Genomic DNA, 57,671 nt, shown 5'->3' on the forward strand with positions numbered 1-57,671 from the left:
CTGGAGTTTCGCAAGACTTTTGAGGTATTGAACCAGGCGGCGTATTCGCTCCAACTGGAGCGTGAACGCGCCACAGTGACACTCGCGGCGATCGGCGACGGCATCGCTACCACCGATGCGGCCGGCCAGATCATGTTGGCCAATCCGGTCTTGGCCGATATGCTGAACTGCGCGCAGGCGGGCCTGCTGGGCCAGCGAATTCAGACTCTATTGCCCGAGCTGCCGGCCAGCCTGCCGCTTGATTTAAGCGGAGCAAAGAGCTGGTCGATGCGCTTGCGTCCAAACCACGCGCAAGCCGGCAGCCGGTCCAAGGTCTTGGACCTGAGCGCCTCTTTGATCGCCGGCCCCGACGGCGTGGTGGCGGGCTATGTGTTGGCGTTCCGTGATATCACGGAGCAGCAGGCGCTTGAGGATAAATTGCAAAGCGAATTGAGCGAACGCGCAACCGCCTTGCAGACGCTGCGCGGCATGTTGCAGGCGCCCGCCAACTCAACGACCACCGGCGCCGCCGATGGCAGGGCCAACGATGACATCACCGCAGTCTTGCAACTGGTGCAAAACCTGCTGGCCAGTTTGCGCGAACGGGGCGAACAGCTGGCGACGATTTTTGCACTCAGCCCGGACGGCTTTGTATCATTTGATGCCGCACGGGTAACGCGTTATATCAGCCCGGCGTTCGCGCGCTTGGCTGGCTTGGAGGCCGGTGCCGGGCTCGGCCTTCACGAGGCCGAATTGATGCAGCAATTGACCGCGAACTGTCAGCCAAGCGCTTTGCGGCCCGATTTTTCGGTCCTGCGCCAGGGCAAGCTGCGCATCGAGCTTGAGCGGCCGACCCGCCGTGTGTTGGAGCTGACCTTGCATGAAGGTGGGCGTGGCCAGGGCCAGAGCGTCTCGCAACTGCTGCACCTCAGCGATGTCACGCATCAGGTCGAGGTCGAGCAGATGAAGAGCGAGTTCCTGTCCACTGCGGCGCATGAATTGCGCACGCCTATGGCCAGTATTTACGGGTTCACCGAGTTGCTGATGACTCGAGAAGTGGCGCCCGAAAAGCAAAAGCTGATGTTGACGCGAATCTATCGGCAATGCGAAGCGATGATCGCCATCCTCAACGAACTGCTGGACCTGGCCCGCATCGAAGCGCGGCGCGGCAAAGACTTCGAGCTTGAGCGCTGCGAACTGAACAATCTGGTGGATGAGGTGGTGCAGGACTACCCACCACCAACCGATCGCAGCGCACCTGTGGTGAACTTTGGGCTGCCGCAGGTGCAGGTCCACGTGGACCGCAAGAAGCTGCAACAGGTGCTGCGCAACCTGCTGTCAAACGCCTACAAATACTCGCCCAGCGGCGGAGATGTCGCAATCCGTGTTTTTGCCGAGGCTGCGTCGGACCGCAAAGAGGTCTGCATCGAGGTGCAGGACCATGGCATTGGCATGACGGCCGAGGAGCTGTCTCATGTCAGTGAACGCTTCTACCGCGCCGACAAATCCGGCACCGTGCTGGGCACGGGCTTGGGCATGAGCATCGTCAAGGAAATCGTCGAGTTGTTGGGCGGTCAGATGCGTTTGAGCAGCGAGCCCGGCCTGGGCACCACCGTACGGCTGAGCCTGCCCCGACTGGAAGACTTTCCGGCAAGGATCGCATGACGTGGCGGCCTAACACCAAGGCCTTCGCAACTAGGGTTTTGCTGGAGGTTCTTGGGCTGCTGCTGCTCGCCTATCTGCTGCACCGATTCTGGCTGCAGCAGCTCTTGGCCGAGCAGCCGTGGGAATTCGAGGTTTGGACCGAGCTATTGATCTACACCTTGCCGGTCAGCGCGCTGATGGTGTGGCGCGGCATCCGCTTGGCGAGACAGACCATGACACAGAAAGTAGGTCGCCCGCTGCAGTCTCTGATCCTGAATTGCTCGGCGGTGTTCGCGCTCGGCCTGGCCCTCAGTGCCGGACTGGTGCTTTACCAGATTGAAAGCGTCAAGGCCACCGCCCAAGCGCGCTTCGACCATCTGGTTGAGTTGCTGGCCAGCGATGTCAAGTCCCAATTCGAATTGCCGGCCAAGGGCTTGCGTGGACTGGCGGCCTTATACGAAGCACGACTGCAGTTTCATGGCGATGAATTTCGTCGTTATGTCGTGGCTCGCAATATGTTGCAGGACTTCCCCGGCATTCGCGGCTTTGGTTTCATCGAGCGGGTCGAGCGGGTAGAACTTGAGAATTTCATGCAACGCGAAATTTCCAGGGAGCATGACTTCAGGGTCAAGACCACAGGCGACGCCGCCGATCTCTACATCATCAAATACATCGAGCCCTTGGCAAATAATCTGCCGGCACTGGGCTTCGATATTGGCTCCGAGCCGGTGCGGCGCGCTGCCGCCGAGCGAGCAATACGCAGCGGGCAGCCGACGTTGACCCCGTTTCTCAAGCCCATGGGCGATCCGCAGAGCAAGATCGGTTCCTCTGACTTCCTCTTCATGCTGCCCGTGCACCACATCGGCGCGAGTCTGAATCAGGAAGAACAGCGCCTGTCGGCCACCGCGGGCCTGCTCTATGCGCCCATCGTGTTGACCGAGTTGCTCGCCGACATTGGTCACACGACCCAGGGACTGCTCGACTTTGAACTGTTTGAGGGCAACGACAAGGCAAAGGCAGCAGCACTGCTGTTTGATCTGGACGGCGACCACAAGCCAAGGACCGGCAAGCCTCTGGCCGAGGTCAGGCGGGGACGGATGTTCCAGGTTTCACAAACCATCTTCGTCGGCGCGCAGCCCCTCACGCTGCTATTCAGCAGCACCAAACAATTTGACAACTTGGTGATAGAAGGCAAGCCTTTTTGGGTCGGCGTGGGCGGTGTCGCCTTGAGCATGATGAGTGTGTTTGTGCTGTGGTTGTTTGGCATCGGCCGCGCCCGCGCCCTCTTCATCGCCGACGAGATGACGGCCGGATTTCGCCAGGCAAGCATCGAGGCGCAGGCTGCCCTGCGCGAGCATCAGTTCTTGCTAGACACCCTCAAGCATCACTCGCTGGTTTCCAGCGCCGATGCAAAAGGCCTGTTCACCTATGCCAACGACGAGTTTTGCCTGGTCAGCGGCTATCGGCGCGATGAACTGCTGGGCGAACGCTTTGACATGGTGCGCATCTTGCCGGAGTCGGAAGCGAGCTTGAAGGATGCCCGCACACAGATCTTCAAGGGCCGACTCTGGTCGGGAGAGTTGGCTCATCTGAGCAAGCAAGGGCAAGCCTATTGGGTCAAAACGACCATCGCACCCTTTCTGGACGCCAGCGGGCAGATTGAACGCTTTGTTGCCATCCACACCGACATCAGCCTGCAGAAGCGGGCGCAGGCCGAGATGCGCGTGCGCAGCGAGCAACTGGCCGCCATCTTTGCGCTCAGCCCGGACGGCTTTGTCTCCTTCGACGCCCAGCATTTGGTGCGCTATATCAGCCCGGCGTTCTGCACGCTGAGTGGCATCGCGAACGAGACCGCGCTCGGCTTGGACGAAGACGCATTGCTGGCTCTGCTGAGGGAGCAAGGGCATCAGCAGGCGGCCAAAGTGAGCATGGCGCAACTGCGTGAAGCCAGCCGCTTGATCGAACTCGAACGGCCGACCCACAAGGTGCTGGAGCTGACCTTGCGCCAGAGCAGCAGCACCGAAATCGCGCAGGTCCTGCAACTGCGAGACGTCAGCCACCAGGCCGAGGTTGATCGCATGAAGAGCGAGTTTTTGCATACCGCAGCGCATGAGTTGCGCACGCCGATGGCGAGCATTTACGGCTTCAGCGAGCTGCTGATTTCACGCGAAATGGCGCCCGAGCGGCAAAAGCAATTCCTGCAGAAAATCTATCGCCAGAGCCAGGTGATGGTGTCCATCATCAACGATCTGCTGGACCTGGCGCGGATGGAAGCCAGGCGAGACAAAGACCTCGACCTGCAAGCGGTCGATCTGGGCAGCTTGCTGACCCAGGCCGTCGAGCAGTTTGAAGTACCGACGGACCGCACTCCGGTCGAACTCGACTTGGGCAACACCCCCTGCCTCGTCAAGGTTGACCCCAAGAGCATGCTGCATGTGCTGCGCAACCTGCTCTCCAATGCCTACAAGTACTCGCCGCAAGGAGGCGCTGTAAGTTTGCGCATGCGGCTACCGCAAGCCGCCGAGCCAGGCCAGGTTTGCATCGAAATACAAGACCAAGGCATAGGCATGACGGCCGAGCAACTGGCCCAGGTGACCGAGCGCTTCTATCGCGCCGACAAGTCGGGCAATGTGCTCGGCGCCGGTCTGGGCATGAGCATCGTCAAAGATATTCTCGACCTGCTGGGCGGCGAGTTGCAACTGTCCAGCGTGCCGGGGCAAGGAACTCTGGTACGGGTGCTGCTGCCCTTGGTCCCAGAGCAAGGCGCAAATATTCAATCGCAAGCCAAGGCGGGGTAAACCATTGTTGTTTGAGCGTCTGCGAGGGCTTTTGTGCTGGCCTAATCGTGAGCTAAGACACAACTGCCATGCTGCGCGCTCCTGGCAGGCGGTTTACAGTGTGAATTGATAACAATTTCTGACCCAACCCCACAGCTTCCATGGATGCCACCTTGGCCGAACCACCCCTGTCCGCCCTATCGGGTGTGGCGCGCATGCTGGTGCACGCCGGCAAGCTGAGCCCAAAGGTGGCCGAGGACCTTGTGCGTCAGGCCCGTGAAAAGAAACTCAGTTTCGTCAACTCGGTGATCGCTGCCGGCGTGGTTTCCTCGGTCGACCTGGCGCACACGCTGTCGACGGCGCTGGCCTTGCCGCTGCTGGATCTGAATGCGATGGATCCCCAGCGCATGCCGCAAAACATCATCGACGGCAAGCTGGCCTTGCAGTATCAGGTGGTGGTGCTGGGACGGCGCGGCAGCCGACTCTTCATTGGCGGGGCGGACCCGACCGACCAGGAAGTGGTGGAGCGGATCAAGTTCGCCACCCAATTGGCACCCGAATGGATCATTGTCGAACACGACAAGTTGGCCAAACTCTTGACCGGTGCGGGCAGCAGCGCCAGCGAAACACTGGAGTCGATGGCCGGCGAGGACTTCGACTTCGACATCGACGAGGGCGAGGCCGCGCCTGCGCCGGAAGCCGCCGAGCTGGGTGATGTGGAGGATGCACCGGTGGTGCGTTTTCTGCAGAAAATGTTGGTCGACGCGATCAATATGCGAGCCTCGGACCTGCACTTCGAGCCCTACGAATATCACTACCGAGTGCGCTTCCGGGTTGACGGCGAACTGCGCGAAATTACCCAGCCGCCGATCGCCATCAAGGACAAACTGGCCTCGCGTATCAAGGTACTCTCAAGGCTGGACATCGCCGAACGCCGGGTGCCGCAAGACGGCCGCATGAAGCTGAAGTTCGGCGCCAAGTCGATCGACTTCCGCATCAGCACCTTGCCGACGCTGTTCGGCGAGAAGATCGTGATCCGGATTCTTGACCCCTCATCGGCCAAGTTAGGCATTGAGGCACTGGGCTACGAGAAGATCGAGAAGGAACGCCTGCTCGCCTGCATCTCGCGCCCTTACGGCATGGTGTTGGTGACGGGCCCTACCGGCTCGGGTAAAACGGTGTCGCTCTACACCTGTCTGAATATCCTCAACCAGCCGGGCGTCAACATATCGACGGTCGAAGACCCGGCCGAAATCAACTTGCCCGGCATCAACCAGGTGAATGTGAACGACAAGGCGGGCTTGAGCTTTTCGGCCGCGCTGAAGTCATTTCTGCGCCAGGACCCGGACATCATCATGGTCGGCGAGATTCGTGATCTGGAGACTGCCGACATCGCCATCAAGGCCGCTCAGACCGGCCATATGGTGATGTCCACGCTACACACCAACGACGCGCCAAAGACGCTGACTCGGCTGTTGAACATGGGCGTGGCACCGTTCAATATTGCCTCCAGCGTTTTGCTGATTACCGCCCAACGCCTGGTGCGCCGCCTGTGCGAAAACTGCAAGGCGAGCGCCGAATACCCTCACGATGCGCTGCTGCGGGCAGGCTTTCTGGAAGAAGAGTTGGACGGCAGTTGGAAGCAATATCGGGCGGTCGGCTGCTCAAGTTGTAACAACGGTTACCGTGGACGGGTCGGGCTTTACCAAGTGATGCCAATTTCCGAGTCGATTCAGCGCATCATCCTGGCCGAGGGCTCGGCGATGGACATCGCGGTGCAGGCCAAGCTCGAGGGCGTGCGGGACCTCCGCCAGTTTGGTTTGGTCAAGGTCAAACTTGGCGTCACAACGCTGGAAGAAGTGCTGGCCGCCACCAATGAATAATTTGAGCCCGGGAGTGGATGAATATGGCAACAAAACCCAAGCCGGTTAACGAGACCACTTTCGAGTGGGAAGGCAAGGACCGCAACGGAAAACTTGTACGGGGCGAAATTCGCGCGGGCGGCGAGGCCATGGTCAGCGCCACGCTGCGGCGCCAGGGCATTCTCGTCAGCAAGGTCAAAAAACGCCGCGTCAGCGGCGGCAAACCGATCAAGCAAAAAGACATCGCGGTCTTCACCCGCCAACTCGCGACGATGATGCGGGCCGGCGTGCCGCTGCTGCAGTCCTTCGAAATCGTTGGGCGCGGCAGCGTCAACCCGCAGATGACACGCTTGCTCAACGACATTCGCCAAGACGTGGAGACAGGCACCAGTTTGTCGACCGCGCTGCGCAAGCATCCGCTCTATTTTGATGCGCTGTACTGCAATCTGGTCGAGGCCGGCGAAGCGGCCGGTATCTTGGAATCGCTGCTGGACCGCCTGGCCATTTATCAAGAAAAAACCATGGCGCTGAGGAACAAGATCAAGTCGGCGCTGACCTACCCAATCGCCGTCTTGTCGGTGGCTTTTGTGGTGGTGGCGGTGATCATGATTTTCGTGGTGCCGGCCTTCAAGGACGTCTTCAAATCCTTCGGCGCCACCTTGCCGACACCGACCTTGATCGTGATCGCGATGTCGGAGTTTTTCGTCTCCTACTGGTGGGCGATCTTTGGCGGCATCGGCGGCGGCCTCTATTTCTTCTTCCAGTCATGGAAGCGCTCGGTCAAGATGCAGGCCACGATGGACAGGCTCTTGTTGAAAATCCCGGTGTTTGGCGATCTGCTCTACAAATCGGCGGTGGCACGCTGGACCCGCACCCTGTCCACTATGTTCGCCGCCGGCGTGCCGCTGGTGGAAGCACTGGACTCGGTCGGCGGCGCTTCGGGTAATGCGGTCTTTTCCGAGGCCACCGAAAAGATTCAGCGCGACGTCTCGACCGGCACCGCCCTGACCACTTCGATGCAGGCCACCGGCATCTTCCCGAGCATGGTTTTGCAGATGGCGGCCATCGGCGAAGAATCCGGCTCGCTCGACCATATGCTGTCAAAGTCGGCCGAGTTCTATGAGGACGAGGTCGATGAGGCGGTGAACGCGCTGGCCAGTCTGATGGAGCCCTTCATCATCGTCGTGCTGGGCACCATCATCGGCGGCATCGTGGTGGCCATGTATCTACCAATTTTCAAACTCGGACAAGTGGTCTGATCAGCACAAATGATGACTGACTTCGAATTCCTTCTTTCGCCCTGGGTATTGGGCCTGTTCGGTCTGTGCATCGGCAGTTTTCTCAATGTGGTGATCCACCGCACACCGCTGATGCTTGAGCGGCAATGGCTCGGAGATGCGGCCGCCCAGCTTGGCGATGCGGCCGAGCTGGGCCGCGCCAGCGCGATCTCCAAAGGTGAAGCCGACAAACTGGCCGCCGCCGCCAACGCCTTGAGCGTGCATATATCCAAGCTGCCCCAGCTTGGCATCGCCCTGCCCCGTTCGCGCTGCCCCAAGTGCGGCCACCAACTGGCCTGGCATGAGAATTTGCCGCTACTTGGCTATTTGCTGCTGCGGGGCAAATGCTCGGCCTGCAAGACCCCGATCTCGATGCGTTACCCCTTGATCGAACTGACCTGCGGCCTGCTGTTCGCTGCATTGTCCTGGCGCTTCGGCGCACAGCCGAGCACGCTGCTGTGGTGCGGTTTTGGTGCCGCGCTATTGGCCCTGGCCGCGATCGACTGGGACACCACCCTCTTGCCCGACTCGCTCAACCAACCCTTGCTATGGGCCGGATTGGCCGCATCGCTGTTCGGCCTCACCGTACCTTTGGCCGACGCGCTAACGGGCGCCCTGGTCGGCTACCTGTCGCTGTGGTCGGTCTATTGGCTGTTCAAGCTTGCCACCGGCAAAGAGGGCATGGGCTACGGCGACTTCAAGTTGCTGGCTGCGCTGGGCGCTTGGTTGGGCTGGCAGATGGTGCTACCGATTGTGCTGGGAGCCTCGGTGATAGGCGCTATCGTCGGCATTGGCATGAAGATGATGGCGAATCTTCGCGAGGGCCGCTATGTGCCCTTTGGCCCCTTTCTGGCCGGCGGCGGGTTTGTCGTCTTGTTCGCAGGCGCGCCGCGCGTGCTGGGCTGGCTCGGTTGGGCGTGAAAATTGGCCTGACCGGCGGCATCGGCAGCGGCAAAAGCACCGTCGCCGGTTTTTGGCAGGAAGCCGGTGCAGCCTTGATCGACACCGATGCGATAGCCCGTCAGCTCAGCGGGCCTGACGGTGCGGCGATGGCGGCCATCGCGGCCGAATTTGGCTCAACCATGCTGACGCCGGACGGCGCCTTGAATCGATCGGCCATGCGTGAACTGGCTTTTTCTGACGCGACAGCCAAACAGCGGCTGGAGGCGATCCTGCATCCGATGATTGGCGCTCGGGCGCGCTGCCAAGCCGAGGCAGCGCAGGCGGCCGGCATGCAGTGGATCGTGTTCGACGTCCCCTTGCTGGTGGAATCGGGTCATTGGCGCGAGCGGGTCGACCGCGTGCTGGTGCTCGACTGCAGCGAGCAAACACAGATGGCCCGGGTCAGCGCAAGGCCGGGCTGGACAAGCAGTTCCGCCGCATCGGTATTGGCGGCGCAGGCCAGCCGCGCTCAGCGCCGCGCCTGCGCTGACGCGGTCATTTACAACGATGGCCTTGATCTGGCGGCGCTCAGGGAGCATGTCCTGACCCTCTGTGCGCAGTGGCGCCGGTGCAAATAAGGCTCAGGCCTTTCGACATTGTTGACGAAGGCCGCTCTGGCTGTGGAACAATTGGCGAGTTTGCTGCACGGCACTGTGCGGCACTGTGACCTTCAAGCTGATTGATAGGGATGACCGCCTTGGTCCTATACGAGTACCCATTCAACGAGAGCATCCGCACGATGCTGCGTCTGGAGCATCTGTTTGACCGCCTCGGTCAACTGATGGAGCGCGAGACTCCGCTCGATCACCATTTCGCCTTGGTCACGATGTTCGAGATCATCGATGTGGCGTCGCGGGCCGATCTGAAGTCGGATCTGCTGAAGGAGCTGGAGCGGCACAAGGCCCAACTCAACGCCTATCGCGGCAACCCTGGCGTCGCCGAAGGGCTGTTGGACGAGGTGATTGCTCGCATCGACAAGGCCTATGCGGGGCTCAATCAACTGGTCGGCAAGGCCGGCGCATGCCTGGGCTCGAATGAATGGCTGATGAGTATTCGCAGCCGCATCAGCATCCCCGGCGGCACCTGCGAATTCGATCTGCCGGCCTATTACACCTGGCAGCAGTTCTTGCCGGCCCGCCGACGTAACGACCTGATGCAGTGGACGCAAAGTCTGATGCCTCTGGCCGAAGCCTTGCAAGTGCTCTTGGGCCTGCTGCGCGACTCCGGCTCCGCCCACAAGGTGGCGGCGGTGGGCGGGCAGTTCCAGCAAAGCCTGGGGGCCGGCCGCGTGTTCCAGTTGCTGCGCATGCGCATTGACCCGAGCCTGGGGCTGGTGCCCGAGATCAGTGGCCATCGCCTGATGATCTCGATCCGCATGATGCGCCAGGACGAAGACGGTCGGCTCAAGTCGACGCAACAGGACGCCAGCTTTGAGCTGACGCTGTGCGCATGATGTGGCCCACCCCCGTAGGCGCTTCGCGCCAGCCCTTCAAGGGGGCGCGCCCGATGGCCCGGCAGAACCGGGTCCATGGGCGCTGCTCGGCAAGACAGACAGTACCGCAATGACTCCTTCCTCCTCACCCAAAATCGTTCGCTGCCCGACCTGCGGCGGTGACTCTATCTTTGCGCCCAGCAATCTATGGCGGCCTTTTTGCAGCGAGCGCTGCCGCCAGATCGACCTCGGCGCCTGGGCCAGCGAGAGTTTCGCCGTGCCGGCCAGCCCGCCGGTCGAAGACGATTCCTTACCGCATTAATTGGACCAAATCGAGCCGAGCCTGGCCGGCCGTTGTGAACAACAAGGCCTGCCAACCCAAGGTCTTGGCCGCCTCGATATTGGCCGGGTGATCATCCAGAAACACGCAGGTTTCGGGCGCGAGGCCGAATCGTTCGCTGGCGATCTGGAAGATCTCCGCGCGCGGCTTTGAATGCTTGACCCGCCCCGAGAACACCCCGGACTCAAACCATTGCTGCAGCGGGTGAGCCCGCTCCAGATGATCGGCATAAGGCTCGGGCATATTTGACAGATAGAAGAGCCGGTGCCCGGCCTGCTTCAACTCGGCAATCAGAGCGGCCGTATCGACCTGCAATTGCAACTCGTCCGGCACCGCAGCCACCACCTGCGCGACCTCGGCCGCCGGCCAACCGGTGCGCAGGGCAATTCGCTGGATGACGGTGTCGGCGTCGATCAAACCCTGATCAAACGCGCCCCAATCGCCACCATAGTTCTCGAAGAACTGCGCGGCCACCAAAGCGCCCTGCGCCGCGTCGGCCACCCGATGCGGCCACAGTCGCGCCAAGAAGCTCGGCGGGTGCCAGCGGAACACCACGCCGCCGAAATCAAAGACGATATTCATGCGAGCAGGTGCTTCAAGAGTCCGGCGGTGGAGCCGTCAAGCCCGGTCGTGTCGCCACTGCTCAAACGCGGCAGCAATTGCCCGCACAAGGCCTTGCCCAACTCCACGCCCCATTGGTCAAAACTGTTGATGCCCCATAGCGCGCCGCTGACGAACACGCGTTGCTCGTACAAAGCGATCAAGGCGCCCAGCGAGCTTGGAGTGAGCCGGTCAAGCACCAACGTGGTACTCGGCCGATTGCCAGGGAAGCTACGGTGGCGCGCCACGGTCGCGGCATCGAGTTCTTTGGAGGCCGTGGGCGCCGACTCTTGCAAGGCTTCTTCGAACGATTTGCCCTGCATCAACGCCTGCGACTGGGCCAGGCAATTGGCCAGCAACTTGCGATGCTGATCCAGCAACAAGGCCTTCATCTCGCCCTGCACATGCTCACCATGATTGGGCGTCTTGACGGCGATGAACTCGACCGGAATCACATCCGTCCCCTGATGCAACATCTGGAAATAGGCATGTTGGCCATTGGTGCCGGCCTCGCCCCAGACCACCGGGCTGGTCGCATAAGGCAAGGTCTGACCCTCCAGGTCGACGCCCTTGCCATTGCTCTCCATCTCCAACTGCTGCAGATAGGCCGGCAAGCGGCCCAAGCCCTGGTGGTAAGGCGCCACGCTGCGGCTGCTGAAACCATGGAAATTGCGGTACCAGATGTCCAGCAGGCCGAGCTGAACCGGCAGGTTCCGCTCCAGCGGCGTGCGGGCGAAATGCTGATCCATCGCATGGGCGCCGGCCAGCAAGGCGCGGAAGTTCTCGGCGCCGATGGCGATGGCGATCGGCAGGCCTATCACCGACCAGAGCGAATAGCGCCCGCCGACCCAGTCCCAAAAACCAAAGGTCGTGGTGATGCCGAAGGCGCCGGCCGCCGCCGTGTTGCTGCTGGTGGCGACGAAGTGACGCGCTATGTCGCTGCCACCCGCGGCCACAAACCAGGCTTTGGCAGCCAAGGCATTGGCCAGCGTTTCTTGCGTGGTGAAGGTCTTGGAGGCGATCACGAACAGCGTCGTGGCAGGCTTCAAGTCGCGCAGCACCGGTGCCAGATCATGGCCATCGACATTGGAGACAAAGTGCAGCTTCAGCCCATGCTGGGTGTAGGCCTGCAAGGCGCGCACCACCATCGCCGGGCCCAGATCGGAGCCGCCGATGCCGATGTGCACGACGTCGGTGATGCCGCTCTTGCTTGTGTCACGCACGCTTTCGGCAAAGGCCAGCATGCTGCTCAGCGAGGCCTGCACCTCATCGCTGAACAAAAAACCCTTGCCGGCGGGGGCCCGCAGCGCGCTGTGCAACACCGCCCGACCCTCGGTCAGATTGATCGGCTCGCCCGCCAACATCGCATCACGCTTGCCCTCCAGCCCGCAGTCCCTGGCCAATTGCAGCAACAAGGCCATGGTGTCGGCGTCGATGCGGTTCTTGGACAAGTCAGCGAATACCTCGGGCGCCGTCAGCGTCCAGGCGGCATAACGCCCGGCGTCGGCGGCAAAGGCCTGGCGCAGATCAAAACGCCGGCCGGCGCTTTGGAAATGCGCTTGCAGCAAGCCCCAGGCGGGGCTTTGGTCACAACGCGATGCGACGGGTGAAGAAGACATATCAGCTCACAATCATCTGATCCAGTTTGGCCGAGTCGACAGCAAACAGGCGGATACCTTCGGCCAGCTTTTCAGTCGCCATGGCATCCTGGTTGAGGGCGAAGCGGAACGCCGCTTCATCGAAAGAAACTTCTGCCAAGTCCAGCCGCTTGGCGGCGTCGGCGTCCAGCGCCAGCGGCAAGGCGGCGTCGAGCTGTTGCAGCTGCGCCAGCAGATCCGGGCTGATGGTCAGCAAGTCGCAACCGGCCAAGGCCTGGATCTGGCCGACATTGCGGAAGCTCGCGCCCATCACCTCGGTGCGGATGTCATGCTTTTTGTAATAACTGAAGATCTGCGCGACCGACTTGACGCCCGGGTCATTGGCGCCCGCCATCGCGGCCTCGTCCCAAGCCGGGCCGGCGCTCTTCTTGTACCAGTCGTAGATGCGGCCGACAAAGGGCGAAATCAGCTGAATACCGGCCTCGCCGCAGGCGACGGCCTGGCAGAAGGAGAACAGCAGGGTCAGATTGCAATGGATGCCTTCGAGCTCCAACTCACGGGCGGCCTGAATGCCCTCCCAAGTCGAGGCGATCTTGATCAGCACGCGCTCGCGCGCAATGCCGGCGGCCTCATACAGGCCGATGATGCGGCGCGCACGCGCCAGCGTGGCCGCCTTGTCGAAGCTCAGGCGTGCATCCACCTCGGTCGAGACCCGGCCAGGTACCACCTTCAAAATTTCCAGACCGAAGCGCACCAAGACCCGATCAACGATCTCGTCCAGCGCCAGGCCCTGGTGGGCGGCGACGGTGTCGGTCAACAGCGGCGCGTAGTCGGGCGACTGCACCGCCTTCAGGATCAAGGACGGGTTGGTGGTGGCGTCGCGCGGCGCGAACTGCGCCAGTTGCAAGAAGTTGCCGGTGTCGGCCACCACGGTGGTCAGGGATTTGAGTTGGTCCAGTTGATTCATGATTGTTTGTCTTTCTGCAAAAAGCTAGCCAGGCCGTATTAGAACCGCTGCCACAAGCTCCCAGCCGACCGTCTTCACAGCAGAACCAAGAACTCAGTTACAACGCCAAGCCAAGAAAAACTCCCATGAACGCCTGCCCTAGGGACTTCGGTATTGACCTTTGCAAGAAACTCCGGCATCATAAAACTAGAAACTTAGTTACATCAAGTGCCGCCTGAAAATTCTTGGCGCGCTGCATCAGATAAGGCCTGCCTCATGTCATTCGATCTCGTTTTCTTCGGCGGTACCGGCGATCTCACTTGGAGAAAGCTGATGCCGGCGCTGTTCCAGGCCTTCCGCCATGGCAAGCTGCCGGCTGGCGGGCGGATTTTGGCGGTCGCCCGTGACGAGATGAGCGATGAGCGTTACCGCGAATGGCTGAAAGAGCGCTTCCGGGAGGTTGATGGCTCCAAGCGCCCCAACGACGAAGAGTTCGAGAAGTTCGCCGCGCTGCTGCATTACCGCCGCATGGATTTGTCGCAGCCCGAGCATTACCAGCGCCTGAAGGAATGGCTGGGCGAGCGCGCCGCCGACACAGTGGTGCTCTACCTGGCCACCAGCCCGCATCTGTTCACGCAAATCTGCGAGCAACTCGGCGCCGCCGGCCTGAACGAAAAGCGCGTGCGTGTGGTGCTCGAAAAGCCGCTCGGCCATGACCTCGCCAGCGCACAGGAAATCAACCGCGTGGTGCGCTCGGTGTTCGCCGAGGAGCAGGCCTTCCGCATCGACCATTACCTCGGCAAGCCCTCGGTGCAGAACCTGATGGCGCTGCGTTTCGGTAACGCATTATTCGAGCCGCTGTGGCGGCGCGAAAGCATCGCCAATATCCAGATCACGCTGGCCGAAGGTTTGGGTGTCGGCACACGCGGCGCCTTCTATGACGGCACCGGCGCCTTGCGCGACATGATTCAAAACCATGCGCTGCAACTGCTGACTATGATCGCGATGGAGCCGCCGTCAACCCATGACGCCGACGCGATCCGCGACGAAAAGCTCAAGGTGCTGCGCTCGCTGAAGCCCTTCACGCCCGAGAGCGTGGCCCGCGATGTGATCCGGGGCCAGTACCGCGCCGGCAGCAACGACGGGCAGGCGGTGCCGGGCTATCTGGACGAGGGCAAGGTGCCGGCCGACAGCCATTGCGAAACCTTTGTCGCATTGCGCACCGAGGTGCAAAACTGGCGCTGGGCCGGCGTGCCCTTCTACCTGCGCACCGGCAAGCGCCTGGCCGCGCGTGACGCGCAGATCGTCATCAATTTCCGTCAGGTGCCGCATCCGATTTTCCCGGGGGCCAATCAGGCCAACCGCCTGGTGATCAAGTTGCAGCCTGAAGATGGGCTGGAGCTGCAATTGCTGGCTCACAAGGGCGGCGCCGACAACGAGGCGCTGACGCCGGTGTCCCTGGACCTGGACTTCGACAAGGCCTTTGCGGCCAACCGTGTAGGCGCCTACGAGCGTTTGCTGCTGGACGCGATCGCCGGCCGCCTGAACCTATTCGTGCGCAGCGATGAGCAAGAACAGGCTTGGCGCTGGGTCGAGCCGATCTTGGACGCCTGGAAGCAGGACAGCACCGGCCCACGCCCCTACTCGGCAGGCTCCTGGGGCCCGGCGGCGGCCAGCGCCTTGGTGGCGCGTGACGGCTTCGCCTGGGCGGAAGAGCAGTGAGCATCCTAGAGCGGGTCAAGGCGGCCCTGCCGGCCTTGCCGCCCGCAGAGCAACGAGTTGCCAAACTGCTGCTGAGTGACGCGCGCTCCTTCGCCAATCTGCCGGTCAGCGAGTTGGCCGACCGTGCTCATGTTTCCAAACCGACGGTGGTGCGTTTTTGCCGCAGCGTCGGCTATGACGGGCTGACCGATTTCAAACGTAAGCTGGCCGGCAGCGTCAACGAGGGCGTGCCCTTTGTGCACCGGGCGGTGGACGAGGATGAAAAACCGGCCGACCTGATCGTCAAGGTGGTCGACAACGCGGTCGCGGCCCTGCTGCATTACCGCAATGATGCCGCCAGCCATGCGTTCGAAATCGCCATCAACGCCTTGGCCGAGGCCGGGCGAAACGGGCGGCGGATCGAGTTTTACGGCGTCGGCAACTCCGGCATCGTGGCACAGGACGCACAGCACAAGTTCTTCCGCCTGGGCGTCAATACCGCCGCCTGCAGCGACGGCCATGTGCAGCTGATGAGCGCCACGATGCTGCAGCCTGGCGACTGCGCCGTCATCATCAGCAACTCGGGCCGCAGCCGCGACCTGCTGGACGCCGCCGAGATCGCGCGCAAAAAGGGCGCGACCATCATCATCATCACCGCCAGCGGCTCGCCCCTGGCGGCGCTCGGCCTCGGCCAGGGTCAAGTCTTGCTGGCGGTGGATCACCCCGAGGACTTTGACCGTTACAGTCCGATGGTTTCAAGACTCTTGCATCTGATCGCCATCGACATCTTGACCACCGGTGTGGCCCTGCGCCTAGGCTCGACCTTGCGGCCCATACTGCAAGAGATCAAGAAAAATCTGCGTAGCAAACGCTACGTTTGAGCAGTTAAGCGGATTGGCCGGAATCCAACAATTCCGGCCAAAGCAGTTCCGCCACGCCGTACACCCGCGCTAGTTCCTGTAACTTGGCCGGCACGTTCAGCACCCGCAAACGCAGCCCCAGGTCTGCGCAAAGACGGGCAGCGCTGAGCATCAGCGTCAGCACTACCGAGTCGAATTGCTGCAACTCGGCCGCATTGATGCTCAGCTCTGCACCGGCGCCGTTGCTGACCTGAGCGGCCTCGGCTCGCAAACTGGACTGCAGACTCAGCCACAAGGCCGGTGCCGCATCCACCCGCACCGAAGCCGGCAGCTTAAGCATATGGCTCGGCATTCAGGCCTTGACCGCCGCACCGGCGGCCTTCTGATTCTTGTCGGCCAGGGTCTTGATCAGGCCCTCGATGCCGTTGGCACCAATCTCCTGCGCAAAACTGTTGCGGTACTGGTCTGCCAACCAGATGCCCAGCACATTGACGTCAAAAATCGTCCACGCGCCGGAGACTTTCTCCAAACGGTAATCCAGTTGGATAGGGTCACCCTTGCCACGAATCTCAGTGCGCACCACCACCTCGGTGTCATCGGCGCTTGCACGCAGAGGCTTCAAGGCAATGGTCTGATCCTTCACCTGAGTCAAGGCACCGGCATAGGTTCGCACCAAAAGGGTCTTGAACTCGTCCTGCAAACGCCGTTGTTGCTCGGGCGTGGCCTGCCGCCAAAACCGCCCGACGGCCGACGCCGTCATGCGTTGGAAGTTCACATGGGGCATCACCTTGGTGTCAACCAGCAGAATGATTTTCTGCAGGTCACCGCCTTGAATCGCCTTGTCGGCCTTGACCGCCTCAATAGTCTCCAAGGACAACTGGCGAATCAACAAATCCGGCGCACTGGCATCTGCGGCCATGGCCGGCTTGCCCAAACCGACCGCAAAGGTCAGCGCCACAGACAGCAGACCCAAAGTCAAACCACGTTTGGAAAATTCACGTTTCGTCGCACTCATCAGTTCTTTTCTTTCTAGTTTCAGCGGGCCAAGCCAAGCAACGCGCGGCCCCATGATTCGGTTCACCGAAATAATTCAGGGCCCTGCCTGCGGGTTACTTTCTTCCTTCACGGTCGGGACCAGCACTTCGAACTCGTCATCGTCCCCGAGATTGCCGCGCCTTTGCAAAAAGGCGTCCCGGTAGAAGGTGTATTTGTCGAGCGCGATGCCTTCGAGCATCTCACTCGCACGCAAGAAATTGGAACGAGCGTTGATGGTCTGCAGGCTGTAAATCCCCACCTTGCTGGCGCCATCACGGAAAATAAACGACGGCGACGCTTGCCAATCAAACGGCATCGCCAGGGTATCGCGTACCGACGAAGGGCCGAACAGCGGCCAAACAATATAGGCGCCGGTGCCGGTACCCCAGCGGCCGAAGGTCTTGCCCATGTCTTCATTCTTGCGCTCCAAGCCGACCTCGGTGCCGATATCGATCAAGCCACCAAAACCCAGCGTCGAGTTGACGGCAAAGCGCATACCTTGCTCCACACTCGCCTTAAAGCGCCCTTGCAGAACCAAATTGACCGCCGTCCAAGCATCTCCCACATTGTTGAAAAAGTTATCAACCGATTGCCGAATGGGGCCGGGCACGATATTGCTATAGACCGTCGCGACAGGTTTCAGGATATTCGCGTCCAAGGATTCATTGAAGGCAAAAACCTTGCGATTCCAGGGCTCCCAAGGGTCGAGCTTCTGACCGGGGCTGCCCGGCGCGCTGCGCATGCTGGCGCAGGCGCCCAAGGTCAGGGCGAGGCACAGCAGCAGCAATGCTCGGAAGAACAAGGACATGGGTGCGCGAGGGGGTAAATGGGTGCCCCTGGAGTCGCCAGCATTCATGGTTTTGACTCTCCCGAGGCAGTGCCGGACTCCGCTGCCTTGTTGTACAAGAATTGACCAATCAGATTTTCCAATACGATCGCCGACTGGGTCTGTTTGATTGCGTCACCGGCAGCCAGATTCTTCTCGTCCGCTCCGGCCTCCAAGCCAATGTACTGCTCGCCGAGCAAGCCAGCGGTCAAAATTTTCGCCGAACTGTCCTTCGGAAATACGACCTTCTTGTTCAAGCTGATCAAGACCTTGGCTTGAAAAGTCTTGTCGTCAAAGGTGATTGACTCAACCCGCCCGATCACGACACCGGCGCTTTTGACCGAGGCGCGGCTTTTCAGGCCGCCAATATTGTCGAACTTGGCGCTGACTTGATAAGTTTCGTCGAAATTCAGGCTCAGCAGATTGCCTGCTTTCAGGGCCAGAAACAACAGCGCAGCCCCGCCCAAAAGCACAAAAAATCCAACTGCCGCGTCATGCCTTGAGGCTTGTTGCATGCTCAACTCCAAATTCCAATAGATACTAAATAGCGAACATCATGGCGGTCAGCACAAAGTCGAATGCCAGCACCGCCAAAGATGAAACCACCACCGTGCGCGTGGTCGCTTGAGCCACGCCTTCGGGCGTCGGTTTGCAGCCATAACCTTGCTGCAGCGCGACAAAGGTCACCGTCAAGCCAAACACCAAGCTCTTGATGACGCCGTTACCGACATCGGCCCACACATCAACGCCGCCCTGCATCTGCGACCAGAATGAGCCGTTATCGATGCCGATCAGCACCACGGCAACCAACCATCCACCAATCACACCGATGGCAGAGAACAGGGCCGCCAACAAAGGCATCGCGATCAGCCCGCCCCAGAAGCGCGGCGCCAGGACGCGCGTCAGCGGGTCAACAGCCATCATCTCCATCGCCGTCAATTGCTCGCCGGCCTTCATCAAGCCAATCTCGGCCGTCAATGAAGTGCCGGCACGCCCGGCAAACAACAAAGCCGCTACCACCGGGCCCAATTCCCGCACCAAGCTGAGCGCCACCAACAAGCCCACCGCCTCCGCCGAACCATATCGCTGCAACGTGTAATAGCCCTGCAACGCCAGCACAAAACCCACAAACAAGCCGGCCACGCCGATCAAGGACACCGAATGGTTGCCAAGAAAAAACACCTGGTCCCGCACCAAACCAAAACGCAAAAGGCTTTGTGGCAAACGCGCCAAAATTTGCAGAAACAAGCGGGTCGCCGCGCCAATATCGGTCAGCTTGAGCCGCAAGGACCGGCCAATGCTGGCTAGTTTGAGTGGAATTATCGTCATGCGCGCGCACCCAAACCAAAGTCATCCACCACGGAACAGGCCGGCTGATGGAAATGCACCGGCCCCTCGGGTTCGGCGCCTACAAATTGCCGAACCAGCGGATCTTCGCTGCGCCGCAATTCGTCCGGTGTGCCCTGCGCCACCACGCGGCCATTGGCGATCATGGCAACCTCATCGGCGATTGCAAAAGTTTCGTGCAAATCATGCGAAACGATGATGCTGGTCAGGCCCAGGGCATCATTCAAATCGCGGATCAATCTGGCGGCCACGCCGAGCGAGATCGGGTCGAGGCCGGCAAAGGGCTCGTCATAAAGCACCAAATCGGGATCGAGGGCGATCGCTCGCGCCAGCGCCACACGACGCGCCATGCCGCCGGAAATTTCAGACGGCATCAAGTCACGCGCACCGCGCAGACCGACCGCGTTGAGTTTCATCAGCACCAAGTCGCGAATCATGGTTTCGGGCAATTTGGTGTGCTCACGCAGCGGGAAGGCGACGTTTTCGAACACCGACAAATCGGTGAACAAGGCCCCGAATTGAAACAACATACCCATCCGACGCCGCACGGCGTAGAGATCGGTGAGGTTCAATGGGGCAATATCCTGGCCATCAAACAAAACCTCCCCCTTGAGCGGGCGAATCTGCCGGCCCAACAGACGCAGAACAGTGGTCTTGCCACCGCCCGAAGTGCCAATCAACGCCAGCACCTTGCCGCGCGGCACCTTTAGATTGACCCGCTCCAGGATCACCCGATCGCCGTAGCCGCAGGTGACGTCGCGCAATTCAACCAAGGGTTCGGCTTGAGCAATAAACGAAGTGGGATTTACGGCCATGAGCCTTTTGGGGCGGGCCGAGAGCCCGAACGTCAAAAAGGGCACATCATAGGGGAAACACCGAGCGGGCGCCGAGACCGTTCACACTACCTCGGGCCGCCTTTGGCTTTCGCCGACGGATCGGCATCGAAATTCACCTCGATGCGAATTTTCGATTTCACTTGCTCGCCGTTCAATTGGCCCGGCGCAAAGCTGGCGCCAAGAAAGGCCTGGCGTGCCAGATCGCGCAAACCCTCGGGAAGCCCGCGCCCTTCTGGCTCGACCCGCTGCACGAGTCCCTGCTCGTCGATATAGAGCGTCAAAACTTCGTTGAAGTGGCCGGTCCACAGGCCGTCATCTGGCCAAACCAAAGCGACAGGCGCCCGCAAAATCGGCGGCACCGTGAGGCGTGGCCTTGGGATGTAGCCGCTCTCATCACCCTCCGGCAAAGACGGCATTGGCGAACGGTCGAACATAGCCAAGTCAGACTCATCCCAGGGCAACATCTGCGGCGCCAGACTCGGCGCGACCGGAATAGGGCCCATCAAGAGCAAGGGAGGCACCTCTGCCCGCCCCCCCGCAGCGGATGTACCAGAACCTACGGGTTGCGGCGGCGCAAGCATGCGCATTGCCAGCGCAGGTCTAGCGGCACGGTCCCGCGACGGCGACCAATTGTGCGGCGGCGCCCAAGCGCTCAGCACCAGCAAGCCATGCGCCGAAATTGAGCCCACCAAGCAGACCAGCAAGCCGGCAACTTGGTGTTTCATCATTACTCCAGCAATTCGCGCCATGAACTGCGGCGGGCAACGCCCGCAGCTGTCGCCGAGGGATCAACCGTCTTCGCTTCGGGCTGAGAAGCATCGGTCTTGGTCACGATGGTGACGCCGGTGCCCTTGCCCAGTTGCACCGTACTCAGGCCGGCGACCATGGAACTAAGTGCCCCCGCCTTGCCCTTGCCGGTGACTACATTCAGCTGGTAGACCCAGGATGTGCCGCCGCCTGCATCGGTGCAATCGGTGGCGCTAGAGCCAGGCACATTGCCGGCCGCTGTCAAGGTATTGAAGGCCAGCTGCATATCGATATTGATGCGCTCGTGGTCCGACATCAGATCGACGTACCAGCCATTCTTGACACTCCAGTCGACCGGATTGGCGGCGTCAACGGTGCGCACACTGCCGCTGGTCACAATGGTCTGCGCCACCAAGGTGCCGCCGCCACGTGCATCGCCTAGCCCGGTTTCGGCCAAGGCGTCCTTGAGCGCATAAATACTCTGCCGCCCGCTGCTGCTTACGTCGCTGGTCCCCAGATACTGACCGGTGCCCACATAGACCACCACCTGTTTGCTGCCGTTGGCGATGATTTCGGCCAGCATCGGTTGGGTCGTGATCGGCTGAGGAGTCCCGCCCACCAAGAGTTGAGCGAGCTTGAGTGCGCCACTCTTGGGCTCGAGCAAATCATCGATATCGAAGCGCCAGACATTGCCGAGCAAATCGCCGCCGTAAAAGCGCGTCGCCAGATTCTCGCCCTCGGCATCGATCCAGGCATTGATCTTGCCCAAGCCACTGGGGCTTCCGGGCGAGCCGACGCCGGTGCTGACCGTTTTCAGCAAGGCGCCGCTATAGGCGTCGAGCACAAACAAATGGCCCTCGCCGTCGGCATTGTTATAACCGGACGAAAACGCCACTACCCAGGTGCCATCCTTGCGCTTGGTGATCACCGGGTTGCCGTAGCTCAAACCCAGCTTGGAATCCGTGAACTCCCACAGCGCCACCGGTGCCTCGGGGTCGGTCACGTCCAAAGCGTAATAGCCCTTGCCGCCGGCATTCAGCCCGCCGATCAGGATCGTCTTCCAGGCGCCACCGACAAAGACATCGGCCGCCGTCGGCGTGGCATCGACAAAGAATAGATGCTTTGACTCGTAATATTGATCGCCCAGCCTATAGAGGTTGGCCATCACCGACTTGGGAAAATAGGCCCAACGTTCTTGCCCCCCGCCGTCGTCCTTCTTGCTGGCATTGAAAGCATGGAGCATGCCGTCATTGGCGCCCACATACAGAGTCGGTGCGCGGCTCGCCTGCGCCGTCTTGTAGCTCGCGTAGCCATTCTCGGTGTAAGGGAAACCTGGTTTGCCAACGAAGACCGGCGAGGAGTTGACGATATCCCCCAGCACCGAAGTCCGGGTGCGATATTGGCTTTGCGCCTGGCCCCGCAAGAAGCTGACCATATTCGCGCCCGAATTGATTGCTGCCGCAGCGTCCGTCGTCAGGCCGGTGCATTGAGTCAGGGCAGGCGACTTGCTGCAGGCATTGTCAAAATAGCCGGTCATGCTGTCGGCAGTCAGATTCGCATAGGTGAATTCGCGCAGGCTGCCACCGTTGCCCGATCCGGGCTTGAAATAATAGATCTTGCGGACCGTCGAAGGCGACAGTTGCGCTTTGGCCGACCAGTCCGCCAAGTCAACCGGTTTTCCGTCGGCGCCTGTCGCCGAGGTTTGCACCGCGCCCGTATTGACATCGATCTTGTAGGCTAATAGGTCGCCGGTCCATTCGGACGATTTGAATTGGGCGATAAAGACCCCGTTGTCGCCCTCGACCGGCTGCAAGGTGCTGGTCGCTGCCGCTGAAGAAGCACCCAACACCGCCTTAATTGAACTCAAGGCCGCGGCCAGACTTGAAGCCAAGGTCGCGGGATTGGTGGCGCTGAAATAGTGGCCGCGCCCATTCACCGCAGCATGCCAGAGGTCGTCGATATTGACCGCCCCAGCGTTGTTTCCGGGCGCGGGCCAGTTCTTACTGATTCCGCTTAAATCTTTATAGTCACCGGAAGTTTGGGACTCGTAATTGGGGTCGTACTTGAGCGTGCCATTCATGCCCAGACTCAAGGTATAGGTGGTCATGTGCTGCCAGGTGGCGTCGTCCTTGCCCAAGGCCGAGACATCGTTTTCACACACCGATTTATCCAAGGCACCGGTGCAATTGTTGAGCGCCGAGTCGCGCAGATCGGTTTTGTAGTAATACATCGCCACATCGGCCAAGGTGTCGGCGGTCCCGCCGGAATTGGTGGTGGTCACGGTGGTGGTCTTGGCACCGACCACGACCACGGCGGCGGCGCTGCTGACGTCGGGCGGTGCATCGTTAGAGATGGTTTTGCTGACGACCGGGTCGGTCACAACATTGGTCTTGCTTGCGCCGCTGACAGAGGTTGATGCAGTTGTTGCAGTTGTTCCAAGGACGCAGCCGCTGAGTTGGACGGCCGCACCGCTATTGATCCAGGGTGTGAAGTCATTGGCACCAGCCACGGGAAGGGAGTTGCTGACCGAAGGCGTCGGCGAAGTCGTGTTGTCACTGACCGTTTGAGTACTGTTGGTTACGGTACCCGACGTTGTGTTGTCCGAGCTTTGCACCCCATCGAGCACGATGACCGTGTGTGTCCACGGAGTTGACGTGATCAAGTTCTGAACCAAGGTACGAACCGGCAACGTCACCGTCGTTTGGGTGGAAGTCGAGGTCGTCCGTTCATCCCGGGTTTGCGACTGTTCCTGTTGCTTTCCATACCCCGAAGGGCATCCGCTGGATGACTGACCAGAGACACCATAGGACCCGAACGAAGGTGCCGTCGGGTTGCCACTTACCGGCTTGGGAAATGTATAGCTGAAGGAATTTCTGTCTATCTTGGTGATCTGGAACGCCCCGTTAAAGACCGTCGGCGTGATGCCACTGAGCGTAATCCAGTCTCCTGTGCTGAAGCCGTGGTTTGACGAGGTATCGACCGTTGCTGTGCAACTGGCCGAACCGCAACTGACTGTAATTTTCGAATTATTCTTGGTGTTATAGCTATCCACCGTTGAGGGAATCACGGATTTGACGATTTGCGTCCAACCTGTGACCGGCGTATGCGTGGTGGTCGCGTCGGTGACCGTCTTGGTCGTCGTCGTTATCGTCGTGCGCCGCACCGTCGACGTCACCGTCCACTTTTCAGTCGTCGTCGTGGTCGAAGTGCCGCCGTCATACATCGGCCGTGCAGTGCCGCCGCCATCCTGCTGGCCGACCGAGGTCAGGCCATCCAATTTCAAAGGCCCAAAACCGCTGCCTTCCGCATTGGTGTTCCAGTAGCCATCGGTCGAGAGAATAGTGAAATTCTTCTGGCAGGAGTACTGCACCGGGTCATAGGTCTGATCGGCCGCGGCCTTGGCGTAATAGCGCCCCGCCTTGGAGAGCGCGGCCCGCAAGGGTGTGTAGCCACCTGGAACAGCTCCGTTGATCTTGCTGTAGAAGGTTTCCTTCTGTTTGGCACTGAAATCTTTGATATCCAGGAAGTCCGTCGAACTGGTGACCGAGTCCTGCAAGATGGTGCTGAAACCGACCCGGTATTTGTCATCCAGATCCTTGAACGCAAGCGTCAGGCTGGTCTTCATCATCAGCATGCGGGTGCTGTAACTGGCGGCCCAATCCGCATAACGCGCCGCCTCAGCAGATCCCGGCGTAACGATATTGGCGGTGAATACGCCTTTGCCGATGCTGTCGGTGATCTTGCTGCTGCACTCTTGGTAGAACACGGATTTTGTATCGAGAACGTTGCCTGGATATAGGTAATCCAAGGCCGTTTGACTGCCCGTATAGGTGTAGTAAACATTGCTCAACTTGTTGTTGCCGCTGGCGCCTACGGCCAGGGTCACGGCCGAGCCGCTGCCCACATAGAGCGTAGTGCCCAATGTACCGCTGCCCACAGCCATCGCCACGTCGACCTCCAGCACGCCGCTGGTGGAGTTCCAGGTTTTGACCTTGCCCACCATGAACTTGCTGGTGGAGCTGCTGCCATACAGCGTCACCACCATGCCGGGGAAATACCAACTGGCCGTCTTGCTGCTGGAGCTGACGGTCACCTTCACCGTACCCGTACCCACCATGCCCAAAGAAACCTCGCTGAGCGTGCGATTGTCATAGAGGTCGCTGGTGCTGCCGCCGCTCAAAAAACCGCTGGCGTGGCCGACCGTGGTGCCGGTTGAATCGACCGGTGGTGTGTAGGGCGCTGCGGTCAGGCTGGGATTGAAGGCGAGGCCATTGCACTGCATCGCCCGGAAGCCATAGACGTCGCTACCGAAGTTCGAGTCATCGGGCATGAAGTTCCAGTCCATGGACCCCGAATCGTCCAGCACAAACATCACATTGGGCTTGACCAAGGTCGTCGTCGACGTGAACAAGGGGGCGCTGGCGATGTCGGTCAGGCCGGCACGGGCCGGCGAAGAGGAGAGAACCAGTCCAGCCAGACCGATGGCGGTCAACCGATAAAGAAAGGTATTCATGATGAGGATCTCGCTGCTGAGCACAAATCAGAAATGGACCAAGGTTTCGGTGAAGCTCACCGTCCCTCTGACACCCTCGGTACGGGTGATGATGCGGTAATAGGTGCCTAGACTCCGCTCAACAAAGCGGGAGCTCGATCCGTAGGCCATGCTGCCGCGCTGGGTCGTGCTGCCCCCGACCGCAGCCACCACCGGCACCAGGCAGTCATTGGCCGCATCCGCGGGACCGGCCTGGGCACATAGCCGGGTAATGACGTAACGCACCTTGTTGCCGCCGGCGGCGGCCAACTCGATCGGCGCTTTCACGCAAACTGGTTTTCTTCCGTTCAGGCCGGACACCGCGCAGTCGCTGCCATCCCAATCAACCAGTACCAAATTGGCCAAGGGCGTTGAAATTGTGCGACCGGTTGGGTCGAGTGCGGTGATGGCAACCGGGTAATAGGCCTGCGCCGCATGCTCCCCATCCAGCATCACACCGGCATTTGCCTGCAGCCAAGTGATGGCCGCTTCGGTGCCGACTGAACCGGCCGCCAAGGCATCCTGCTTGAAGCCCAGATTTCCCAGCACCATCAAGCCGGTATTGACAGAGCGCAGCATGGCCACGGCACCCAGCGTCAACACGACCAGCGAGATCATCGCAAACAGCATCGACACGCCGCGCTGTGTTTGCTGGCGAATCTCACAAGAAAGGGATGGGCCGCCCCGACCTTTCTTGACCCCCTCGGGGGGCTGAGCCCGCGCACAAAGGCCCGAAAGGGGCTTTGTGGCTGGCAAAGGCCATTCGGCTTGCAAGCCGAATGGCGGACGACGTAAGTCGTCGGCCTGGGGGCGCTCAGAGGGCTTCGGTATTGTGTTCATCACGGTACTGCCGGTGGTTGCGGTACGGCACCGCTGGTGAAGTCGGAGCGCCACAGTTGATTGCGCAAGGGCACCAAAGTGTCGAAGACCTTGTAGCGGTAATGCTTCCAGTCGTCCGTCACGTTGGCCTTTAATGCAACGCATTTGCTGGTGCCGCAGGCCGCGCTGCCGGCCACCGCCGCAAAGCTGCCTACATCCCATAGCGGGGCGCTGGCAGTCACTTCTTCCTTTTCGTATTGAGCGCTGCGCGCCAACACCGCCACGCGCACCGCGCGCACCTGCAACCATTCGGCATTGTTGGCAGGCATGACCGCGTCAAAGGTGTCCACCACATCGTCACCATTGGTGTCTTTGCCGTAGAGCGCCTTCAGCGTGACGATATTGGATTGCAGGTCTTGGTCGCTGGAGGTCTGCGCCGCCAGATTGACCTGAGTCTGGCGCAGCTTGAAGTCGGCGGTGACCGAAAACGAGTTGTCATTGAGCGAGCCCATATTGACCAGGTAACTCCCATTGGCCGCCACCGCATCAGGAAACTTGGCCGCATTCCAACTGCCTGCATCGAGCCTGTCGATCTGCCCAACCGCAGGTGGATTGCTGGCCTGGAATACCTGACAGGCTTGGTCGGCGCCGTAGACCAGCACCAGCAAGTCACCTTGATTCACGCCCAGAGAGGAGGCCACCGCGAATCGCCTGGCCTTGTCGCCGACCGTGTCGTTCGGGTCGTAATAAGGGGCAATCAATCGGGTCGGCAAGGCAAAGCTTGCTTTGGAGCTGGCAAGAATTCGCACCGTGTCGGGCGCGCCGGCCGCACCCGCCGTGATCAACACGGGGGCCAAGGTCGGCGGCAGGCTGGCAAGAGCAGCGCCGCCAAAGCGGGCCGACAAAAGACAGCCCAAAGCCGTACCCTCGGTAGTCAGCCCATAGCCGGCCATCTTCAGTTGGCGCTGCAAAGCATAGACCGCCAGCCCACCATTGACCTGCGCATCGGAGCCTGAAGTTGCGCTGCGCTTGCTGCCTTCCGACGAACTCAAGAGATTGGCGATCACCAGCGTGGACAACAGACCCACCAGCATGCCCACCATCAGCTCCACCAAAGTGAAGCCATGGTGTTGCCGGCGAGCCCCCGAAAAGGCCTTTGCATCGTGCTTCATTGCTGCCACGCCATCGAAGATGAGAAGTTATTGCGTGACTGCTGGCCTTGCTGCCAGGACAGGGTCACCGCCATCGAACCGGTTCCAGCGTTGCTGACAAAGGCGATTTTCGCGTCCGGCAGGGTGCTCAGAACCTTCTGCCGCCAGTCGGCGCATCTGGCGTAGCCGGCACAGTTTCCATCGCTGTACTTTGCGAAATTCGATACATGGTCGGTTTGCACCAGGCCGAATAGGTCATCGACCAGATTGGACGCATCGGCTCTGAATTTGCCCGAGGTTTGCGCCTGGGTGACCGAGGCCTGCAAGCCCACCAAGCCCAGTACGCCGAAGGCAAATATCAACATGCCGATCAGCGCCTCGATCAAGGCCACGCCGGCCTGAGCTCGTCGCACCGGGTGATCAAGCGTCTTTGTTTCAAGTGCTGCGCAACGCATATCAAGCCCTTTTCAAAGCACGGGACAAATACGAGGATCACCGGCGGCAACGTCGCGATCGCACATGCGAATCGCCCCGCCGGTTTCCACCACAACACGCAGGCGGCGTGTGCCGCCGGCTGTCGCGCTGACATCGATCACACTGACGGTCGAGCCGTCGGCGGCCACTTGCCCAAGACCATTGAAGGTCACATGATTGCCCGCTCCGCCTGCGAGGGATGTGGCTTCCACGGTCAAACCGGCGGTATTTTCTGTGGCGGTGGAGCGCTGCACCAACTGCGGACTGGTGACCAAAGACGCTTCCGCTGCACAGGCGCCCGTCGGGTCAACCACGCTGACCACCCAGGCGGCCGAATCGCTGGCCAAGACGCAGGTATTGCCGGGCACCTTGGCTGTGCCATCGGCCACCAGCCAGAAGCTGACCCGGCTATTGCGTTTGAGTGCCTCCATACGGGCGATTTCGGCGCCATTGCGCAAAGACTCAGCGGCGGAACTTACCTTGAGCCCCTTGATCCAGCTGCTGACCTCGGGCATCACGGCGGCCAGCAAGGTCACAAGAATGGCCATGGCAACCACCAACTCGATCAAGCTGAAGCCGCCGAAACTGCGCAGGGCGCGGCCGCCCAGGCTCTTGGCGGCGCTATGGCGATGGTTCAACATTCGTCCCCCTTGAGCAGCCAGCAGGACGCCGTCACCGATGCACCCTTGAATTTGGTGGTGGCCTGGCCGTTGCTTTGATTCAAGGTGTAGATGTGACCCGAGGCCTGCCCCGAGGAACCGGTCGCGGTGATGGTGTAGCCCTGCCCCGAGTTGCTCAAGGAGCAAGTCATGGTGAAGTGAGTGGGGCCACTGAAACTGACGGCATTGGCACCATCACCACAGGCCGTCGTGCCGTACTTGCGGTTGTCTTGGTAGTACTGTTCGAGTTTGATGCGCAAGCTGGCCATGGACGAGGTTGCTTCGGGCAATTGGCTACGCCGGATGTAGTCTTTATAGGCAGGCACCGCCACCGCCCCCAGGATGCCGACGATCGCCACGGTGACCATCAGTTCGATCAAAGTGAAGCCGGCAGCGCGGGCTGGGTTTGATGGTTTGATTAGCGAGAGATGGTTCATGATGGCTTGGGCTCCGGATTGCTGCCACCCCAGATGGGGCCTGTTGTCGCAGCGATTGATGACATTCTCTGCAGGTCGCGCGCCATTGGATGTGAAGAACTTCACACTTCCCAACCCCCCTCGGATGAGCGGGGGGGGGCTTGCGACCAGCGGCATAAGCAGGTAACGAACTGCTACAACAAACATAGTCGCGCAAGCTTGAAAACTCGAAGCCATAAAAAAAGCCACCCCAGGGTGGCTTTTTTATCAATGCGGAAGTCGGCTCAGAGGCTGGGAACTTTTAGCTTCGCTGAAACTTCGTTTTGTAGCGAGCGGGCATCCGGCCAACGACGTATGGCGGTCGCGCAGTAAAAAGTTCACAGCCTCTCAGCGAGGCAGGTCGCTTGCGCCCATCAAAAACTCATCGACCGAGCGCGCCGCCTGGCGGCCTTCGCGAATGGCCCAGACCACCAGCGACTGGCCGCGCCGCATATCGCCGGCAGCGAACACCTTGTCGACATTGGTCTTGTAGCCGCCGGTGAAATCCGTCGACGCCTTGGCATTGCCGCGGGCGTCTTTGCTGACCCCAAACGCATCCAGCACGGTCGCCACCGGCGACACAAAGCCCATCGCCAGGAAGACCAGATCGGCCTTGATCACCTGCTCGGAGCCCGGCACTTCGACCATCTTGCCGCCCTGCCATTCGACCCGCACCGTCTTCACGCCGGTCAACTTGCCTTTCTCACCCAAGAACTCCTTGGTCGAGATCGCGAACTCGCGCTCGCAGCCTTCTTCGTGGCTGCTCGACGTGCGCAGTTTCAGCGGCCAGTAAGGCCAAGTCAGCGGCCGATCCTCTTCTGCAGGCGGCTGCGGCATCACCTCGAACTGGGTGACGCTCTTGGCGCCATGCCGATTGCTGGTGCCGACACAGTCGCTGCCGGTGTCGCCACCGCCGATCACAACCACATGCTTGCCGTCAGCTCGGATTTGGCCCTTCAGCTTGTCGCCGGCATTGACCTTGTTCTGCTGCGGCAGGAATTCCATCGCGAAATGGATGCCGCTCAGCTCGCGGCCGGGCATCGGCAGGTCGCGCGAATTTTCGGCGCCGCCGGTCAGCAGCACGGCGTCGAATTGCGCCTTCAGCTCATCCGGGCTGATGCTCTCTTTGGCCCAGTTGGTGACCTTGGAGTCTGCCGGCAGCGCTCCCACCAGCACGCCGGTGCGGAAGACCACGCCTTCGGCCTCCATCTGCGCGACGCGGCGGTCGATGTGCGACTTTTCCATCTTGAAGTCGGGGATGCCATAACGCAGCAGGCCGCCGACGCGGTCGTTCTTTTCGAACAGCGTCACGCTGTGGCCGGCGCGGGCCAGTTGTTGGGCGGCGGCCATGCCGGCCGGGCCGGAGCCGACCACGGCCACCGTTTTGCCGGTCTTGGCTTTGGGCAAAACCGGCTTGACCCAACCCTCGGCCCAAGCGCGGTCGATGATCGCGTGCTCGATCGACTTGATGCCAACCGCGTCATCATTGACGTTCAGCGTGCAGGCGGCCTCGCAAGGTGCGGGGCAGATGCGGCCGGTGAACTCGGGGAAGTTGTTGGTGCTGTGCAGCACGGTGATGGCATTGGCCCAGTCGCCCCGGTAGACCAGATCATTGAAGTCCGGAATGATGTTGTTGACAGGGCAGCCGCTGTTGCAAAACGGTGTGCCGCAATCCATGCAGCGCGCGCTTTGCAGCTTCGCCTGATCGGCGCTCAGGCCGATGACGAATTCCTTGTAGTTCTTGAGCCTTGTGGCGACGGGTTCATAACCCTCTTCCAAGCGCTCTTGCTCCATAAAGCCGGTGATTTTTCCCATGACAATCTCTCTCTTATGCCTTGACGGACTTGGCGGCAGGCGCTTTGGCTTGCTCAATGGTTTCGACGGCCTGCTTGGCGGCATGCATCTCGCCCAAGGCGCGGCGGTATTCATGCGGGAACACCTTGACGAACTTGGCGCGTGAGTCGGCCCAATGGTCCAGCAGATCACGAGCGCGCTGGCTGCCGGTCCAGCGGTGGTGGTCTTCCAGCATCTTCTTCAGGATCGCCTCATCGGTCTGCGCTGCCGCATCGCCCAAGTGATGCCAGACGGCGCGGTCAACGGTGGCTTCTTGCTCGGCCGAGGGCAAAAGTTTGTCCAAGGCAACCATAGAGGTATTGCAGCGCTTGGCGAACTGACCGTCTTCGTCATAGACATAAGCGATACCGCCGCTCATGCCGGCCGCGAAGTTGCGGCCGGTCTTGCCCAGCACGACGACGGTGCCGCCGGTCATGTATTCGCAGCCATGGTCGCCGGTGCCCTCGACCACCGCCGAGGCGCCGGACAGGCGCACCGCAAAACGCTCGCCGGCCACGCCACGGAAGAAGGCCTCACCGCGGGTCGCGCCGTACAAGACGGTGTTGCCGACAATGATGTTCTTGGTCGCGTCGCCACGGAAGTCGATGCTAGGTCGCACCACAATGCGGCCGCCCGACAGGCCCTTGCCGGTGTAGTCGTTCGCGTCACCGATCAAGTAGAACGTGATGCCTTGGGCCAAGAATGCGCCGTAGCTCTGACCGCCGGTGCCTTCCATCTGGATGAAGATGGTGTGGTCCGGCAGGCCTTCGGGGCGGCGGCGGATCAACTCTCCCGACAACATCGCGCCGACAGTGCGGCGCACATTCGTCACCTCCTGCATGAACTGGACCTTCTCGCCCTTCTCGAAAGCAGGCAAGCATTTCTCGATCAGCTTGACGTCGAGCGCACGCTCCAGGCCATGCTCTTGCACATCGTTATGGATGCGCGCCACATCGGCGCTCAAGACCGGGCGGTGGAAGACGCGGGAGAAGTCCAGCCCCTTGGCCTTCCAGTGCGAGATGCCCTTCTTGGTGTCGAGCAGGTCGCTGCGGCCGATCAGCTCGTCGAACTTGCGCATGCCCAGTTGTGCCATGATCTGGCGCGCTTCTTCGGCGATGAAGAAGAAGAAATTGACGACATGCTCGGGCTTGCCGGTGAACTTGGCGCGCAAGACCGGGTCTTGCGTGGCCACGCCGACCGGGCAGGTGTTCAGATGGCATTTGCGCATCATGATGCAGCCTTCGGCGACCAGCGGCGCGGTTGCGAAGCCGAACTCGTCGGCGCCCAAGAGCGCGCCGATGACGACGTCACGGCCGGTCTTCATCTGACCGTCGGCCTGCACGCGCACGCGTCCGCGCAGACGATTCAGGACCAGGGTCTGCTGCGTCTCGGCTAGGCCCAACTCCCAAGGCGTGCCGGCATGCTTGATCGAGGACCAGGGCGATGCGCCGGTGCCGCCGTCATGACCGGCGATCACCAAGTGATCGGCCTTGGCCTTGGTGACGCCCGCGGCAATCGTGCCCACACCCACTTCAGAAACCAGCTTGACCGACACATCGGCGCGCGGGTTGACGTTCTTCAGGTCGTGGATCAGCTGCGCCAGATCCTCGATCGAATAGATGTCATGGTGCGGCGGCGGCGAGATCAGGCCCACGCCCGGCACCGAGTAACGCAACATGCCGATGTACTCGGACACCTTGCCGCCGGGCAGCTGACCACCCTCGCCCGGCTTGGCGCCCTGGGCCATCTTGATCTGGATCTGGTCAGCGCTGACGAGATATTCGGTCGTCACACCGAAGCGGCCCGACGCGACCTGCTTGATCTTGGAGCGCAGCGAGTCGCCTTCCTTGAGCTCGTAATCGACCGCGATGACCTTGTTGCCGATCACGTCCGACACCTTGGTGCCGGCGACGATCTTGATGCCCTTGAGCTCATTGCGATAACGCGCAGGATCCTCGCCACCCTCGCCGGTATTGCTCTTGCCGCCGATGCGGTTCATCGCCACGGCCAAAGTGGCATGCGCCTCGGTGCTGATCGACCCCAAGGACATGGCGCCGGTGGCGAAACGCTTGACGATTTCTTTCGCCGACTCGACCTCGTCCAGCGGGATCGCCTTGCTCGGATCAAACTTGAACTCGAACAGGCCGCGCAAGGTCATGTGACGCTTGCTCTGGTCGTTGATGATTTGCGCGTATTCCTTGTAGGTGTCGAACTTGCCGCTGCGCGCACTGTGCTGCAGCTTGGCGATCGCGTCCGGCGTCCACATATGCTCTTCGCCACGCGCGCGCCAGGCGTACTCGCCGCCGGCGTCCAGCATGCTGTCCAGCACCGGGTCGTCGCCGTACGCGGCGCGGTGCAAGCGGATCGCTTCTTCGGCCACCTCGAACACGCCGATGCCGCCCACTTGCGTCGGCGTGCCGCGGAAGTACTTCTCGACGAAGTCGGTCTTCAGGCCGATCGCCTCGAAGATCTGCGCGCCGCAATACGACATATAGGTCGAGATGCCCATCTTGGACATGATCTTGGACAGCCCCTTGCCGATGCCCTTGATGTAGTTGTAGATCGCCTTGTCGGCCGACAGATCGCCCGGCAAGCCGGCGGCGATATCGCTCAAGGTTTCCAAGGCCAGATAGGGGTGAACCGCCTCGGCGCCAAAGCCGGCCAACACGGCAAAGTGGTGGACCTCGCGGGCGCTGCCGGTCTCGACCACCAAGCCGGCGGTCGTGCGGCGACCTTCGCGCACCAGATGATGGTGGATGGCGGACAGCGCCAGCAAGGCGGGAATAGCCACCCGGCTTTCGCTCAGACCACGGTCGGTGATGATCAAAATGTTGTGGCCGCTCTTGATCGCATCGACCGACTCGGCGCACAGCGAAGCCAGCTGTGCCTCGACGCCTTCATGGCCCCAGGCGAGCGGATAAGTAATGTCCAGTTCATACGGCTTGAACTTGCCATGCGTATGCGCCTCGATCTGGCGCAGACGCGCCATGTCCTTGAAGTCCAGCACCGGCTGTGACACTTCCAGACGCATCGGCGGATTGACCGCGTTGATGTCCAGCAGATTCGGCTTCGGGCCGATAAAGCTGTTCAGCGACATCACGATCGCTTCGCGGATCGGGTCGATCGGCGGGTTGGTAACCTGGGCGAACAACTGCTTGAAATAGTTGAACAGCGGCTTGTCCTTGGACGACAGCACGGCCAAGGGCGAGTCATTGCCCATCGAGCCCAGCGCTTCTTCGCCATTGGTGGCCATCGGCGCCATCAGGAATTTGATGTCTTCTTGCGTGAAACCGAAGGCTTGCTGACGGTCCAAGAGTGAGGATTCAAAGGCGACCGGCTTGGTATCGATCACTGCGATGTCATCCAGCTTGACGCGAACGTTCTCGATCCACTGCCGATAAGGGCGGGCGTTGGCGTATTGGTTCTTCAGCTCTTCGTCGTCAATGATGCGGCCTTGTTCCAGGTCGATCAGGAACATCTTGCCCGGTTGCAGACGCCACTTCTTGACGATCTTGTTTTCGGGGATCGGCAGCACGCCGCTTTCGGACGCGAGGATGACCAGGTCGTCATCGGTGATGCAGTAACGCGCAGGGCGCAGGCCATTGCGGTCGAGTGCGGCGCAGACCTGGCGACCATCGGTGAAGACCATCGCGGCCGGGCCGTCCCAAGGCTCCATCATCGCAGCGTGGTATTCATAGAAAGCGCGGCGGCGCTGATCCATCATCTCGTGCTGCTCCCAGGCTTCCGGGATCATCATCATCGCGGCATGAGCAAGCGGGTAGCCGGCCATCGTCAACAGCTCGATTGCGTTGTCGAAGGTGGCGGTGTCGGACTGGTGCTCGAAGCTGATCGGGTAGAGCTTTTCGAGATCGTCGCCCAAGACCGGCGACTTCATCACGCCTTCGCGGGCGCGCATCCAGTTGAAGTTGCCCTTGACCGTGTTGATCTCGCCGTTGTGGGCGACCATGCGGTAGGGGTGGGCCAGCGGCCACTCGGGGAAGGTATTGGTCGAGAAGCGCTGGTGCACCAAGGCGATGGCGGAGACCACGCGCGGGTCGGCCAAGTCCTTGTAGTAACTGCCTACTTGGTCGGCCAGCAGCAGGCCCTTGTAGATGATGGTGCGGCAGCTCATGCTGGGCACGTAATACTCGCGGCTGTGGGTCAGCTGCAGCGCCTGAATGGCGCTGGAGGCCGTCTTGCGGATCACGTAGAGCTTGCGCTCCAAGGCATCGGGAACAATGATATCCGGGCCGCGGCCAATGAAAATTTGGCGAATGATCGGCTCTTTGGCACGCACGGTCGGCGACATCGGCATCTCGGCATCGACCGGCACATCGCGCCAGCCCAGCAAGACCTGACCCTCGGCCTTGATCGCGCGGGCCAATTCCTGCTCGCAAGCCAGTCGCGACGCATGCTCCTTGGGCAGGAAGATCATGCCGACGCCATATTCGCCGGGCGGCGGCAGGTCAACGCCCTGAACGGCCATCTCAGCGCGGAAATACTCGTCCGGAATCTGGATCAAGATGCCGGCACCGTCGCCCATCAGCTTGTCGGCACCGACCGCACCCCGGTGGTCGAGGTTCTCGAGAATCTTCAGCCCCTGCTGGACGATCGAATGCGCCTTCAGACCCTTGATATGCGCAACAAAGCCAAGGCCGCAGGCGTCTTTCTCATTCTGTGGCCGGTACAGGCCATGCGCGGCCAAGTCTTGCTTCTCAGCTTGTTGTTGCTGCAGCTCTTGCGTTTGCTCAAAGCCTGCTGCGGCCTGGGTCGATCGGGTCATGGCGCGGTCCTCGGTAATCCACTACAGACCGAAGGTTACTGCAGCGCAGCAAAGTCATCAAGCCAAATTAAATAGGGTCAGGTTCATTTAAGTTACCTGCGCTTCAATTAACGCAAATTAAATGGGGTCAGGTTCATTTATCGACTCACTTGATGTCTGCTTTTTGGGCCGGCCCCTTGGCCTGACCTCCAGCGGCAGCAAGGTTTTTTCGGCCAAGCTCCGCAAGAATCCTGCCGAACCCAGCGGCCGCCCCTTCATCGCAGACTCATGGAATTGCAGGCGTTCAGTTTCGGACAATCCTTGATTCAGCAGTTCGCGATAGGCCAAGTCCCTTTCGAACGGGGTGTTGCCAGTTGACCAGAACATAGGGTGATCGTTGACCAGTGGATCACTGCGTCGACCCAGATGATGCGCACAGCTGGACCAACGATAGTCTTCAGCATTGGCACATATGCCTGCTCGAACCGGGTTCAACTCGATATAGCGCATGCAGGCCATCAAGTAATGCTCACTATCGATCAGGGCGGCCCGAAATCGCCCCTCCCAAAGCGTGCCACTGCGTTCGTACTTGTGGTTAAACCACCCCACATAGCGGCGCCCATGCGCCTGCATCATTTGACTGATACCCTCCTCCGCCTCGGGTGTAGCGAGCAGATGCAGGTGGTTGTCCATTAGCACATAGGCATGAATGGCGACCTTATGAGTGAGGGCGCAGTCGTGCAACTGCTCCAAGTAATGCTGGCGATCTGCATCCGCAAGAACAATGGGCTGGCGGTTGTTGCCGCGCTGTATGACGTGGTGTGCCTGCCCGGCAAGCATGAGGCGTGGAAGTCTGGCCATGGGTGTCCGCCCGGCTGAATGGGCGCAGTAAATGAACCTGACCCCATTTTACAGATTCAATTAAATGAACCTGACCCTATTTAAGGAGGGATTCAAAACAAGGACAGGCCGGTCAGCCTCTGATGCTCGCGGATGGCGAAGCGGTCGGTCATGCCGGCGATGTAGTCGGCGCAGGCACGCGGCAGATCGCTTGGGTCGATCTCTTGCAAATATTCGGCCGGCATTTGCTGCGGGTCGGAGGCGTAGATGCGAAACAAGTCGCGCAGCACTTGTTCGGCCCTTGCCCGCGTGGCTTGAACCTGGCTGTGGCGATAGAGTTGGGCAAAAAGGAAACGCTTCAACTCGGTGCTCGCGGCGCGCATTGCCGGGCTAAAGCGTAATAAAGGACCGGCCAATCGCACCGCCTGTACGTCAGCGGCTTGGGCTGCCTCCAACGCCGCTCCCGTGGCATCGATGATGTCGTAGACCTGGGCCGACAGCATGCGGCGTATGGTTTCTGCCAGCAGGCGCTTGCCATTCAAGCTTGGGTAGGCGGCGAGCGCCTCGCGCAGATAGGTTTGCACCAAAGGCACGGTTTCCAACTGTTCCAAGTCCAGCAATCCAGACCTTACCCCATCGTCAATGTCATGCGAGTTATAGGCCACCTCGTCAGCCAGATTGCAGAGTTGCGCCTCTAGGCTCGGCTGATGGCCAAGCAGGAAGCGCTCACCGACCCCACCGGGCTCGGCCGCCTCCAGCAGCAAAGCATTTCGACGAGCACAATGTTTGAGAATACCCTCCCGGGTCTCGAAACAAAGATTAAGTCCATCGAACGCCGGATAACGTTGCTCCAACTTATCGACCACGCGCAGGGATTGCAAGTTGTGCTCGAAGCCACCGTGGCCCTGCATGCAGTCGTCCAGCACATCTTGCCCGGCATGACCAAAGGGCGTGTGGCCCAGATCATGGGCCAAAGCAATCGCCTCGATCAAATCCTCATCGAGCCGCAAGCTGCGACCGATTGAACGCCCCAGCTGAGCCACCTCCAGCGAATGGGTCAACCTGGTGCGAAACAGGTCTCCCTCGTGATTCAGAAAAACTTGCGTCTTGTAGACGAGACGCCGAAAAGCCGTGCTGTGAATGATGCGGTCGCGGTCGCGTTGGAACTCGCTGCGCGTCGGCGCCGGTGCCTCGAAGACACGCCGGCCTCGGCTTTGCGCCGGGTCGCAAGCATAGGCGGCTCGCGTAACAGGCATGGTAGCGAGCTCAGGCACAGTGGGTGGCCAACACCATCTCGACCAACTCATCGGGCGCCGCATGCATGCCCGCTTTGCCCAGACCCTCGACCAGAACGAATCGAATTTCGCCACCCTCGGCCTTTTTATCGACCCGCATCAGATCCAGGTAGCGCTGCGCGCCTAAGGGCGGCCCGACCACTGGCAGCCCGGCGCGCTCAATCAAGGCTCGCATACGAGGCAAAAACTCGGCCGGCATTAAACCAAGCCGCACCGACAAATCACTGGCCATCACCATGCCGCATCCGACGGCTTCACCGTGCAGCCATTCACCGTAACCTAACCCGGTCTCGATTGCATGACCAAAGGTATGGCCGAAATTCAGGATCGCGCGCAAGCCCTGCTCGCGTTCGTCTTGCCCCACCACCCAAGCCTTGATCTCACAGCACCGCTTGACGGCATAGGCCAACGCCGACTTATCGCGCGCCAGCAGGGCGTCTAGGTTTACTTCGATCCAATCCAGAAAGGCCGCATCGGCAATCGGCCCATACTTGATCACCTCGGCTAACCCGGCAGAAAGCTCACGTTGGGACAAGGTATCGAGCGTATCAAGATCAGCGATCACACGAGCCGGTTGATAGAAAGCGCCCAGCATATTCTTGCCCAGCGGATGGTTGATGGCGGTCTTGCCGCCAACCGAAGAGTCGACCTGCGCCAGCAAGGTGGTCGGCACCTGCACAAAGGGCACACCGCGCATATAGACGGAGGCCGCGAAACCGGTCATGTCCCCGATCACGCCGCCGCCCAAGGCAAACAGCACGGTCTTGCGGTCAGAGGCGGTCTCAAGCAGGCGGTCAAAAATCAAGTTCAATGACGCCCAATCTTTGAACTGTTCACCATCGGGCAAAAGTACGGCATCCACGCGAGCGTAATACTTCGACAACTGCGCCCGCAGACGCTGCAGATAAAGCGGCGCGACGGTTTCATTGCTGACAATCAAGGCGCTGGCGGCCTTGGACAAGCCCTGCCAGCTGCTAGGCTCATCCAATAAGCCGGAGCCGATCAGGATGTCATAGCCCCGCTGCCCCTCATCGAGCACGATGGGGACCAACTGGGCCTGGTTGAGAGTTTTTTGGCGAGTATCTGCAGTCATGGCTGCAAGTGTACGGGGCGAGTCAATCGGATCCCCCCTCAATCAATGCTTCTCTGCGCCCACCGTCGCGGCAACACGATTCGGATCGACGAGACCCGCCAATTCCAACTGCATCAAGGCCATATTCACGAGGCCGTTGACCGAAGGCCGGCCCGTTTCCAGGACGAAATGAGCACAGCGTCGATACAGCGGGTTGCGCTGCAGATACAACTCGCGCAATTTACCCAGCGGGTCGCGCACCTGCAAGAGCGGCCGCTGCGTGTCGTGCCGCAGCCGCCTGAACAGCTCCTCTGGCGTAGATCGCAAATACAAGACCGTCGAATGCTGATGCAATTGATCGCGGTTAGCGTCCCGCAAGACGATGCCCCCCCCGGTGGCCAATACCAATTCGCCCTCACGGGCCAGGATATCGGCCAGAACCTCGGACTCGATATCCCGGAAAGCAGCCTCACCCGCGCGATCAAAGAAACTGCGGATTGATTCGCCCAAACGAGTTTCTATTTCAGCATCGGTGTCAGCAAAGCGCATCCCCAGTTGACGTGCCAAAGCACGGCCGACGGTGGACTTGCCACCGCCGGGCATGCCGACGAGAGAGATGATTTGACCCACCAACTAACGGAATGCCTAGTTTGGATTTGCGCAACTGCCAACTTGGCCATATGGGCTGATCGCAAAAGGAGGCGTGGCCTCGTTCTTGATCACATCGATGGGGACAATCAAAAGTCGCTCCGTGCCCTTCAATGTTCCCACTGTGTCGCCCTCAACCGCCAGACGCCCAGTCCATGCTGGCGGACTCAAGACACCGGAGGCGCTGACGCGAACCGCAATCTCCCCCCAACTACCCATGCTCTGTGGGTACTCAACACGCAATATTGCAACGCCATTCACGTCGGTCTTGGTCGAACCGACCATGCTGACGGAAACGTCCGACTTGCGGGGGTCCAGCTGCCCATTGCCGTTCACATCCTCCCCGGCTTCTATCGTGGCATTCCGATAACCCACACCCACCGAGCTGTCCTCGTTCAGGCAGACTGCGGTTTCATGCCGGATCCATCTCTTGCCCAAGGCGTCATAGTCGTAATAACCCTTGCGATAACTGGGCAAATCAACCAGGGGCGACAACTGCACGCCAGCCTTGGGGTTGCCAGCTGAATCAACCACCAGCACCACAAACTCTTGCATATAGGTGCCTCTGCTTGCCCCGGTCAGTACCGCCTCATTACTGCCGATAGAGATCGAAACAGGCTGCTCAACCACTGTCAAAGCAACGGACTTCAACACATTTGGAGCCTTGCAGTCGCTACTAGCAAACGCCCTATAAGCAGGATCGCTTTTCTCAAGAGCCCAAGGCTGCTTCTTGAGCGGCACAGCATTCGGATCTGCATAGATGAGCGAATCGTCCTTCGCATAACAAGCGTAAACCTTCAATTGCCCGGTCGGGCTTGAGCGCTGTCCAGCAATGAAGCTTGCGGCTGCAACGCCATTTGCGTCAGAGGTAATAACTCTATCCTTGCCCGAACTAATGTCTCCGTCTGTCGCGGCCGCATCTTCAGCAAAACTCAATAAGACGCGAACATTCCTGATTGGCAAATTATTGTCACCGCGGAAGAGCAACCGAAGTTCGGCTCTGTTTTCGGAACTGCCGATCGGATTCACGTTCACTACCAAAGGTGAGGCCGTGAAGGTGGCTGAAGCGATATTGGTACCGGTGGGCACTACATCAATTTTCGAGTCGATTTGAACCGTGGTAATCACCGCGACTCCACCTGCATTTGCGCGAATCGAATATGGGCCCGGGGCAGTATCCGCCGGCACAGTAAAGCTGAGTCTGAACTTGCCTTGCGTGTCCGATTTCAAAGCCTGACTTGCCGCAGGTGAGGGAGGAGAAACTATCGCGTCCACATCTGGCATCGGATTGGCATTTACATCGGTCAACGAATAGTCAACCACACCTTTTTCTCCAGCTTGCAGCGTCGCAGGCTGGGGAGTAGCCTGCAACTTGGCTCCGCTGACCGTGAAGGACTTGCTCTGCCTCAAAGCCTCGCTGGTCGTCGTGACAGTAACTGTCCGACTGGAGCGGTCGGCCCCAATTTGTACGGAAGCTTTTGCTTGACCCAAAGCGTCGGTCACCAAATTACCTGGCACCAGGACAGCGTTCTGATCAACCGAAAAAGTCACCTTGATTCCTGCCAAAGCGTTATTGGCCGAATCTTTGGCAGTTGCCACAACGTTGACCGTATCGCTACCCGAATTTCCGACCGTGGTTTTGTCCATGGAGAGCGTGAGAACGCTGGCCTTGGGAATTACGGCCACCGAATCGATGACGTTGAAAGACACTTGCCTGGACACCGTGCCGCTGATCACCTTTATTGCTATTGGGCGACTTGTACGGTCATTGCCCAAACTGACATCTGCAACCAAGTCTCCAGTCACCGGGTCGGTTGTCAACTTTCCTGATGCGTTCACCACCGCACCATCGGCGGGCACATCAAGCACGGCAAAGCTCACCGGCGAACCTCCGGTTACATTGCGATTGGCATCGAGCGACGTCACTGTTAGCTTGACGCTTTCACTACCATTATTCGGAATGCTGGACTTATCGAGCACGAGACGTAGATCCGCCACCTTGCTGCCATTGACGCTGTCAACCACATCAAAGCTGGAGGTCTTTGTGACGCTGCCGCTAGTAACGGTAACTTTTACCGTGCGACTTGTTCTATCGACCAATTGAACAACCGCAGTCATGCTGCCCGTATCCTTGCTGGTCACTTTAGCCGATGGCGTCACGATGGCTCCGCTGTCGACGGTCACTGACACCGGCACCTCAATGCCCGTGATTGCGGTATTACCGGCGGCCAAGGCGGTAATGGTGAAGGTGACTTTTTCTGCCCCAGAGTTAGGTACCGATGGCACGCTGCCTAGAACCGCCAAATCAGTCAGAGTCGATGCTGCCGGCGGCGTTACCGGGGTAGCCGGGTCCTGAAAAATCGGAGTGCCGGCGTCACTTCCACCACCTCCGCAAGCAGCCAGCAAACCGGCCATGGCCAAGCTCAGCAACACAAGCGCGCAGCGTCGGCCGAATCGATTGGTTTTACTACTCATCTCTGCATACTCCTGCAATGCCTGCATCGACTTCATGCGGCAAATCCCTATTTATTCAGCGGTTTTTACGAAACGATCACCGAACGGTGGCTTTATCGCTGACCACCTTGGGGGTCAGGAAGATCAGCAACTCGGTCTTGATCGATGAACGCGATTTGGTCTTGAACAGGTTACCGAGGTAGGGCACATCGCCCAAAAACGGCACCTTGGAAATATCATCCCGCTCGTCCTGCGTGAAGATACCGCCAATCACCACCGTGCCTCCGTTTTCAACCAGCACCGTCGTTTGCACATGCTTGGTGTTGATGGCAAAGCCTTGCGGGGTCAAGGTGCCGCGACTGTCTTTGTTGATGTCCACATTCAGGATCACATTGCCCTCCGGCGTGATCTGCGGCGTCACTTCGAGCTTCAAATTGGCTTTGCGGAACTGAATCGAGGTGGCGCCACTCGAGGTTGCGACCTGATAGGGCAGTTCTTCACCTTGTTCGATCAAGGCCTTGACCTGATCGGCGGTGATCACCCGCGGACTGGAAATAATCTTGCCCTTGCCGTCGGACTCCAATGCCGACAACTCAAGGTTCAAGAATCGGTTGGCGGTGGAACTGAACAGCGACAGCGCAAAGTTTGCGGCGGTCGCTCCACCGAAGGCGTCGGAGGACACATTGGCCGGCAAGTTGACCCACTGCGTATTGGCAAATTTGTTCTCGTCGCTCTGCTTGGTGCTGTAGCCGACGCCGTTGTAGTTGCCGCCGGCCACCGCATATTGGTTGCCGCCAACACTGACGCCAGGTATACCGCCCTGCCGACCACGCAAGTCATTGAAACCCAGTTTGACACCCAGAGAGCGACCGAATTTGTCATCCGCCTCGACGATGCGGGCCTCGATCAAGACCTGCCTGACCGGGATGTCGATCTTGGCAATCATGGTCAACACCTCTTCCAACTTGGAAGGGATGTCGGTCACAAACAATTGGTTGGTACGCGACTCGAACATCACGCTGCCGCGTGGCGACAAGATGCGCGCGGGGCTATGTCCTCCGGCTGCTCCACCACCACCGCCAGCGCCGCCGCTGCTGCCGCCGCCAACATTTTGCCCATTCAAGCCTTTGGCCACTTCCTCTGCCTTGGTGTAGTTGAGCTGAATAGCCTGCGTACGCACAGGCTCAAGCAGGGAGATTTGAGCCCTGGACTCCAGATCAAGCTTTTCCTTGGCAGCCAATTCGTCTTTTGGCGCGATCCACAACACGTTGCCCGACTTGCGCAGCCCCAGGCCTTTGGCCTGCATGATGATGTCTAGCGCTTGATCCCAAGGCACATCTTTCAAACGCAATGTCACATTGCCGGTGACCGAATCACTGGTGACGACGTTGAAATTGGTGAAGTCGGCGATCACCTGCAGCAGTGCTCGCACTTCAATGTTCTGGAAATTCAAAGACAACTTATCGCCGGCAAAGCCCGGGCCTGTCGTCAGCTTGTTCGGATCGATTTTCTGCGGCCTGACCTCCAAGACAAATTGATTGTCGCTTTGATAGGCACTGTGCTCCCAAGACCCCTTCGGCTCGACCACCATGCGCACTCGGTCACCTATTTGCGAGGTCGAGATCGATTGCACGGGGCTGCCGAAATCCGACACATCGAGCTTGCGGCGCAAACCTGCAGGAATGCTGGAACGCAAAAATTCCACGACCAGGTTCTGCCCTTGGTGCTGAATATCTACACCGACCTGATTACTCGGTAGATTGACGACGATTCGGCCAGAACTATCTTGCCCGCGTCGGAAGTCGATATCGCGGAGCAACTGTGTTTCTGCATTCAAACTGGCGGCGAAATGCACCGGCTCGCCTGGGCTCTTCGCAGCCACGGGGCTTGACTCCAAGACCAGCAACAAAGCACTGTCTTGGAGTTCGGCGCGGTATCCAGACGCCTGGCGCAAATTCAGCACCACTCTGGTGCGATCGCCGGCCTGGGCAACATTGGCGGAGCGCAAATTGCCTTGATTGACTTCGACCACGGACCGTCCAATGCCGTTCACCACACCAGGCAAGTCAATGGCAATGCGCGGCGGTGTTTGCACCGTAAAGCCCTTGGGCACCTCGGTCAAAGGTTCCGACATTTCGATGCGAACCACTTCAACGCCAGCCTGCTGAACGCTGTTGATCGACCGAATACTCACTTGAGCCTGCGCTTGTGTCGCCAGCAAAATGCTGAGCGAAGCCGCCATACCTATTCCCAACGCGCGCCAATGGCCCATGCCGAATGTCTCCTGCTGCAATATTTTCATCGTCCCTGCTCCTGAAGCTGGAGAGTACTTGTGCGTTCTACCCATTCACCGGCGGCATCCTGAACGACTTCCCGCAAAGTGATGTCGGTCTCTGAAATCTTCATTACCCGCCCGAAGTTAAGGCCCAAGTGCTCGCCATCTTTAACCCGGTAAAGCAAGTTGTCGGCCCGCAGCAAGGCATAACGTTGACCTTGCCGCATCATGCTGCCGACCATGGCCATGCTGTCCAGCGGATAGGACTCAAGCGGTTCGCGCCGCCGGTTCATCTCGGCGCTGAGCAAGGAATTCGGCTGTGCCGCTTCCTGCTTAATCGCGACACTGAGTTTTTGCGGGCTATAGGGGTCAACGCCGGCCGACGCTTCATAAGGCTGTGGCAAAAACTTCTTGGGCGGCACCAAGGGCTTGATGGTGGGTTTTGCCTCACGCTTTTGCTGCTCCATCCACTGATTCAACTCGCCCATATCGGCCGAGCAAGCCACCAGCAAGCTGCCAAGCAGCAAGGCGAATATCAAGCGTGCCTTCACTTTTTGACTCCCGCCGCGGCCTTGGCCGCTGCCTTTTTCTGATCCGCAACTTCCGTGACATCAAGATAACGGTAGGTACGCGCGGTCGCCTCCATGCTCAAGTTGCCGCCGGCGGCATCTTTGCCCGTCGGGGCAAGCACATTCAAATTGTGCAAGGTCACAATCCGCGACAAGTTGGAAACATCGGCCGCAAAGGAGCCGATGTCGTGATATCGCCCGGAGACACGCAGAGCAATCGGCAACTCGGCGTAATAGTCTTTAACCACCACTTGGCCCGGCCGAAACAGCTCGAACTGCAAGCCTCGACCAATGCCGGCTTGGTTGATGTCGGACAGCAGCGCGTCCATCTCGGCCTTGCCGGGCAACTGCTTTTCCAGCTGAGTCACATATTCCTCGACCTGGCTCTTTTGCTTGCGCAATTCAGGAAGATTGACCGCTTGAGCCAGTTTGCCTTTGTAATCTTGCTGGAGGACAGGTTCCCGGTCGCGTTCGGCCTCAAGTGCGGATTGCACATCCGCCAACACAAACACCCAACCCAACACCATCACCAGCACCGCCACTGCCGCAAATGCAGCCAACTTAGGTGCCCATGGCCACTGCCCCGGCTCGTTGGTATTGAGGCCACGAAACTGTTCGGCCATACCCTCGAACCATTGTCCGGGCTCAAAATTGATTGAAAACGCCTTGATCGCCATAGTTACCTCAGGACTTCTTGGCCGCGCGGGGGCGCGCTGTTACCGCAGAGGCTGCCGAGCTCGGTGCTGCAGGCTTGCCTGCCGCCTCACGACTAGGCTCCTTGATCGACACCCGCATCGAGAAGTCATACAAACGCTTTTGATCACGGCTATTGGTACTCAGATTAGCCACCTTGATTTCGACCAACTCGGGCCGGTCCAGCCACTCCGAATTGCGTGAGGTATTTCGAAGAAATTCCGATACCCGCTCATTGGTCTGCGCAATGCCACTGATGGTGACGACCTTGTCGGCTTGACGAATCGCCGTCAGATAGACCCCCTCCGGCGTGTGGCGTGCCAATTCATTCAGCAGTTGCACGGGAGTATTGCGATCGGTCTGCAAATCTTCGACCGCACGCTGACGCGACTTCAAAGACTCGATTTCGGCACGTAAATTGACAATGTCCTTGATTTGATCGTCGAGCCGGCCAATCTCGGCGCTCAAATATTGATTGCGCCGATGCTGCTCCGATGTCAGGTGTTGCATCAACATATAGGCTGCCGCCACCATGGCGGCACCGACCGCCGCCGCAATCCCCAGCCCGACGAAAAAAGCCGCCTTCCGACGCTTGCGTTTTTCTTCGCGATACGGAAGTAAGTTGATCAAGATCACTGGAAGAACCTCCGCATTGCCAAGCCGCATGCCGTCAGATAGGCGGGCGCCTCGCGCCGCAATTTAGGCTCGCGAATCGAGGCCCCCAAGGCCATATTTTCAAACGGATTCACCACCATGCAGGCAAAGCCCGTCAGTTCGGTCACGCGCTCTTTCAAACCGGATAAGGTCGCCGTGCCGCCAGCCAGCATCACGTAATGCACCTTGTGATGCGGCGTGCTGGTGAAGAAATACTGCAAGGCTCGGCCAATCTCTTGCGACAGACTATCGACGAATGGATTCAATACCGCCACTGCAAAATCTTCGGGCAAATCGTTGTTGAGTTTCTTTTGCTCGGCTTCCTCAAACGAGAAACCGTATTGACGTGAAATCAACTGAGTCAGTTGCGAGCCCCCAAAGGCCTGATCGCGGTCATAGAGCATTTCATCGTCGCGCAACACCTTGAGACTGGTGGTGTCGGCACCGATTTCGAACAAGGCCACCAAGGCGTCCTTGCCGGCATTCGGCAAATTGGCGATCAAACGCCCCATCGCCATACGCGACGCATGTGACTCGATGTCCAGAATTACCGGCCGCAAGCCTGCCGCCTCGGCCAAACCCTGGCGGTCTTGCACACGGTCTTTGCGCGAGGCGGCGATCAGCACCTCGACATCACCGACCGAGGTCGGACTGGGCCCGATCACGCAAAAGTCAAGGCTCACCTCGTCGAGAGAGAACGGGATGTACTGGTTGGCCTCGGCCTCAACCTGAATTTCCAGTTCTTCATCGCGCAGACCGGCCGGCAACATGATCTTCTTGGTGATGACGGCGGACTGAGGCATTGCCAACACCGCATCGCGGGTCTTGCTGCCACTGCGCGCCACGACACGGCGCACCGCATCGGCCACCTCATCGAATTTCTCGATCTGGCCGTCGGTGATCCAACCCTTCTCAAAAGGCTCGGTCGCAAAACGTTCCAGCACCATTTCGCCGCTCGCGCTCTGCCCCAATTCGACCAATTTGACACTGGAAGAACTGATATCCAAACCAATCATGGGCGGATGCTTACGGCCCATCAATACGTCAAGTATTCCCACGACGTGAATCCCCCAACGTTTATCGCCGGACTATTAATAAGTTATTTGAATGCTAGCAGCAAAGACCTTGAGCCCCTACGGAAACAAGGTCACAGCAAGTAACGCCACGTTGCGAAACATACACGCCTTCCGATCCGCTCTAAGCCTTGAAAAAGCGGGGAAAACCAGAAGACTGGCAAAACAACAGGAAAACCGCCATTTCACGTTGCGACACAGAAACAGGCGGGTGGGCTTTCTATAATCCGCCCACCCCACCCGGAGGCCCATGAGCGAAGCCAAAAAGACTGCCCCTCGAACCGCCAAGTCCGAGACCCCACCCAAAAAACACAACACCGCCTTGTCCGTGTTGGGCCGCACGGTTTCTTGGTTGATTGGGTTGACGCTTGCCGGCGTGTTTTCGGTATTGATGCTGATCGCCCTGGCGCTCGCTATGGCCTACCCCAATCTGCCCGACATCAGCGGCCTGACGGATTACCGCCCCAAGCTGCCAATGCGGGTTTTGTCCAGCGACGGCGTTTTGCTGGGCGAATTCGGGGAGGAGCGGCGCAACTTTCAATCCATCAAGGAAATCCCCAAGCGCATGCAAGACGCCGTCTTGGCGATTGAAGACGCACGCTTTTATCAGCATGGCGGTGTCGACTATCTGGGCGTCATCCGGGCCGGCTTGGCCAATTTCGGCGAGTCGCGCAGCCAAGGCGCATCGACCATCACCATGCAGGTGGCGCGCAACTTCTACTTGTCGACGGAAAAAACCCTGACCCGCAAGATTTACGAAATCCTGCTGGCCTTGAAGATCGAGAACGCACTCAGCAAGGATGAGATTCTCGAGATCTATATGAACCAGATCTTCTTGGGCCACCGTTCTTACGGCTTTGCGGCCGCCAGCGAGGTCTATTTCGGCAAACCGCTGCGTGACATTTCGATCGCCGAAGCCGCGATGTTGGCGGGTCTACCCAAGGCGCCGTCGGCCTACAACCCCATCAACAACCTGAAGCGCGCCACCATCCGCCAGCAATACATCATCGAACGGATGCTGGAAAACGGCTTCATCACCGAAGATCAACGGGATGCCGCCAAGGCCGAAAAACTGGTCTTCCGCCCACCGGCCGAGTCACCGCAACATGCCGAATTCGCGGCCGAGGCCGCTCGGGGCCTGATGTTCAGCCAATACGGCGAAGAGGCCTACACGCGCGGCCTGAATGTCTACCTGACCGTGCACGCCGACGAACAAACCATCGCCTACCGCGCCCTGCGGCGTGGCATCATGGATTTTGAGCGGCGCCAGGTCTACCGCGGCCCGGAAGCCTATGTCGACCTGCCGAGCGATCCGAAGGCTCTGGATGTGCGCATTGCCGAAGCATTGGCCGACCACCCGGCCAATGATGAGTTGCTGGCCGCCGTGGTGCTCGAGGCCGACGCGCGCAAGGTCGTGGCGGCGCTGCAAAGCGGCGAAACCCTGAACCTGACCGGCGAGGGGCTGAAGCCGGCCACTTCGGGCTTGAGCGACAAGGGCAACCCCAAGACCCGGATCCGCCGCGGCGCCGTCATTCGCGTCATCAAAACGGGCAAGGCCGGCAAGGAAGAATGGAGCATCACACAACTGCCCGAAGTCGAGGGCGCCTTCATCTCGATGGACCCGCGAGACGGCCGAATTCGCGCCATGGTCGGCGGTTTTGACTACGCCAAAAACAAGTTCAACCATGTGACGCAAGCCTGGCGCCAACCCGGCTCAAGCTTCAAGCCTTTCATCTATTCCGCCGCACTGGAAAAAGGCTTCACGCCCAGCACCGTGGTCAACGATGCGCCGCTTTTCTTCAGTGCAGCCACCACCGGCAGCCAGCCCTGGGAGCCGAAAAACTATGACGGTACCTTTGAAGGCGCGATGCCACTGCGCCGTGCTTTGGCCAAATCGAAGAATATGGTGTCGATTCGAATCCTCAATTCGATCGGCGTCGGCTTTGCCCAACAATGGCTGACCCGCTTTGGTTTTGAGGCCGAAAAACACCCCGCCTATTTGACAATGGCCTTGGGCGCCGGCTCGGTCACACCGATGCAAATGGCTCAGGGCTACGCGGTGTTTGCCAATGGCGGGCACCGTGTCGCGCCGCAATTGATCGCCAAGCTGACCGACAACAAGGGCCGTCTGCTGTATGAGGCAGCCCCGGTCCAACTCGGCGAAGAGTCGCGCACCATTGAGGCCAGAAATGCCTTCTTGATGAGCAGCCTGCTGCAAGAAGTGACCCGAAGCGGCACCGCAGCCAAGGCGCAAGCCCAGCTGAAGCGGCCGGACATCTACGGCAAGACCGGCACAACCAACGACTCAATGGATGCCTGGTTTGCCGGCTACCAAAAAGAGGTGGTAGCGGTGGTCTGGATCGGCTACGACCAGCCCCGCAAGCTGGGAGACCGGGAAACCGGCGGCGGCCTTTCGCTGCCGATCTGGATCGAATACATGGGCTTTGCCCTGCGCGGTGTTGCGGTCTCGGAGCCATCGGCGCCGGAGGGTGTATTGAACGTCAACGGCGAATGGTACTTTGACGAGTTCAGCGGCAAGGCCGGTGTTCCGGCCCTCAGCGACGATGAGGCTCACTTGCCCAAGGCAGCCGGGGATGACGAGAAGAAGAGCATTCTCGATATGTTCAAACGCTAAAGTTCAGCGGCTTGCCGCCCTGGGCGCTGGCCTGGGCGGCAAGCATGGCGAGAAACTCGGCGCCGGTTTTGGTATCGAGCCAAAGTCCGTCCACATAACGGAAGTGGAAACCGCCCGCCTTTGCCGCCATCCACAGCTCTTGCAAGGGCGCCTGGGTGTTGAGGATGATTTTGCTGCCGCCGGCGAAGCTCAACTCCAGCAGGCCGCCGCTGCGGTGGCTGTCGATGTCGATCACATCGCTGTCCAGCCAGGTGTCAATTTTGGCCTCGATGTGATCCAGCATCGCCCGCGTCTTGGCGAGGTATTCGGCGTCGGTGAGTGGCGTGGCAGCTGACATGGGCGATAAACTTCCGCAATGATGATGAAAACATTCAAGATGGCGGCCAGTGTATTCCCGTCAAACCTCTTCGGTGCACGGACAGCGCTGCTGCTGGGGCTGTTGCTTTGCTTGACAGGCTGCGGGCAAAAAGGCCCGCTGCGCCTGCCCGAGCCGACGCCCGCCGCGTCCAGCCCGAGCAAATCTTGATAGACCCTTAAATCTCCGCCTCGTGGCAGGCCACCGCCACGCCCTTGAACTGGCGCATCAACGGGCGCTCGCTCTTGCAGCGTTCGGTAGCCTTGGGGCAGCGCGGATGAAAACTGCAACCGCTCGGTGGATTGAGCGGATTCGGCACCTCGCCTTGCACCGGCGTGCGGGCCCTGCCCGTCATATGGATGTCGGGAATCGCATCCAGCAACATGCGTGTGTAAGGATGGCGCGGGCGGGCGAATAGCTCGGCCTTGTCGGCCAACTCGACCAAGCGGCCCAAGTACATCACGCCGACCTGATCGGCCACATGGCGCACCACCGCCAAGTTGTGCGAAATGAAGAGATAGGTCAACCCATTGCTGCGCTGCAAATCCTTCATGATGTTGAGCACCTGCGCCTGCACCGATACATCCAGCGCCGAGGTCGGCTCGTCGCAGACCAGGAACTCGGGTTGCGTCGCCAGCGCCCGCGCAATCGAGATGCGCTGACGCTGCCCACCCGAGAACTGATGCGGAAACTTCTCGCGGTCAACCGGCGACAAACCGACCGAACTCAACAACTCGCCGACACGCGCCCGCTGCGCCTCCAAGCCCACCACCAGGCCATGCTCCCGCAAGGGCTCGGCCACGATGTCCTGCACCTTCCAGCGCGGATTCAAGGACGCGTAAGGGTCCTGAAAGATCATCTGCATGCGCCGCCGCAAGGCCAGCGCGCCGTTCGATGCCAGCGTCTTGGCGGTGTCGATGCCGTCGAACTCCACCGTACCGCGGCTTGGCTCATACAGGCCCACCAACAGGCGCGCCACCGTACTTTTTCCGCAGCCTGACTCACCCACCAGCGCGAGCGTCTTGCCGCGCTCGATACTGAAGCTGACGCCGTCCACCGCATGCACAAACTGCCGGCTCTTGCGCTCAATCACCCGGTTCAACCAGGGCGGCGAGACATCGAAAATCTTCGCCAGGTCTTTGACCTCGACCAAGGGCTTGCTCATACCGAAGCCTCCTGTGCATTGGCGCGCAGCCAGCAAGCCGCGCTCGTGTTGCCCATGACCGTGATTTCGGGCCGCTCGACCCTGCAGCGCTCAAACACCTGCGGGCAACGTGGGTTGTAAGCGCAGCCCAGCGGTATCGCGTTCAGCCGCGGCATCGCGCCGTCGATTTGCAAGAGGCGCTCACGGTCCTCGTCCATCGCAGGAATGGCGCCCATCAGGCCGGCCGTATAGGGGTGGCTTGGCTGGTGAATGACGCTGTGCACCGGCCCGATTTCGGCCACCCGGCCGGCGTAAAGCACCGCCACGCGGTCGCAGGTTTCGGCGATCACACCCATATCGTGAGTCACCAGCATCACCGCCGCGCCCTGCTCCTTGCAGACGCGCTTGAGCAGGGCAATGATTTGCGCCTGTATCGACACATCCAGCGCCGTGGTCGGCTCGTCCGCCACGATCAGCTTCGGGCTGCCCGCCAGCGCCAACGCAATCACGACCCGCTGGCGCATGCCACCCGAGAACTGGTGCGGGTACTGATCGATGCGAGCCTCGGCGGCCGGGATACCGGTCTGCTCCAGCAACTCGATCGCCCGCTTGCGGGCCTGAGCTTGGCTCAGATTCAAGTGCGTCGTGATGGTTTCCATCAATTGCCGCCCGACCGTGTAGAGCGGATTCAAGGAGGTCAGCGGATCCTGAAAAATTGCCCCGATTTGGCGTCCACGGATCTTGCGCATCTCGTCATAGGGCAAGTTGTCGATGCGCCGTCCTTCGAGCAGGATTTCGCCCGAAGCGATACGCCCCGGCGGGTCGAGCAGGCCAATGATGGCCGCACCGGTCAGCGACTTGCCGGCCCCGGACTCGCCCACCACACCGAGAATTTCACCCGGGGCAATATCGAAATTGACGTCATCCAGCGCCAGCAAGGTTCCATGCCGGGTGGGGAATTCAACCCGCAGATGGCGGACTTCTAAAAGTGCTTGAGTCATGGGAAAATTTTTCAGCGAAGGCGTGGGTTGAGCGCGTCGCGCAGCCAGTCACCCAAGAGGTTCACGCTCAAGGCGATCAGCACCAGCATGGCGCCGGGCCAGATCGTGATCCACCATTCGCCGGAGAACAAAAAGTCATTGCCGACGCGGATCAAGGTGCCCAGCGAGGGGCTGGTCGGCGGCACGCCGACGCCCAAAAATGACAGCGTAGCCTCGGTGATGATGGCGGCCGCCACCTGAATGGTGGCCAACACCAGCACCGGCCCCAAGACATTGGGCAGTACATGGCGGCGCATGATGCGGCCCGGCGCCACACCGATCACGCGAGCGGCCTGCACATATTCCTTGTTGCGCTCCACCATCGTCGTGCCGCGCACCGTGCGCGCGTACTGAACCCAGCCGGTCAAGGAGATCGCCAGAATCAAGACCAAGAAAGCCAGGCTGTCATGCGCGTTCGGAAACATCGCCCGACCGACGCCGTCGATCAACAAGGCGATCAGGATCGAGGGGAAAGACAGCATCACGTCGCAGATGCGCATGATGAAGGCATCGATCTTGCCGCCGACAAAGCCCGACAGCAGGCCCAGCCCCACGCCTATCGTCATCGAAAGCAGCACCGAGGCGAAGCCAACGAACAGAGATATGCGTGCGCCATACATCAGCGCCGACAGCAGATCCCGCCCCTGGTCATCGGTGCCGAGCAGGTATTTGCTGCTGCCGCCTTCCATCCAAGCGGGAGGCAGGCGCGAATCCATCAACTCCAGCGAGGCCAGATCAAAGGGATTGTGCGGGGCAATGAATTCGGCAAACAGCGCGCAAAAAATGCAGATGAAGGCGATCACGGCCGCTACCATCGCCACCGGTGACGAGCGGAAGGAATGCCAGACATCGCCGGCAAAGAAGCGGCTCAGCGCGCCGGGCGCAACAGTTGAAGCAACAGAACTCATGCAGGAAGGAACTCGGCTGACGGTCGGGTTTCGGATAGAGATATCAATGCGCCTTGCCTTCGACACGCAAACGGGGGTCGACAGCAAAGTAAAGCAGATCCACCAAGAGATTGATGGTCACGAAGATGAAGGAGATCAGACACAGATACGCCGCCATCACCGGAATGTCGGCAAACTGCACCGCTTGAATAAACAGCAAGCCCATGCCGGGCCATTGGAAAACCGTCTCGGTGATGATGGCGAACGCGATCAAGGAGCCGAGTTGCAAGCCGGTGATGGTGATCACGGGCACCAAGGTGTTTTTCAGTGCGTGACCGAAATAAACTATGTTGTTGCTCAGGCCCCGCGCGCGGGCGAACTTGATGTAGTCGGTGCGCAGCACTTCGAGCATCTCGGCGCGCACCAGGCGCATGATCAAGGTCAGCTGAAACACCGACAAAGTGATCGCCGGCAGTAGCACATGGCGCAAGCCGTCGGCCGTCAAAAGCCCGGTGGTCCAAGTACCGAAGGCGGTCACATCGCCGCGCCCGAAGCTAGGCAGCCATTTCAGCCAGACCGCGAACACCAGAATCAGCAAAATGCCGATTAAAAAGGTGGGCAACGAAACGCCCAAAAGCGAAAACATCATCAGCAGTTGCGAGCTTGCCCGGCCACGCCGCAGCGCCGCATACACGCCCAGCGGGATGCCCACCCCGAGCGCGATCAGGCCGGCCACCATCGACAGCTCCAAGGTGGCCGGAAAACGTTCGACGATCAAGCTCGAGACCTTGCGCCCCTGGCGCAGACTGAGCCCAAACTCACCCTGCAGCGCATTGCCGATGAAGCGCGCAAACTGCACCGGGAATGGCGCATCCAGACCGAGGTCATGACGCAAGGCCACGCGTTGTTCTTCGGTCGCATCTTGGCCCAGCAAATTGGTGACAGGATCACCCACGTACTGGAACAGCATGAAAGCAATGAAGGCCACCGTCAGCATGACGATGATGGCTTGGACCAGGCGTCGGAGAATAAAAACTAGCATGTACAGGAGGGCTGGTGGCAAGCAGGCGAGCGACGCAAAACGCCGGCTGCCTCGAAACTTGGGTTATTGGGACTTGCGCTCAAAGCTGCGACATGATGGCGAAGAGCCGCATTCGCCACAAACGGGTAAGCCCTTAGAACCCATCGAGTCCATCGAGCGGGCACAGTGTGCCATCAAAGTTGCAGGCTTCCCTTGAGTGCTTGTTGCTCGGTATCCAGCAACAAAATATTGCCATAACAGGCTTCGGCTCGGCTGCGGGTGTTGTCCCCGTCCGTCATCATGGCCATGGAGCTGAGCCTGCCCGGCGTTTCGCCAAAAGCCTTGATGTAGTCGGCCCGGACGTCCCGACGCAGGCGCTGCCAACGGCCTTGCCCGCCAAGACCAGAGCCGACGACAATTTTGCGAATGCGATCGCTGCGGGCACTGATCAATACCGTCTCGGGCGCAGCATTGGCGTCCCACACATACATCAGCGTCGCAAACGGAGGAGGCTCGCCGGTCAAGGTTTGCACCAATTCGAACTGCATGCGGTTGCGCAGGGACAAGCGGCTTTCGTCGCCATCAAAGCCCAAGAGCAAGCGCGCCGGCGCATCATCTGTGTCGGGATCAAGCACCGTGGCCCTCAGGTCGAGGGCCTGTATCCACCAATCAAACTGCAGTGCAGCCAGTTGCTCCGACTCGATCTTCAGCGAACGGCGCCATAGACTGACAGACTGTGACGCCTTGGCCAGCACACAGTCCTGCCCGCCGCGATGTCCCATCGAGTACTCGGTCGAGCGCTTGCCGGGCAACTCGCGGGCCGACCAATCCGCTAACTCTGCAGGCATAGACAAGGGCTTCTGGTGCCCCGGAGTAGCGCAACCAAACAACAAGCCGAGCAGGCCCATTGCCCCAAAATGGGGTATTGAACTAAGCAATTGAGACCGGCTTTGCTTGGGCATGGCTTCAGTATACGAAGACCGAAGTCATTCAAAAAATACCACCCACATGAAAACGGGCCGCATTGCGGCCCGAAGTTCAATTCGCAGCACTCAAATTGAGCCCGCGGATGCAGCTTCGGTCAGAAGCGGTGACGCAAGCTCACGCCAAAGCTATTGGAATCGGTACCGGCACTGGTAGTCACACCGCCCAAGAAACCGGCGCCGCCTGGAGCCATTTGACCCAGACCCTTGTTATCAAAGTGGGTCAGCACCGCGTTCATATCGGTACGCTTGGAAAAAGAGTAGGTGTAAGCAACCCCGTAGGACTGGGTGTCGGCATTAGCCTTTGTCTTATCGTCAAGCTTCGAATAGGCGGTGTAGAAGGTATTGGCGCCCATCGTCATTTTGTAGCCGATATGCATCAGCACGGAGTCTTGCTTGAATGCATTGATGAAGGCAGTTGACACCAAGCCGGCAAATGGAGCCGTTTGCGGGCTGCCCAACAATGAGGCGCGAATACCGCCCAAGCCGGAAGGATTGTCATCCTTGGCCGTGACATACATCGCGCTCAACTTCCCCGGGCCAAGTGCAGCAGAAGCGCCAAGGACCAGATTTTTCAGCGACTTTTGGCCATTCTCGTTTTCACGCTCTTGATAGCCGAAGCCGACCGTGAAGGCGTCCGAGCGGTAATAGCTCATCAGACCCATGAAATGGCCCTGCGAGGCCGAACCCTCACCGGCGGCCACCATGGCGGCGGCGGTGAAACCACCTGTCTGAATTCCGTATTGCACCGAGTTGCTTTGGCGAATGTCGATCGCGGAAGGAAAGCTGGCAACTTGACCAGCAGCCAAGCTGGACTGGGTCTGCATGATGTCAAACTCGGCCTGCATCAAATACGCTGGCGTGTACTGACGCCCAGCGGACACGGCACCAACCGGCGTCACCAAGCGAACATAGGCTTGACGGTCCCAGAAATTATTGGCCACATTGACACCGAATCCGGCACCAACCTGAGCTGCAACACCCGTCACTATTGGCTGTAACTGAGCCGGCAAGCCCAACAATTTGGCCTGATTCATGCGATCAGGCAATTGCGAACCCGACACGGGGCGATTGCCGGTGGCGCCGGAGTCGGCCTCAAGACGATTCTCAAGCGTGAACCCAGCAATGAAACCGCCACCCAAATCCTCGGTGCCGCGCACACCCAAACGTGAACCATCCATGATGCCGCTAACCACCTGCGTCACGTTGCCACCGCGAACGCCCGAGGTGTTCGTCACACCAGCCTCGACGATGCCATACAAGGTCACGCTGCTGCTCTGCGCCCAGGCGGCGGAGGTGCTGATGGCCAATAAGCTGAGGGCAAGATAGGACTTCTTCATGGGTATCTCCTGTTATCAGATTCGAATGAATTGATTCTGAAGGATCCGAGTCACGCTGAGGGGCAGGTGTTGCGAGCCCCCCACAAGCGCTAACCCTGTCACCTAGGTGACTTGCGCTGTCTGTTGACCCATAAAAAAACCGCCCGAAGGCGGTTTTACTCATCAACAGGCCCACGGGCCCATCAAACGCAGAACTTAGAAGCTGTGCTTGACACCAACGTCGAAACCGCCGGAACGGCCGTCTTTGTTGACCGCTGGGTTGTTGCCATTCAAGCTGAAGTTGGCGCCGGCCTTGTTGTCGATATAAGACACCGATGTGTACAGCGCGGTGCGCTTGGACAGATTGTGCACATAGCCAGCCGCGATTTGCGAGGAGTCGCCGCTGATGCTGCCAACCTTGGGGCCGCTGTAGTCAGCCGCAGTGTAACCAGCCCAGACCAAGCCAGCACCGATAGGAGCAGTCACCGACAGGTTGTAGATGTCCTGGCTGTGCGCACCGAACTCGGTGGTCGAGTAAGTGGCGAAGGCCTTCATGAAGCCCATGTCATACGACCCGCCCAAGCTCATCAGCTTGAACTTGGTGCTCACGCCGGACTCGGAATAAGCCGCGCCAACGTTGAAAGCGCCGGCCTTGTAACCAACGCGACCACCAACGTCCTTGTTGATAGCGCTCGAACCTTCGCCAGCGGCGACGTCCACGGAACCGTAGAAGCCACCCAGATTGCCTGGCAAGCTGTAGCTGACCTGGTTGTCACGGCGGCTCATGTCAACACCGCTACCCAGCGCGCTGTACAGATTGGTCGTAGCACCCAGACCGGTCGTGGCCGTAGGATCGAAATCTTCGATTTGCAGGCGCACAGAAGTCTTGAAACGACCCAGGCGAACTTCGCCCATGGTGTCGGAGATCAAGCTGACGGTGGCACGACGGCTCCAAAAGCGAGTGGCGTCTGCACTGCCGGCATCCAGATTGACCTGGCTTTCGAGCCAGAAGCCAGCCTTCAGGCCGCCGCCGAGGTCTTCAACGCCGCGCACGCCAAAACGGCTGGTGGTGTTGCCACCGGAAGCCAAGCTGTAGACGCTCTTGCCATTGGCAGAGGTATAACGCATTGCAGCGTCAACCACACCGAACAGGGTCACCGACGATTGAGCAGCGGCGACGCCAGCGAACGAGCCGAGTACGGCCAAAGCAACAATAGATTTCTTCATTCGATACTCCTAAGTGTTCAAAAAGGGGCCGATCTGCAAACACCAACTTAGCGC

Annotated in this window: 48 protein-coding genes (1 of these 48 running past the window's edge); 12 read left to right on the forward strand and 36 right to left on the reverse strand. The window is 59.9% G+C overall.

The window, feature by feature from the left end; genetic code table 11:
• The 8 genes from LNV07_RS10385 to LNV07_RS10420 form a co-directional block, all read left to right on the forward strand.
• Positions 1 to 1,644 carry the 3' portion of a PAS domain-containing sensor histidine kinase gene (locus tag LNV07_RS10385; protein ID WP_263571086.1) on the forward strand. It extends 636 nt beyond the left edge of the window, so only the last 1,644 of its 2,280 coding nucleotides appear in the window; the start codon falls outside the window, past its left edge; the stop codon is at positions 1,642 to 1,644.
• Entirely contained in the window at positions 1,641 to 4,421 is a 2,781-nt protein-coding gene (locus LNV07_RS10390; RefSeq protein ID WP_263571087.1) for a CHASE domain-containing protein, read from the forward strand. The genes LNV07_RS10385 and LNV07_RS10390 overlap by 4 nt, the downstream gene beginning before the upstream one ends.
• Before the next feature lie 140 nt (positions 4,422 to 4,561).
• Positions 4,562 to 6,283, forward strand: a complete 1,722-nt coding sequence (pilB, locus tag LNV07_RS10395) for a type IV-A pilus assembly ATPase PilB (RefSeq protein ID WP_263571088.1) — start codon at positions 4,562 to 4,564, stop codon at positions 6,281 to 6,283.
• Between the two features lie 23 nt (positions 6,284 to 6,306).
• Positions 6,307 to 7,521: a type II secretion system F family protein gene (locus LNV07_RS10400; protein WP_263571089.1), complete on the forward strand. Its 1,215-nt coding sequence runs from the start codon at positions 6,307 to 6,309 to the stop codon at positions 7,519 to 7,521.
• A gap of 9 nt (positions 7,522 to 7,530) precedes the next feature.
• On the forward strand, positions 7,531 to 8,460 hold the full coding sequence (locus LNV07_RS10405; protein WP_263571090.1) for a prepilin peptidase: 930 nt from the start codon (positions 7,531 to 7,533) through the stop codon (positions 8,458 to 8,460).
• Entirely contained in the window at positions 8,457 to 9,059 is a 603-nt protein-coding gene (coaE, locus tag LNV07_RS10410) for a dephospho-CoA kinase (protein ID WP_318013713.1), read from the forward strand. The genes LNV07_RS10405 and coaE overlap by 4 nt, the downstream gene beginning before the upstream one ends.
• Positions 9,060 to 9,178: 119 nt before the next feature.
• Positions 9,179 to 9,934: a cell division protein ZapD gene (gene zapD / locus LNV07_RS10415; protein ID WP_263571270.1), complete on the forward strand. Its 756-nt coding sequence runs from the start codon at positions 9,179 to 9,181 to the stop codon at positions 9,932 to 9,934.
• A gap of 109 nt (positions 9,935 to 10,043) precedes the next feature.
• On the forward strand, positions 10,044 to 10,235 hold the full coding sequence (locus tag LNV07_RS10420) for a DNA gyrase inhibitor YacG (protein WP_263571092.1): 192 nt from the start codon (positions 10,044 to 10,046) through the stop codon (positions 10,233 to 10,235).
• On the opposite strand, the gene LNV07_RS10425 is transcribed toward LNV07_RS10420, so the two are convergent.
• Genes LNV07_RS10425 through tal form a run of 3 tightly spaced genes read right to left on the reverse strand, consistent with a single transcriptional unit; the run spans position 10,224 to position 13,418 of the window.
• The gene (locus tag LNV07_RS10425) at positions 10,224 to 10,835 is read right to left on the reverse strand and encodes an HAD family hydrolase (protein ID WP_263571093.1); all 612 of its coding nucleotides are present in this window, start codon (positions 10,833 to 10,835) and stop codon (positions 10,224 to 10,226) included. The two genes, LNV07_RS10420 and LNV07_RS10425, sit on opposite strands and share 12 nt — an antisense overlap.
• Positions 10,832 to 12,472: a glucose-6-phosphate isomerase gene (gene pgi, locus LNV07_RS10430; protein WP_263571094.1), complete on the reverse strand. Its 1,641-nt coding sequence runs from the start codon at positions 12,470 to 12,472 to the stop codon at positions 10,832 to 10,834. Before pgi ends, LNV07_RS10425 begins: the two co-directional genes overlap by 4 nt.
• A gap of 1 nt (position 12,473) precedes the next feature.
• Complete coding sequence (gene tal, locus LNV07_RS10435) at positions 12,474 to 13,418, reverse strand: transaldolase (RefSeq protein WP_318013714.1); 945 nt, start codon at positions 13,416 to 13,418, stop codon at positions 12,474 to 12,476.
• A gap of 255 nt (positions 13,419 to 13,673) precedes the next feature.
• Here tal and zwf point away from each other — a divergent pair, with 255 nt between their 5' ends.
• Together zwf and LNV07_RS10445 are read left to right on the forward strand one after the other, a co-directional pair.
• Positions 13,674 to 15,119: a glucose-6-phosphate dehydrogenase gene (gene zwf, locus LNV07_RS10440; protein WP_263571095.1), complete on the forward strand. Its 1,446-nt coding sequence runs from the start codon at positions 13,674 to 13,676 to the stop codon at positions 15,117 to 15,119.
• A gap of 2 nt (positions 15,120 to 15,121) precedes the next feature.
• The gene (locus tag LNV07_RS10445) at positions 15,122 to 15,979 is read left to right on the forward strand and encodes a MurR/RpiR family transcriptional regulator (RefSeq protein ID WP_263571272.1); all 858 of its coding nucleotides are present in this window, start codon (positions 15,122 to 15,124) and stop codon (positions 15,977 to 15,979) included.
• A gap of 4 nt (positions 15,980 to 15,983) precedes the next feature.
• On the opposite strand, the gene LNV07_RS10450 is transcribed toward LNV07_RS10445, so the two are convergent.
• The 25 genes from LNV07_RS10450 to LNV07_RS10570 form a co-directional block, all read right to left on the reverse strand.
• Positions 15,984 to 16,298, reverse strand: coding sequence for an STAS domain-containing protein (locus LNV07_RS10450; RefSeq protein ID WP_263571096.1), 315 nt, complete (start codon positions 16,296 to 16,298; stop codon positions 15,984 to 15,986).
• Between the two features lie 12 nt (positions 16,299 to 16,310).
• On the reverse strand, positions 16,311 to 16,973 hold the full coding sequence (locus LNV07_RS10455) for an MlaC/ttg2D family ABC transporter substrate-binding protein (RefSeq protein ID WP_263571097.1): 663 nt from the start codon (positions 16,971 to 16,973) through the stop codon (positions 16,311 to 16,313).
• A 75-nt stretch (positions 16,974 to 17,048) separates the two neighbouring features.
• A complete protein-coding gene (locus LNV07_RS10460) occupies positions 17,049 to 17,801 on the reverse strand; it encodes an MlaA family lipoprotein (RefSeq protein WP_263571098.1) in 753 nt (250 codons plus the stop codon).
• 44 nt (positions 17,802 to 17,845) lie between these two features.
• The gene (gene mlaD, locus LNV07_RS10465) at positions 17,846 to 18,334 is read right to left on the reverse strand and encodes an outer membrane lipid asymmetry maintenance protein MlaD (protein WP_263571099.1); all 489 of its coding nucleotides are present in this window, start codon (positions 18,332 to 18,334) and stop codon (positions 17,846 to 17,848) included.
• A gap of 25 nt (positions 18,335 to 18,359) precedes the next feature.
• Positions 18,360 to 19,148, reverse strand: a complete 789-nt coding sequence (gene mlaE, locus LNV07_RS10470) for a lipid asymmetry maintenance ABC transporter permease subunit MlaE (protein WP_397545548.1) — start codon at positions 19,146 to 19,148, stop codon at positions 18,360 to 18,362.
• A complete protein-coding gene (locus LNV07_RS10475) occupies positions 19,145 to 19,981 on the reverse strand; it encodes an ABC transporter ATP-binding protein (RefSeq protein ID WP_263571100.1) in 837 nt (278 codons plus the stop codon). The genes mlaE and LNV07_RS10475 overlap by 4 nt, the downstream gene beginning before the upstream one ends.
• A gap of 86 nt (positions 19,982 to 20,067) precedes the next feature.
• Positions 20,068 to 20,727, reverse strand: a complete 660-nt coding sequence (locus LNV07_RS10480) for an energy transducer TonB (protein WP_263571101.1) — start codon at positions 20,725 to 20,727, stop codon at positions 20,068 to 20,070.
• A gap of 2 nt (positions 20,728 to 20,729) precedes the next feature.
• Positions 20,730 to 25,262 (reverse strand): PilC/PilY family type IV pilus protein, encoded by a 4,533-nt coding sequence (locus tag LNV07_RS10485; protein WP_263571102.1) that lies wholly within the window; start codon positions 25,260 to 25,262, stop codon positions 20,730 to 20,732.
• A 27-nt stretch (positions 25,263 to 25,289) separates the two neighbouring features.
• Positions 25,290 to 25,916: a pilus assembly PilX family protein gene (locus LNV07_RS10490; protein ID WP_263571103.1), complete on the reverse strand. Its 627-nt coding sequence runs from the start codon at positions 25,914 to 25,916 to the stop codon at positions 25,290 to 25,292.
• 203 nt (positions 25,917 to 26,119) lie between these two features.
• A complete protein-coding gene (locus tag LNV07_RS10495) occupies positions 26,120 to 27,271 on the reverse strand; it encodes a PilW family protein (protein ID WP_263571104.1) in 1,152 nt (383 codons plus the stop codon).
• Positions 27,268 to 27,663 carry a PilV family protein gene (locus LNV07_RS10500; RefSeq protein WP_263571105.1) on the reverse strand — a complete coding sequence of 132 codons (396 nt, stop codon included), beginning with the start codon at positions 27,661 to 27,663 and terminating at the stop codon, positions 27,268 to 27,270. Before LNV07_RS10500 ends, LNV07_RS10495 begins: the two co-directional genes overlap by 4 nt.
• Positions 27,664 to 27,717: 54 nt before the next feature.
• On the reverse strand, positions 27,718 to 28,365 hold the full coding sequence (locus LNV07_RS10505; RefSeq protein WP_263571106.1) for a GspH/FimT family pseudopilin: 648 nt from the start codon (positions 28,363 to 28,365) through the stop codon (positions 27,718 to 27,720).
• Complete coding sequence (locus LNV07_RS10510; protein ID WP_263571107.1) at positions 28,359 to 28,820, reverse strand: type IV pilin protein; 462 nt, start codon at positions 28,818 to 28,820, stop codon at positions 28,359 to 28,361. The genes LNV07_RS10505 and LNV07_RS10510 overlap by 7 nt, the downstream gene beginning before the upstream one ends.
• 366 nt (positions 28,821 to 29,186) lie before the next feature.
• Positions 29,187 to 30,653: a glutamate synthase subunit beta gene (locus LNV07_RS10515; RefSeq protein ID WP_263571108.1), complete on the reverse strand. Its 1,467-nt coding sequence runs from the start codon at positions 30,651 to 30,653 to the stop codon at positions 29,187 to 29,189.
• A 13-nt stretch (positions 30,654 to 30,666) separates the two neighbouring features.
• Positions 30,667 to 35,454: a glutamate synthase-related protein gene (locus LNV07_RS10520; protein WP_263571109.1), complete on the reverse strand. Its 4,788-nt coding sequence runs from the start codon at positions 35,452 to 35,454 to the stop codon at positions 30,667 to 30,669.
• 117 nt (positions 35,455 to 35,571) lie between these two features.
• Positions 35,572 to 36,294, reverse strand: a complete 723-nt coding sequence (locus tag LNV07_RS10525; RefSeq protein ID WP_263571110.1) for a transposase — start codon at positions 36,292 to 36,294, stop codon at positions 35,572 to 35,574.
• 92 nt (positions 36,295 to 36,386) lie between these two features.
• Positions 36,387 to 37,529 carry a deoxyguanosinetriphosphate triphosphohydrolase gene (locus LNV07_RS10530; protein WP_263571111.1) on the reverse strand — a complete coding sequence of 381 codons (1,143 nt, stop codon included), beginning with the start codon at positions 37,527 to 37,529 and terminating at the stop codon, positions 36,387 to 36,389.
• 10 nt (positions 37,530 to 37,539) lie between these two features.
• A complete protein-coding gene (gene aroB, locus LNV07_RS10535) occupies positions 37,540 to 38,661 on the reverse strand; it encodes a 3-dehydroquinate synthase (RefSeq protein ID WP_263571112.1) in 1,122 nt (373 codons plus the stop codon).
• Positions 38,662 to 38,703: 42 nt separating this feature from the next.
• Complete coding sequence (locus tag LNV07_RS10540) at positions 38,704 to 39,270, reverse strand: shikimate kinase (RefSeq protein ID WP_263571113.1); 567 nt, start codon at positions 39,268 to 39,270, stop codon at positions 38,704 to 38,706.
• Between the two features lie 15 nt (positions 39,271 to 39,285).
• Positions 39,286 to 41,799, reverse strand: coding sequence for an Ig-like domain-containing protein (locus LNV07_RS10545; protein WP_263571114.1), 2,514 nt, complete (start codon positions 41,797 to 41,799; stop codon positions 39,286 to 39,288).
• A gap of 40 nt (positions 41,800 to 41,839) precedes the next feature.
• Entirely contained in the window at positions 41,840 to 44,044 is a 2,205-nt protein-coding gene (gene pilQ / locus LNV07_RS10550; protein ID WP_263571115.1) for a type IV pilus secretin PilQ, read from the reverse strand.
• Entirely contained in the window at positions 44,041 to 44,568 is a 528-nt protein-coding gene (locus LNV07_RS10555) for a pilus assembly protein PilP (RefSeq protein ID WP_263571116.1), read from the reverse strand. The genes pilQ and LNV07_RS10555 overlap by 4 nt, the downstream gene beginning before the upstream one ends.
• Positions 44,565 to 45,209 carry a type IV pilus inner membrane component PilO gene (locus LNV07_RS10560; protein WP_263571117.1) on the reverse strand — a complete coding sequence of 215 codons (645 nt, stop codon included), beginning with the start codon at positions 45,207 to 45,209 and terminating at the stop codon, positions 44,565 to 44,567. Before LNV07_RS10560 ends, LNV07_RS10555 begins: the two co-directional genes overlap by 4 nt.
• Positions 45,210 to 45,270: 61 nt before the next feature.
• On the reverse strand, positions 45,271 to 45,915 hold the full coding sequence (locus LNV07_RS10565) for a PilN domain-containing protein (RefSeq protein WP_263571118.1): 645 nt from the start codon (positions 45,913 to 45,915) through the stop codon (positions 45,271 to 45,273).
• Entirely contained in the window at positions 45,912 to 46,949 is a 1,038-nt protein-coding gene (locus tag LNV07_RS10570) for a pilus assembly protein PilM (protein WP_397545549.1), read from the reverse strand. The genes LNV07_RS10565 and LNV07_RS10570 overlap by 4 nt, the downstream gene beginning before the upstream one ends.
• A gap of 307 nt (positions 46,950 to 47,256) precedes the next feature.
• Here LNV07_RS10570 and LNV07_RS10575 point away from each other — a divergent pair, with 307 nt between their 5' ends.
• Positions 47,257 to 49,641: a penicillin-binding protein 1A gene (locus tag LNV07_RS10575; protein WP_397545550.1), complete on the forward strand. Its 2,385-nt coding sequence runs from the start codon at positions 47,257 to 47,259 to the stop codon at positions 49,639 to 49,641.
• Here LNV07_RS10575 and cyaY read toward each other — a convergent pair.
• Positions 49,631 to 49,978, reverse strand: coding sequence for an iron donor protein CyaY (cyaY, locus tag LNV07_RS10580; RefSeq protein WP_263571119.1), 348 nt, complete (start codon positions 49,976 to 49,978; stop codon positions 49,631 to 49,633). The genes LNV07_RS10575 and cyaY overlap by 11 nt on opposite strands.
• An 18-nt stretch (positions 49,979 to 49,996) precedes the next feature.
• Here cyaY and lptM point away from each other — a divergent pair, with 18 nt between their 5' ends.
• Positions 49,997 to 50,167 carry an LPS translocon maturation chaperone LptM gene (gene lptM / locus LNV07_RS10585; protein WP_263571120.1) on the forward strand — a complete coding sequence of 57 codons (171 nt, stop codon included), beginning with the start codon at positions 49,997 to 49,999 and terminating at the stop codon, positions 50,165 to 50,167.
• Positions 50,168 to 50,174: 7 nt separating this feature from the next.
• Here lptM and LNV07_RS10590 read toward each other — a convergent pair whose 3' ends face one another.
• From LNV07_RS10590 to LNV07_RS10620, 7 genes are all read right to left on the reverse strand, one after another.
• Positions 50,175 to 51,161: an ABC transporter ATP-binding protein gene (locus LNV07_RS10590; protein ID WP_263571121.1), complete on the reverse strand. Its 987-nt coding sequence runs from the start codon at positions 51,159 to 51,161 to the stop codon at positions 50,175 to 50,177.
• Complete coding sequence (locus LNV07_RS10595; RefSeq protein ID WP_263571122.1) at positions 51,158 to 52,141, reverse strand: ABC transporter ATP-binding protein; 984 nt, start codon at positions 52,139 to 52,141, stop codon at positions 51,158 to 51,160. The genes LNV07_RS10590 and LNV07_RS10595 overlap by 4 nt, the downstream gene beginning before the upstream one ends.
• Before the next feature lie 11 nt (positions 52,142 to 52,152).
• Positions 52,153 to 53,088 carry an ABC transporter permease gene (locus LNV07_RS10600; RefSeq protein WP_263571123.1) on the reverse strand — a complete coding sequence of 312 codons (936 nt, stop codon included), beginning with the start codon at positions 53,086 to 53,088 and terminating at the stop codon, positions 52,153 to 52,155.
• A gap of 43 nt (positions 53,089 to 53,131) precedes the next feature.
• Positions 53,132 to 54,109 (reverse strand): ABC transporter permease, encoded by a 978-nt coding sequence (locus tag LNV07_RS10605; RefSeq protein ID WP_263571124.1) that lies wholly within the window; start codon positions 54,107 to 54,109, stop codon positions 53,132 to 53,134.
• Between the two features lie 173 nt (positions 54,110 to 54,282).
• Complete coding sequence (locus LNV07_RS10610; protein ID WP_263571125.1) at positions 54,283 to 54,936, reverse strand: DUF3047 domain-containing protein; 654 nt, start codon at positions 54,934 to 54,936, stop codon at positions 54,283 to 54,285.
• Positions 54,937 to 55,169: 233 nt separating this feature from the next.
• On the reverse strand, positions 55,170 to 56,411 hold the full coding sequence (locus tag LNV07_RS10615; RefSeq protein WP_263571126.1) for a porin: 1,242 nt from the start codon (positions 56,409 to 56,411) through the stop codon (positions 55,170 to 55,172).
• A gap of 195 nt (positions 56,412 to 56,606) precedes the next feature.
• Positions 56,607 to 57,617: a porin gene (locus LNV07_RS10620; protein WP_263571127.1), complete on the reverse strand. Its 1,011-nt coding sequence runs from the start codon at positions 57,615 to 57,617 to the stop codon at positions 56,607 to 56,609.
• Between the last annotated feature and the right edge of the window lie 54 nt (positions 57,618 to 57,671).

It is taken from the genome of Roseateles oligotrophus, from assembly GCF_025717515.1.
In the GTDB taxonomy this organism is placed as follows: Bacteria; Pseudomonadota; Gammaproteobacteria; order Burkholderiales; family Burkholderiaceae_C; genus Paucibacter_A; species Paucibacter_A oligotrophus.

Coding starts and splice junctions, on each gene's coding strand:
- LNV07_RS10455 (WP_263571097.1), bottom strand. CDS start 16,973: ATGAGTGCGACGAAACGTGAATTTTCCAAACGTGGTTTGACTTTGGGT.
- cyaY (WP_263571119.1), bottom strand. CDS start 49,978: ATGTCAGCTGCCACGCCACTCACCGACGCCGAATACCTCGCCAAGACG.
- LNV07_RS10485 (WP_263571102.1), bottom strand. CDS start 25,262: ATGAATACCTTTCTTTATCGGTTGACCGCCATCGGTCTGGCTGGACTG.
- LNV07_RS10570 (WP_397545549.1), bottom strand. CDS start 46,949: ATGATTGGTTTGGATATCAGTTCTTCCAGTGTCAAATTGGTCGAATTG.
- LNV07_RS10450 (WP_263571096.1), bottom strand. CDS start 16,298: ATGCTTAAGCTGCCGGCTTCGGTGCGGGTGGATGCGGCACCGGCCTTG.
- LNV07_RS10420 (WP_263571092.1), top strand. CDS start 10,044: ATGACTCCTTCCTCCTCACCCAAAATCGTTCGCTGCCCGACCTGCGGC.
- LNV07_RS10390 (WP_263571087.1), top strand. CDS start 1,641: ATGACGTGGCGGCCTAACACCAAGGCCTTCGCAACTAGGGTTTTGCTG.
- LNV07_RS10475 (WP_263571100.1), bottom strand. CDS start 19,981: ATGGCCGTAAATCCCACTTCGTTTATTGCTCAAGCCGAACCCTTGGTT.
- mlaE (WP_397545548.1), bottom strand. CDS start 19,148: ATGACGATAATTCCACTCAAACTAGCCAGCATTGGCCGGTCCTTGCGG.
- LNV07_RS10620 (WP_263571127.1), bottom strand. CDS start 57,617: ATGAAGAAATCTATTGTTGCTTTGGCCGTACTCGGCTCGTTCGCTGGC.
- LNV07_RS10530 (WP_263571111.1), bottom strand. CDS start 37,529: ATGCCTGTTACGCGAGCCGCCTATGCTTGCGACCCGGCGCAAAGCCGA.
- LNV07_RS10615 (WP_263571126.1), bottom strand. CDS start 56,411: ATGAAGAAGTCCTATCTTGCCCTCAGCTTATTGGCCATCAGCACCTCC.
- LNV07_RS10425 (WP_263571093.1), bottom strand. CDS start 10,835: ATGAATATCGTCTTTGATTTCGGCGGCGTGGTGTTCCGCTGGCACCCG.
- LNV07_RS10595 (WP_263571122.1), bottom strand. CDS start 52,141: ATGACTCAAGCACTTTTAGAAGTCCGCCATCTGCGGGTTGAATTCCCC.
- LNV07_RS10480 (WP_263571101.1), bottom strand. CDS start 20,727: ATGAAACACCAAGTTGCCGGCTTGCTGGTCTGCTTGGTGGGCTCAATT.
- pilB (WP_263571088.1), top strand. CDS start 4,562: ATGGATGCCACCTTGGCCGAACCACCCCTGTCCGCCCTATCGGGTGTG.
- LNV07_RS10520 (WP_263571109.1), bottom strand. CDS start 35,454: ATGACCCGATCGACCCAGGCCGCAGCAGGCTTTGAGCAAACGCAAGAG.
- LNV07_RS10405 (WP_263571090.1), top strand. CDS start 7,531: ATGATGACTGACTTCGAATTCCTTCTTTCGCCCTGGGTATTGGGCCTG.
- LNV07_RS10610 (WP_263571125.1), bottom strand. CDS start 54,936: ATGCCTGCAGAGTTAGCGGATTGGTCGGCCCGCGAGTTGCCCGGCAAG.
- LNV07_RS10510 (WP_263571107.1), bottom strand. CDS start 28,820: ATGAACCATCTCTCGCTAATCAAACCATCAAACCCAGCCCGCGCTGCC.
- LNV07_RS10505 (WP_263571106.1), bottom strand. CDS start 28,365: ATGTTGAACCATCGCCATAGCGCCGCCAAGAGCCTGGGCGGCCGCGCC.
- zwf (WP_263571095.1), top strand. CDS start 13,674: ATGTCATTCGATCTCGTTTTCTTCGGCGGTACCGGCGATCTCACTTGG.
- LNV07_RS10545 (WP_263571114.1), bottom strand. CDS start 41,799: ATGAAGTCGATGCAGGCATTGCAGGAGTATGCAGAGATGAGTAGTAAA.
- pilQ (WP_263571115.1), bottom strand. CDS start 44,044: ATGAAAATATTGCAGCAGGAGACATTCGGCATGGGCCATTGGCGCGCG.
- LNV07_RS10575 (WP_397545550.1), top strand. CDS start 47,257: ATGAGCGAAGCCAAAAAGACTGCCCCTCGAACCGCCAAGTCCGAGACC.
- LNV07_RS10400 (WP_263571089.1), top strand. CDS start 6,307: ATGGCAACAAAACCCAAGCCGGTTAACGAGACCACTTTCGAGTGGGAA.
- tal (WP_318013714.1), bottom strand. CDS start 13,418: ATGAATCAACTGGACCAACTCAAATCCCTGACCACCGTGGTGGCCGAC.
- LNV07_RS10525 (WP_263571110.1), bottom strand. CDS start 36,294: ATGGCCAGACTTCCACGCCTCATGCTTGCCGGGCAGGCACACCACGTC.
- lptM (WP_263571120.1), top strand. CDS start 49,997: ATGATGATGAAAACATTCAAGATGGCGGCCAGTGTATTCCCGTCAAAC.
- LNV07_RS10460 (WP_263571098.1), bottom strand. CDS start 17,801: ATGTCCTTGTTCTTCCGAGCATTGCTGCTGCTGTGCCTCGCCCTGACC.
- aroB (WP_263571112.1), bottom strand. CDS start 38,661: ATGACTGCAGATACTCGCCAAAAAACTCTCAACCAGGCCCAGTTGGTC.
- LNV07_RS10600 (WP_263571123.1), bottom strand. CDS start 53,088: ATGAGTTCTGTTGCTTCAACTGTTGCGCCCGGCGCGCTGAGCCGCTTC.
- LNV07_RS10590 (WP_263571121.1), bottom strand. CDS start 51,161: ATGAGCAAGCCCTTGGTCGAGGTCAAAGACCTGGCGAAGATTTTCGAT.
- mlaD (WP_263571099.1), bottom strand. CDS start 18,334: ATGCAACAAGCCTCAAGGCATGACGCGGCAGTTGGATTTTTTGTGCTT.
- pgi (WP_263571094.1), bottom strand. CDS start 12,472: ATGTCTTCTTCACCCGTCGCATCGCGTTGTGACCAAAGCCCCGCCTGG.
- LNV07_RS10605 (WP_263571124.1), bottom strand. CDS start 54,109: ATGCTAGTTTTTATTCTCCGACGCCTGGTCCAAGCCATCATCGTCATG.
- LNV07_RS10515 (WP_263571108.1), bottom strand. CDS start 30,653: ATGGGAAAAATCACCGGCTTTATGGAGCAAGAGCGCTTGGAAGAGGGT.
- LNV07_RS10495 (WP_263571104.1), bottom strand. CDS start 27,271: ATGAAGCACGATGCAAAGGCCTTTTCGGGGGCTCGCCGGCAACACCAT.
- LNV07_RS10560 (WP_263571117.1), bottom strand. CDS start 45,209: ATGGCCGAACAGTTTCGTGGCCTCAATACCAACGAGCCGGGGCAGTGG.